Origin of the sequence: Altererythrobacter sp. H2 (assembly GCF_035319885.1) — a bacterium.
Classification (GTDB): Bacteria; Pseudomonadota; Alphaproteobacteria; order Sphingomonadales; family Sphingomonadaceae; genus 34-65-8.
In genome coordinates, this window is record NZ_CP141285.1 from 3084340 (window position 1) to 3140740 (window position 56401).

A 56401-nucleotide genomic window follows, 5' to 3' on the forward strand; every position below is an offset into this window, starting at 1 on the left:
TACGTGCGGGTGGACGCAGCGGCCTATTACCAGCTCAACGACCGGATCGGCTTTCAGGTCAACATCGAGAACCTGTTCGACGAGGGTTATTACCCGAGCGCCCATGGTGACAACAATATCCAACCGGCACGGCCGTTCGTGGCCCGTTTCGGGGTGAAAATCGACCTTTAGGCGCCTTACCTATTCCCCGGCGGGCGCAGCCATGGCGGGAACCTCCCGGGCGGCGTCCGCCGGATCGATGCCCGGCGCAGGTGCAGCGCTGATCGTCTCGCGGCGGGCCATCACCCTCCCGGCGCGCTGCACGGCGCGGACCAGCCGGGGATAGACCCCGCAGCGGCACAGGTTGGGGATCGCGGCGCGGACTTCGTCATCGGTCGGGGCAACCGTTTTGCGCAGCAGCGCTGCCGCAGCGATGGCGATACCCGGCGTGCAGAACCCGCACTGGATCGCACCTTCGGCAACAAGTGCCTGCTGGACCGGGTGCGAGCGATCGCGGCTGAGCCCCTCGATCGTGGTGATGTAGCGGCCCTCGGCCTCATCCAGTGTGATCAGGCAGCTGCGCAGTGCCTCGCCATCGACCAGCACCATGCAGGCGCCGCAATCACCGTTGCCACAGCCATACTTTGTGCCAGTGAGGTTGGCGGCGTCGCGCAGCGCCCAGAGCAGCGGCGTCGCTCCATCCATGTCGAATTCGAGCGGTCGCTCGTTCACGGTTATCCGCGGCATTGGGGCACCTTGTCCTGCTACGCCCAAGGCTATCGCACGCGGGGCAAGTCGCGCACAAGTGATGCGATAGCGCTTCCCACTACCGGCACGGCAAGCTAGGCCCGCAGCCAATGAGCGAGACCGCGAAACTGACCCGAGGCTCCATTCGCGGGCATCTCGTATCGCAGACCCTCCCCAATATCCTCGGCGTTGCGGCGCTGATGTCTGTCGCGCTGCTCAACGCCTACTACATCGGGCGGCTGGGTAGTGCACAGCTGGCGGCAGTCGCCTTCATCTTTCCGGTGGTGATTGCCGTGTCGAGCCTCGGCGTGGGCGTGATGGTCGGGATCAATTCGGTCATCGCCCGTTCGCTCGGCGCGGGCGATGTCGAGCAGGCGGCGCGGCGAGCCAATTTCGGCGCAGTCTTCGCGCTGGCGACCGGGGCAGTGCTGGGGCTGGCGCTCTACCTGCTGATCGACCCGCTGTTCCGCCTGATGCAGGCTGATAGCGCTCTGCGCCCTCTGATCCGCGAATTCATGGCACCTTATGCGCTGGGGCTGCCGCTGCTCCTGTTGCAGATGGCGCTGAACGGCGTGCTGCGCGGACAGGGCGAGGCGCGGATGAATTCGCTCATCTCGCTGGCCTACGCGGCGATCAACTGGGTGCTCAATCCGTTCCTGATTACCGGGGCGCTGGGCATCGGCGGTCTGGGCCTTGCAGGGGCAGCCTATGCCATGCTGGCCGGATACGGCTTTGCCTGCCTGCTGGCATTGTGGTTCATCGCGCGGACCCACCTCCCGATAAACCCCGCTCTGATTCGCCAGTGCCGGATGGGCGAATCCGCCCGCGCGATCATGCGGGTGGCGGGCCCCGCCGCGCTCTCAAACGCAATCAACCCGGTCGGCCTAGCCGTGCTCACTGGCCTGCTGGCCTCCGAGGGGCAGGCCGCCGTAGCCGGATTTGGCGCAGCGGGCCGGTTGCAGAGCTTTGCCGTGGTCCCCCTGCTCGCCCTGTCGGGTTCGATCGGGGCGATAGTCGGGCAGAACTGGGGCGCAGGCGAGCATGACCGCGCGCGGCTGGCCCTGTTCGAGGCAGGGCTGTTCTGCCTCGCCTATGGCCTTGGCACCGGCGCACTGCTCTGGCTGTTCGGCGACTGGTTCGGCGGCGTGTTCAGTTCCGATCCGGCTCTGATCGAGGCCTTTTCGACCTACCTGGCGATCTCGGTCTGGGGATATGCCGGCTTTGGCCTGCTGATCGTCGCCAACGGCGCGCTGAATGCGGTCGATCGCTCGGCCTATGCGCTGGCGCAAAGTTTCGCCCGGGTGTTCTTCCTGATGCTGCCGTTCGCCTGGCTGCTGCGCGGAACCTGGGGCGCGGACGCGATCTACGGCGCCGAGCTGGTCGCCAATCTCGGCGGCGGCATCGTGGCGGCCTTCGTCGCCTGGCGGGTGCTCGCCGCTCCGCCCCGGCCCGCTCTCTCGGGCGCCTCCGGCCGGTGACCGAACGTTAACCAAGCCCGTCCATAAACCGTTTCCGACCAACCGGGGGCGATAACATGGACGATCTGCTGGCGGAGTTCGTGGCCGAAACCCGCGAAATGCTGGCCGCAATAGAAGGCGAACTGGTCGCGTGGGAATCCGACCCGGGCGACCGGGCGCGGCTCGACGCCATTTTCCGCTTCGTCCATACCGTCAAAGGCAACTGCGGCTTCTTCGACTTTCCCCGGCTCGAACAACTCAGCCATGCGGCTGAAAGCGCCCTTTCCGAAGTGCGCGCCGGGCGGCGTCAACCGGGCACCCATCTCGTCAACGCGGTGCTCGCTGTGATTGACCGGATCGGCGAACTGGTCTCCGCCATTGAGGCTGGGGCAGATTTGCCCGCCACGAGCGATGAGCGCCTGATCGCAGCTCTCGAACCGGACACTGCGGCGGATCTGGTGGAACCGGACGGCAATGCCGGCGCGGATCAGGAACGGCGCGGCTCGGGCCCGGCCGCAGGCCGACGCTCGATCCGCCTGCCAGTCGACCTGCTCGACCGCCTGATGAGTGGCATTTCCGACATGGTCCTGGCCCGCAACGACCTCGCCCGCCGCCTGCGCGAGGCCGGCAACCAGCCGACAATCGACGGGCCGTTCGAGCGCCTGTCTGCCATCCTCGATGATGTCCGCGAAGGTGTGACGCGGATGCGGATGCAGCGGATCGAGCACCTCTACAATTCGCTGCCCCGCCTGGTGCGCGATCTGGGTGCCGAACTCGGCAAGCAAGTCATGCTCGACCTGCAGGGCGGCGATGTCGAACTCGACCGTGAAATGGTCGAGATGGTGCGCGATCCGCTGACCCATATCATCCGCAACGCCATCGACCACGGTATCGAGCGCCCGTCCGACCGGCTTGCCAGCGGCAAGCGCGAAATCGGGCTGCTGACCGTCTCGGCGCGCCAGGCGGGTAACCGCATCCTGCTGGCCGTGAGCGACGACGGGCGGGGCCTCGACCTCACCCGGATCACGGCCAAGGCCGCAGCCCAGGGGATGGGCACCCGGGACGAGATCGAGGCACTGTCCCACGAGCGCAAGCTGGCCCTGATCTTCGAACCGGGCCTGTCCACGGCGGAGACGGTCAGCGGCGTTTCGGGCCGGGGCGTGGGGATGGACGTGGTGCGCGCAAACCTGGAAAAGGTCGGCGGGGCCATCCGGGTGGAAAGCGAGCCGGGCGAAGGCACACTCTTCATCCTCGAACTGCCGCTGACCCTGAGCATCATCGCCGGACTGACCGTGGAGAGCGGGGGGCAGCGCTATGCCATCCCCCGCTCCTACATCGAGGAGATCGCCCGCGGGAACGCCGCGGGCATTGCGGTGGAAGAACTGGGCGACGCCCGCTTTGTGACTTTCCGGGATAAGAGTGTGCCCGCCATCGCGCTGGCGCACGTGCTGGGGCAGGTCGAGACTGTTCCGGTCCGGCAGGCGGTGTTCGTGTTCGTCCGCCTGGCCGCAGGCGATCTCTACGCGCTGATCGTTGACCGGGTGCTGGACAACGAAGACCTCGTGGTCAAGCCGCTCGCCCCGGCAGTGATGGCCGCAGGGGTCTATGCCGGCTCGACCCTGCTTGACGACGGTCACCCGATCCTGATGCTCGACATGCCGAACATCGCGGCCCGCCACCGCCTGACCAACCCCCTCCGTGCCCGGCGCGCGCAGGACACTGATCAGGGTATCGGCGCTGCGCAGATCGAAGCCGAACAGGTAATCCTGTTCACCGATTTCTCGGGCAGGCGGCGCGGTGTCCGGATGGCGACGGTGCGGCGCATTGTTACGCTTGAGCGGAATGCAGTCACCATCGAAGGGGCGCATTGCCGGGTCACCATTGATGGCAGAACGCTGCCGATGGCGGGGCTGGAAGGCCGCGAATTGCCGCTGGCTGGTTTCCCGGCCTTGTGGCTATCCGACGGGGCGACCGACCTTATCCTTGCCGCTGCGGCGATCGACAACACGGCCGACCTGACGGGTGACATCATTCCCCTGCCTGGCGACGACATTCTCGAAGGCACGGCCGTGATCGAGGGCGAGGCAACAGTGATCGTCGACAGCCATGCCCTGTTCGCCCGCCATGTCGGGCTGGTACCTGCGGCCCGGCCCCGGACCTGCCGTCTGCCACAGGACGATGGCTGGGCCGGGACTTTCCTGCGGCCACTGCTTGAAAGCGCCGGTTACGCGGTGATCGGCGCGGATGCACCCGATCCCTGCGACATCGTGATTGCGGCCGAGACCGAGGAGCCAGCACAGCCTACAGGCGTGCCCGTCATCCGGCTCCGCGCCACCCCGGAACCAGTGGCTCAGGACCCGGGCTCTATCTACCGCTACGACCGCGCGGCGCTCCTCGCCGCGCTGGGCAATGCCGCGAGGACAGCGTGATGGGCGATCTGCTTCTGCTTGTGACCATCGCAGGACGCTGCGCAGCCATCCCTGGCGCAGCGGTGCAGTCAGTGGTCGAACTCGACCAGGTGGCACCGGTGCCGCTGGCCCAACCCCATGTCGCTGGCCTCACCGCGCTGCGTAGCCGGGCGCTGACAGTCATCGATACGCGCGCCGCCATCGGTCTATGTCCGACGGACTGGCCCACCGAAGGGCGGGCTGCCGTGGTCGAGGTGGACGGTCATGCCTATGCCCTGCTGGTTGACCGGGTTGTGGATGTTGCCGAAGCCCTTTCGGCGCCCGCTCCGTCCGAGGCTTCGCTTGGCCGGAACTGGGACGATGTTGCCGAAGGACTGATTGAAACGGCGGCCGGCCCGGCCGTGCTGGTTTCCATTCCGTGCCTGGTTGCCGGACCAGACGGAGCGCAGGCCCGTGCTGCGTAAGGCCTACGTTAACCTAAAGGCCATAGCCTTCCGGCCTGACCACAAGGAACTGAACCAGTGAAAACCTGCCTGATCGTCGACGACTCGCGGGTAATCCGCAAGGTCTCACGGCATATTCTCGAATCGCTGGGGTTCTCGGTCGATGAGGCGGAAAACGGCCTTGTCGGGCTGGAACGCTGTGGCGAGGCCATGCCCGACCTGATCATGCTGGACTGGAACATGCCGGTCATGACCGGGATCGAATTCATCGTCCAGCTCCGCCAGCGGTCTGGCGGCGACCGGCCCAAAGTGGTGTTCTGTACGACCGAAAACGACGTGGCCCACATTCGAGAAGCGATCGAAGCGGGGGCCGACGAATACGTCATGAAGCCGTTCGATCACGAAACCTTGCAGATCAAACTCCAGCTGGTGGGCATGGGCTGAGGCCAGGATGATGGCCCCGACTGCCCTGAGCGAAACACCTGAAAGTGCGGCAAAACAGGCTGATGCGCGCCCGATCCGGGTGATGGTAGTGGACGATTCGCTGATTGTCCGCACCATCCTGTCCCGGGTAATCGACCCCGAGCCCGACATGGAAATCGTCGCCAAGGTCAGCAGCGGAGAGCTCGCTCTGAGCGAGCTGGCCCGCACGTCTGCAGACGTCGTGCTGCTCGATCTGGATATGCCGGGAATGGGCGGGCTGGAAACATTGCCGCGGCTGCTGGCGGCCCGGCCCCGCCTGCCGGTGCTGGTGGTATCTTCCCTGACTGAGGCCGGGGCCGAACATACGCTCGCCGCGCTGGCCATGGGCGCGGCCGACACCATGCTGAAGCCCCGTTCAGGCCAGTTCGATGAGGAATACCGCCGTGCCCTGGTGCAGCGCGTCCGCGCCCTGGCAAAGCTGGAGCCGATGCCGGCGTGCGAGAAAGTCACTCCGCCAGTACGCTCTGCGCCGGGCCGGCCCCATGCTCCCGCGCTTATACCATCCGTGATTGCGGTGGGCGCATCAACGGGCGGGATTCATGCGTTGGGGCAGCTCCTGCGGCATCTGCCCGGTGGGGTCAGCCAGCCACTGGTCGTGGTCCAGCACCTTCCGGCGTCGTTTGCCAAGGTGTTTGCCCGGCAATTGCAGCTGGCTTCGGACCGCGAAACGATTGTCGGTGAAGATGGCATGCAGCTAATGCCGGGTCGTATCTACGTTGCCAGCGGCGCCAGCCATCTGCTGGTACAGCAACATGGCGACGCGCTCGTGCTTGGCAGCTCAACCAAGCCGGCACCGAGCGGCTGCACCCCCTCGGTCGATCCCCTCTTCGAATCTCTCGCCCGCACCGCCGGTGCCAGAACCCTTGCCGTCGTTCTTTCCGGCATGGGCCGCGACGGCGCCCTTGGTGCGGTGGACCTGGTCAGGGCTGGAGGTCGCATTCTCGTGCAGGACCAGGCCAGCTCGGCTGTCTGGGGGATGCCCCGGGCGATCGTCGAAGCAGGTCTGGCCGAAGCTATCCTGCCGCCAGACCAGCTTGGCATCCGGATCGCCGCTTTTTGCGGGCTCGGGCGATGAGCGGGTTCAGCGCCTCTCACAGCGTTGTGGCGGATCTCCTGCGCGCCCGCACCGGGCAGCAGCTGACCGAAGGGCGGCGCTGGCGCATCGACACCGCACTTGCCGGGCTGTTCCGCGAACAGGGCATCAGCAATGTCGACCAGCTCGCCTGCCTGCTGGCCGAATCCGGTGCCGACATTCTCGCCCGTGACGTGGTCGAGGCTCTGCTCAACAACGAGACCTACTTCTTCCGCGACCGGCCGATGTTCGAAATGCTGGCGGGCAAGGTCCTGCCCGATCTTGCCGCCCGCCGTGCCGGCGCCCGCCGCCTGCGGATCTGGTCGGCCGGTTGTTCAACCGGACAAGAAGCCTACACCATGGCGATCCTGTTCGCCCAGGAACCGGAACGCTGGCGCGGCTGGAGCGTGGAGATTGTCGGTACTGACGTTTCCGGTCGGGCCGTCGCTGCGGCACACCATGCCTGTTACAGCCAGTTCGAGATCCAGCGCGGCCTTTCGGTCGGTCAGATGCTCGGCTGGTTCCACGAAACCCCGAATGGCTGGGCACCCAACGACGCCTTGCGCGCCATGGTCCGCTTCGAACGGCGCAACATCCTTGACCCGTTCGACCATGCGCGTCCGTTCGATCTGGTACTGTGCCGCAACGTCCTGCTCTATTTCGACGGCCCGACGCGCGAACGCGCCTTTGCCCGGCTTGATCAGGCGCTTGCGGAAGACGGCTGGCTGATGCTGGGCGCAGGCGAGACGGTCGTAGGGCGCACCGGCATTTTCGAGCCGGTCGAAGGCAACCAGGGCCTCTGCCGCCGGAAATCGGCAAGCAATGCGCCCGTCCGGCAAGCCCGGGCTAGCATCAGGTGACCGGATAACAAGGTAAAATCCGGCTTAACAGTTCCTTAGTCGCAGCAAGGTAGCACAGAGGCACGCCGCACCACGCGAGGGATGACAATTGGCCACCATTCAGGACGAAAACAGTCTGGGTACGCGCGCATGGGTTCATGCGCCGTTCCTGGTACTGACCGTGCTGTTCGCGACCGCGTGCGGCCTGGCCCTGCTGGGGGACCGGCTGGATCCCGCACTCGGTCAGTGGATCCTGTTCGTCACCATCCTGATCTATGTGCCAACCGCCATCATCCTCGGGCGCATCAATCTCGACTACATTGACCGTCTGGAAGGCTTCGGCCTGACAGACAGCCTGTGCGGCCTGCCGAATCGCCGTGCCCTGCACGCCCGAGTACGCCGGGAACGGGAGGATGGCGGTGAAGTCGCTGTGGCTCTGATCGACCTCGACGATTTCAAGATGCTCAACGATCTTTACGGCCACAGCGTCGGCGACACCATGATCAAGCTGCTCGCCGGGAAGCTGCGCGAGGTATGCGGAATTCATGCCACAGCTTTCCGCCTGGGCGGCGACGAGTTCGCGATCACCGTATGCGGCCCAGTGGCCGGCACGGTGCTGGAAGGCATCTGCCGGACATTCCTTGATCGCCTCGGTCACCCCCTGGCAGTGGACGACCGTCGCATTGCCATCGGTGCCAGCATCGGCCTGGCCCGCTCGGCAGGTGCAGAGAACCTCCCTTCATCCGAGCTGCTGCGCCGGGCCGATATCTCGATGTATGTCTCCAAGCGCAGCGGAAAGATGCGCTGCAGCTGGTACCAGCCCGATTTCGACCGCAGCCTCGAGGCGATGCGCGATCTGGACCACCAGTTGCGCACAGCCCTGCTGAATGACGAGTTCCAGGTGCATTATCAGCCGCTGGTCGATGCCTGCAGCGGCGAGGTAGTAGCGGTCGAATCGCTGATCCGCTGGGTCCGGCCAGACGGCACTGCAATCGGGCCCAACGTGTTCATTCCGGTGGCCGAGGAGTCCGGGCTGATCAACGCAATCGGGCTGTGGGTCCTGCGGCGGGCTTGCACCGATGCCCTTGGCTGGAACGGCATCAAGATGTCGGTCAATGTCTCGGCAGCGCAGCTGCGGAACTTCGAGTTCCCGGTCGAGCTTGGCAATATTCTTGAAGAAACGGGCTTCCCGGCCGAGCGGCTCGAACTGGAAATCACCGAGACTTCGCTGGTGCTCGACCCCGTCGTGGCAGAGCGCAGCCTGGCGCTCATCCGAAGTTTCGGCGTCAATGTGTCGCTTGACGATTTCGGCACCGGCTATGCCTCGATCGGCTTCCTGCGCCGGTTCCGGTTCGACAAGCTGAAGCTCGACCGGTCACTGGTGGTGGATTCGGCGGCCGACGAAAGCAGCCGGGCCATGATGCTGTCCAGCATCTCGATGGCGCGGGCGCTGCACATGAACGTGGCAGCCGAGGGCGTCGAGACTGAAGCCCAGGCCCAGATGGTCCGCAGCGCGGGATGCGACCAGATCCAGGGATGGCTCTACTTCAAGGCCATGCCAGCTGACCAGATTGCCCAGCATCTCGCACCGCCCCAGATGAAACGGAGTGAAGCATGAACGCGCATACCAACGTTCTGACCGATGCCATGGCGTCGGAAATCGCCGCCATCGAGACCGCTGCCGACGGCCTGGCAGAGGAACGCTCTGCAGTCGGGCGGGCAACGCGCTGGTTCAATGACCAGCCGTTTTCCGCCAAGTTCCGGCTTACCGTCGGCATCAGCGCGGGCACCACGTTTGCCCTGCTGCTGATCGGTGCAGCAGGCATGTGGCAAGCCAGCAATGCCGCCGACATCGACGAAGCGCGGGCCGTGTTGTGGAACACCAGCCTGTTCGCCCTTGGTCTGGTGGCGTTCGTCTCGCTGGCAGGGTTCGGCTGGTATGTGCGTTTGCGCGACCACACCTCAGGGGCGCTCGGCAAGCTGGCCAGCGACATGACCCGCCTTGCCAGTGGCGAGCGCGACATCGCTGTAACCGGGCTCGACCGGCAGGATGAAATCGGGGAGATGGCGCGGGCGCTCAATGTGTTCCACAAGTCGGGCTTCAAGCTGGACGAGTTGTTCGCGGAGCGCGAACGGGCGCGGGCGGAACGCAAGCGGATCCTGGCGCAACTGTCCGAACAGTTCAGCCACACGGTCGGCGAAGTGGTCGCCAGCGTTGCAGCCGCATCGAGCCAGCTCAAGACCACAGCCAAGTCGATGGCCGATGCCGCAGAGTCCGCTTCGCACCAGGCCGGGCGCGTAGCCGGTGCAATGCATGAAGCGTCTGGCGGCGCCACGGCAGCGGCTGCCGCAAGCGACGAGTTTGCCATGTCGATCGGGGAAATAAGCCGTCAGGCAGCGACCTCAGCCGAGCTTGCCCGCAGGGCATCGGATTCGGCCGACGAGGCAGATGCGACGATCTCGCGCCTGTCCTCGGCAGCGGTCGAAGTCAGCCAGGTGGTCGAACTGATTCAGACCATCGCCCGGCGCACCAACCTCCTCGCGCTCAACGCCTCGATCGAGGCCGCTCGCGGCGGCGAGGCCGGCCGGGGATTCGCAGTCGTAGCGTCGGAAGTGAAGGAACTGGCCGCGCAGACCAGCCGGGCGACGGAAGATGTCGCGGCCCAGATCCGCTCGATGCAGAACTCGACCGACGCCAGCGTTGCGGCGCTGCGCAATGTCAGCCAGCAGATCGAACAGCTCGAGGCCACCGCGATCTCGATTGCCTCTGCGGTGGACCAGCAATCCGTCGCCGGACAGGACCTGGCCCGGAGCATCGATCTGGCCGCGCGCAGCAGCGACCAAGTGCTTGGCGATGTCGAAGGCGTCCGCGAGACAGCCCTGGCGACCGGCGCAGCAGCTGCACAGGTTCTGTCATCCGCCAGCGACCTCGAACGCCAGTCGACCACCCTGCGCGACCACGTTGACCGGTTCCTGTCCAAGGTTCGAGAAGGCTAGCGCGCACCGGACCGCATCGCGGTGGCGCGTCAGGCCGGGACTGACAGGAAGTCGATTGCGATAAGGAAATCCTGATCCTTCGGTTCGAGGTGGTGGGGCACCAGAGGCGGGACGGTAATCGCCTGACCTCGCTCAAGGACGGACCCTGCGCCGTCGTTCCCGGCATCGTCCCACAGGAATGCGACCGCGCCCGAAAGGACCGTCACCTGTGCCCAGGTACCATCCTTGAGACTATGTTCGCGGAGCAGCCCCTTGGGCAGACTGCCCCGGTCAAACGGGCCAATGCGGCGGTAGACTTCCGCCTCAGGTGGCAGGCTGAACCGGGAATGCGAGCCTGCGTCATGCTGCACGCTCATCCCTGCACCGAGAGAATTATTGCGGACACGGCGAGCCCGAACAGGGCAACGGCCACGGGGACGACCAGGATCTGGCCATAGACAGCCTTGCGGTCCATCGGCCCGAAGTGGGTCATGAGAACGCCATTTCGATCCAGCGGAGACGGTGCGCTGGCCGGGTTTTGGGCCATCAGCACGCGGCTGGCCGCGAAGAACACGACGACGTAGACCAGCGATATCACGATGGCGAACAAGGCCCGGCCGTTCGAGCCAAGGGCAATGGTGAGGGCACCCAGAAACACGCCGTAGCATCCGATCATGATGCCCCATATGCGGGCCGGCAGCTCAAACCCACGCGCTTCAGGCTGGGCCGCCTCGGGCACCGGTGGAGCGACTGACACCTCCGGCAAAAGCTCGGCAAGCCTATCGGCAAGGTCAAATTCGCGGCTGTGGTTGGCATGATCAAACATGGGGCAGGCTCCTTTTCTCGAGGGCTCCGGTGACGCCGCCCCGGTGAACGGCGATCCCGGTCATCAGGCTGTCGGCGATCATGCGTGCGCGCTCCCCGACCAGAGGGGCAGCCCGGGGGTCTGCCTCCAGTGCGCGCAGGTTGCCGTAAAACAGCTCCAGCCAGCGGCTGAAGTGGATCTCGGCTAGCCCGGGAATGGCAATGTGCCGGGCCATCGGGCTGCCGGAAAATTCGCCGCTGTTGTGCAGGATCGAGCGCCAGAATTGCTTCATCCGGGCCAGGTGGTGGGGCCAGTCAGTAATCCGGGCCTCAAAGATCGGGCCAAGCAGGGCGTCGCCGCGGACCTCCGTGTAGAACCCTTCGACCATGGCATCGATAAATTGTTCGTTGATGCCGAGACGCAAAGCCTCGTCACGCTTTGCCTGCCTTGCGCGCGCTACGCCTAGGCTTGCAGGGCGGGGGCTTCGGGGAGCGGGGGCTTTGCGGAGCACGGGGGTCATCGGGACGACTCATATAGCGGTATCTGGAATACCTGTTTACCGCCCTTGCCGCGTAAATCAATATCTCATATACCTGTTTAATGCAGTTCAGCCTGAAAACCGATTACGCCTTGCGGATGCTGATGGCGCTGGCGGCCACCGACGCGATCCTGTCGGTCGACTGGATGGCGGAACATTACGGAATTTCGCGCAACCATCTCGCCAAGGTCGCCCAGCAACTGAACAGTGCGGGCTATGTGACCACTACCCGCGGGCGAAGCGGCGGGATGCGCCTTTCGCGCCCCGCGCCCGATATCAACGTGGGCAGGCTCGTTCGGGATTTTGAGCGCCTCGATGGTTTCGTGGGATGCATGGGGGCCGACGGCCGCTGCACAATCAACGGGGTCTGCGGCCTCAAGCCTGCACTTGCAGGCGCGCTGGAAGCCTTTCTGGCGCATCTGGATGGCTTCTCCCTGGCCGATATCGCCTCGCAACGATCATCCATCTGGCAGCGTCTGGAAGATTCAGCGGCCTGACACACCGGCCTGCCGCGACAAGGGGTCAAGCCGTCGCTCTGGCGGAACCATCACCTGCTTCATGCGTAAGTTCTGTACCTCCCCCAGAGGTAGAAAGAGAGGATGTCATGAACAATCAGAACAACCACAACAATCCGAGCAATCCCGGAAGCAACCAGCAGGGCGAGCGTAACCGCCAGCCCAACGAAGGTGGCCAGAATCCGGGCCAGCGCGAGCAGCAGCAGGATCGCAGCAAGCAGTCGAACGAAAGCGACGGCCGGCAGAGCGATGAGCAGCGCAACCGCTGATCGGATATGCAGAGAGAGGAGGCCGCCCTGGGCGGCCTCTTCCTTTTTCAACGCCAGTCGTCCTTAGCGAACGACCGACAAGTATGGGTGAGACTTTCGGCAAGGTCGAAGCAGTCCGACTGCCTCCCCACTGAGTGCGCCTGGCACAGGAGAGTTTCCCGTGACCAACCGGCAGAGACAGCCGCAGCCGCCCTTCCCGGACCAGCAGCAGGAGATGCCGGGCGAGACCAGCAAGATGGATCCGGCCCCGGACCATGGCGAACAAAGCTATCGGGGGCACGGGCGTTTAGAAGGCAAGACAGCCGTAATCACCGGCGGTGACAGCGGTATAGGCCGCGCAGTCGCCATCGCCTTTGCCCGTGAAGGCGCTGATCTGGTCATTTCCTATCTGTCCGAAGACAAGGACGCGCAGGAAACGGCCAGATGGGTGGAAAAGGCGGGGCAGAAATGCACGCTCGTACCGGGAGACATCGGCGATCCTGCCCACTGCCGGGCGATTATCGACCAGGCCGTTTCCACCACTGGGAAGATCGACGTGCTGGTCAACAATGCCGCCCACCAGATGACGTTTGAAAGCCTGCAGGATATCGACAATCAGGAGTGGGAAAAGACCTTCGCGGTCAACATCCACGCCATGTTCTACCTCGCCAAGGCTGCCCTGCCGCACATGAGCGCTGGCGGGTCGATCATCAACACGACCTCGATCAACGCCGACGATCCCAATCCGACCCTGCTGGCCTATGCCACCACCAAGGGCGCCATCCAGAACTTCACCGCCGGGTTGGCGCAACTGCTCGCCGAGAAGAAGATCCGCGTGAACTGCGTTGCGCCCGGACCGGTGTGGACCCCGCTGATTCCGGCCACGATGCCACCTGAGGAGGTTGCGGAGTTCGGCAAGGACTATCCGCTCGGACGGCCCGCCCAGCCGGCCGAACTGGCCCCCGCCTACGTGCTGCTCGCAAGCGATGAGGCCAGTTACATTTCCGGCGCGACAATCGCGGTGACAGGCGGGAAGCCACTCATTTGACCGGTCAACTAAGGAGGCAATGATGCCGCAAGGCGACAAGTCGAGCTATACCGACAAGCAGAAGCGCAAGGCGCAGCACATCGAGGAAGGGTACGAGGAGCGCGGCGTGAGCCACGACGAGGCCGAGCGCCGCGCGTGGGCAACGGTTAACAAGGACTCCGGCGGCGGCAACAAGTCCGGTTCCGGCCGGGGCAAACCCGATACCAATGCCAGCGCACGCAAGGGCGGCAAGAGCCACTGACAGGGCCGTAACGTGATCCTGAAGGAACCGTTGCCCCTGCGCGGCGGTTATCCTCCTGACAACGATACCTTACGGAGGCGGACAATGGCAGCGCGCGCTTACTGGCAGGGCCATATGAGGCTCGCCCTGGTGAGTTTCCCCGTTGAAATCTATTCTGCCATCCAGACCGGCGCAAAATTGCGATTCAACCAGATCCACGAACCCAGCGGCAAACGCATTGCCTACGAGAAGGTCGTGCCCGGCGTCGGCCCGGTCGACCGGGAGGAGATCATCCGCGGTTTCGAAGTTTCCAAGGGCAACTACGTCCTGCTGGAGGACGAGGAAATTGAAGGGGTCAAAGTTGAGAGCAAGCGGACGCTCGAACTGGTCCAGTTCGTTGATATCGGCGACATTGACCCGCTGTACTTCGACAAACCCTATTACGTTGTCCCGCAGGACGAACTGGCGGAAGAGGCGTTCATCGTCCTGCGCGAAGCACTCCGCAAAAGCCGCAAGGCGGCGCTCGGCCAGTTGTCGGTCAGGGGCGCCGAGAAACTCGTCGCCATCAAGCCCTGCGGCAAGGGCATGTTGCTCGAGACGCTCCGCTATGCCGACGAAGTGCGGCAGGGGCAGTCGTTCTTTGACGACATCGACGATGCCCGGCCCAAAAAAGACTTGCTGGAACTGGCCAGCACGCTGATCGAACAGCGCAGCGCGCCGTTCGATGCCAGCGAGTTCAAGGACCGGTACACTGACGCATTACGCCGGCTGATCGACAAGAAGAACAAGTCGAAGAGCAAGAAGGCCATCATCGAAGATGCGGGAGACGCAGGGACAGGCCGCTCCGGCAATGTCATAGACCTTATGGCAGCGCTCAAAAAATCCGTTTCGGAAGCGGATGCAAAGCCCGATGCCAAGCCAGCGGGCAGAAAGCGCAAGGCTTCCTGATGGAGCTCAATCCCCCCGTTCTTGCCCACTGGTTCGACCTCGACCTGCTCTCCCGGCTGGGCATCGCTGCGACGTTGGGCTTGCTGCTGGGGCTGGATCGCGAATTGCGCGGGCATGCCGCCGGAATGCGGACGCATGGCCTGATCTGCTTTTCCGCCGCAGCGATGACTGTCTCGATTCTGGGCCTGTGGCACACGCTCGACGCGGTCCGCGCCGATCCCCTTCGCATCTATGAAGCAACCGGTGCCTTCATCGGCATAATCGGTGCAGGCCTGATCGTGTTCAGCAAGGGGCAGGTGCACAACCTCACCACGGCTGCCCACCTCTGGCTCGCGGGGGTGGTCGGGATTGCCTGCGGCGCCGGGCAGTGGCCGCTGGTGGCAATTGCCGCATTGGTCGGGTTTCTGATGCTGACCGTGCTTCGCCTGGTCGAGGCCCGGTTCGTCCGTCGTTTCCGCACAGGATCGGACGATGCCGCAGAAGGCTGACCCCCTCTCCCTGTATAATGCCAAGCGCGATTTCGCGCGGACGGCCGAGCCGCCTGGAAAGGCCGCGCAAGGCAGCAGCGGCAACCTGTTCATCGTGCAGAAGCACGACGCCACCCGGCTGCACTGGGATCTCCGGCTGGAAGTGGACGGCGTCCTCAAGAGCTGGGCCGTGACCAAGGGACCCTCGCCCGACCCTTCGGTCAAGCGCCTCGCAGTGAGGACCGAGGACCATCCCATGAGCTATGCCGAGTTCGAAGGGGTCATCCCGGCCGGGGAATATGGCGGCGGCACGGTGATGCTGTGGGATCGGGGCACATGGAGCCCGGTCGAGGGAAAGAGCAGCAAGGACCTCGACAAGGGCCATCTCCACTTCTCCCTCGACGGGGAGCGGATGAAGGGTGACTGGTTGCTGATCCGGCTGAAGCAGAAGCCGGGTGAGAAGCGCGAAAACTGGCTCCTGCGCAAGCTAGAGGATGCACAGGCTGCCGAGGGCGACATTCTGGTCGAGCGCGAATTGACCAGCATCGCCACCGGGCGATCGATGGCCGAAATTGCGGCGGGGAAACCAGCTGCCACCACAAAGCCGCCCGTTCGCAGGGCAAAGGCTGGGAAAGCCGGCCAGCTGCCGGCTTTCCGCGGCCCGCAACTCGCCACGCTGGTGGACAGTGTTCCTGCCGGAAACGGCTGGATGCACGAGATCAAGTTCGACGGCTATCGGGCGCTCGTTGCCGTGAACGGTGCGCGGGTGAAAATCTTCACCCGATCAGGGCAGGACTGGACCGAGAAGTTCGCTCCCCTCGTCAAGCAGATCGCCACTCTCGACCTTCCCCCTGCATTGATCGACGGCGAGATTGTGGCGAGCGATGCCGCAGGAAATCCCGATTTCTCCACCCTGCAGAGCGTGCTCAAGCGCGGGCATGGGTCGCAATCGGAAGCCGACAAGCTCGGATTCCATGCGTTCGATGTGCTCGAGATCTCGGGCGAGGATCTGACCCGATTGCCCAATATCGAACGCAAGGAACGGCTCGAGGCGTTGCTTAGCGCTGCCGTGCCGCCGGTCGGCGTGGCTGACCATGTGATCGGCGCGGGCGAGGCATTGCTTCGCTCCATGTGCGATGCGGGCCAGGAGGGGATAATCTCCAAGCGGATTGACGGAACCTACCGTTCAAAAAGGTCGCGGGACTGGGTCAAGGTCAAGTGCACCCGCAGGCAGGAATTCATCATCGTCGGCTGGAAGCCGTCACGTGCCAAAGGTCGCCCGTTCGCTTCTCTTCTGCTCGCCCAGCATGAAAGGGGCGAACTGGTGTACAAGGGCAATGTCGGCACAGGTTTCGGCGCGGCCGATCTTGAAGAGCTTTCCGGCGCACTGAAGCGGCTGGAGCGCAAAACGCCGCCTGTTCCTGTCGACAAGGTGGCGGCACGCGGTGTCCACTGGGTTAGTCCGCAACTGGTGGCGGAAATCGCTTTTGCGGAGTTCACCGCTACAGGCAGCGTGCGCCACGGCAGTTATCTGGGTCTGCGCAGCGACAAGAAAGCAAAGGACGTGAAGCCCGAGAAACCGGTGTCCGTTTCCTCAGCCGAACCTGAACTTGTTGCGATCTCGAATCGCGAGCGGGTCATTTTCCCCGATAGCGGCCAGACCAAGGGCGATCTGGCGGACTACTATCTGGCAATTGCGCCGATCATGCTGCCTTTTGCCGCCAGCCGCCCGCTCAGTCTGGTGCGCTGTCCGCAGGGTCGGGCCTGGAAGTGCTTCTTCCAGAAACACGACAGCGGCGGGCTCGGCCCGTCCGTTCACAGTGTCCCCATTCTGGAGAAAGACGGAGAAACAGCTGACTACATCTGCATCAGCGATGCGGCAGGATTGCTGCAATGCGTGCAGATGGGCACGATCGAATTCCACGGATGGTGTGCCCGCAGCGATGCCGTCGAGCGGCCGGAGCGCCTGATCTTCGACCTCGACCCCGACACCGGTCTCGATTTCGCCGACGTGAAGCAGGCAGCGCGCGACATCCACGACCGGCTGGCGGATATCGGGTTGACCAGTTTTGCCATGCTCTCGGGCGGGAAAGGGGTGCATATCATCGCGCCGCTTTCGCCCGGTCATACATGGGACGCGCACAAGGATTTCGCCCGCAGGTTCGCTGAAGCGCTGAGCCTGGCCGAGCCTGACCAGTTCACCGCGACCATGAGCAAGGCCAAACGCAAAGGCCGCATTTTCATCGACTGGCTGCGCAACCAGCGCGGCAGCACCGCTGTGCTGCCATACTCGGCCCGCGCGCGGATCGGGGCGCCCGTCGCCGCCCCTGTCACCTGGAACGAACTGGCAGGCATTGAACGGGCGAACGCCTTTTCCATTGCAGACCGCGCCGCTCTGCTCGCCCGCGCGCAAGCCAAGTCTCTGGCCGGATGGGGATTCGCGGAGCAGGCCTTGCCTGATCTCTGATCCGCCCCCTCAGCGGGAATGAACGGCTGCCAGCAGCAGGTCCAGGCCTTCTTCGAGGGCCCGGGCGCGCACCCCGTCCCGCCCGATTGCGCCATAATGGGCCTCGTGGTGCCTGGTCGGCGCCCCATCAACGGCTACGGCAAAATGGACCAGCCCCTCTTCATCGCAATCGCCACCCGGACCGGCAAAACCTGTGACTGACAGAGCGATGGACGCCGCCGACCTCGCCACTGCGCTCTCCGCCATGGCGATGGCGACTGACCGGCTGACAGCGCCATCCCGGTCCAGCAGGCCGCGCGAAACACCCAGAAGCTGCACCTTGGCATCGTCCGAATAGACCACGAAGCCACATTCAAAGCGGTGGCTGAGTCCCTGAAGATCGGTAAGCAGGGTTGAGAGCAGCCCGCCCGTGCAGCTCTCCGCAGTGGCAATGCTGTGATCCCCGGCATCAGCGCATTCCAGCAGCTTGCGGGCCAGATCCCGCGCTTGCGGTGAAAGCAGGGTGTCGAAGCTCGTCGGCTGGTCCATTCTCAGTTCGCGGCTCCTTCCTGCTGCGGCCGCGGAATGACCGTTATGCCGCTGTCAGTTTCCAGCACGGCATGCTTGATCTGCTCGACAAACTCGATGCCGTGCTGGGCACGAGCCGCCACCATGATGTCGTCGAGGCTCATGCGGGTTTTCCGCAAGGCACGCTGGTCGATTGTGCAGTCGTGGATCAGAAAAGTCGGACGGCCTTGCAGCACCTTGCCGAACAGGGGGAACCAGCCGGTGAGGTAGGACAAGGCAATATCCATCAGGAACAAGGTCACGATCAGCACCACCGCGTTGGTGATCGAGAAGTCATCGCCGAGCAGGGCCTGCTGGGTCGTCTCTGCAACGATCAGCAACAGGACGAAGTCGAACGGTGTCGCCTCATCCATGGTCCTGCGGCCCGACACCCGGATGATGACAAGCAGGACCAGGTAAATCGCCATCCCGCGAACTACGCTCTCCATCACGGTTCCCCGTTCATGGCAGCACCGTCACGGAACTGGGTTTTGAACGCGCTCCGTCGATTGCAAACGCTCCCAGCGATTGCCGCCGCCATGGCTTCGATGCCCTCACCTGGAAATCAATCGATGTGCGTCGCGGCCGCCCCTCGCGGGCAAAGCTGAATACAACTCCGTCTGCGGTGGTCTTTACCTCGGTGGGTTGGGGATGCACCGATTCCACGGCGAAGATCTGCCCGAACTCACTTGGCACGGTGACTCTTATAGTTTCCGCAGGATCGTTGACTTGTACGCTCATGCTGTCTGCCGCCGCCCAGCGCGTCACCGCGGGCAGTTCGATCCTGCCCGTGTCCGTTCGGAGGACCTGCGAGGAAAAGGGTCCGCCGCTCCCTGAGAACCCCAAGAGCGCGGCGACGAACAATCCCAGCATGGCCACCCAGCCGACGCGGACCGCGACCCAGATTTTCTCCTGGAACGCACGGTCTGCGCCGGCATCAAGCCCGGTCGGGTTGCGGACCATGGCCGCAGATCACGAAGCCGTGCGCATTTCCGCAGGCGGCAAGCCCTGCTGTTCCGCCATGCGCATCAGTTCTTCCTTTCGGGCCAGCATCTGCTCGCCCAGAGCCTCCAGATCTATGTCGGCCGCGCGCGCCTGCTGGAACATGTTGTCGCGCTGCTTTTCCTCTTCCTTGACGTGATGCTCGATCTGCTCCTGCAGCACGGTCACCTTGGCGTCGTAGAACTCCTCGTCAGGGCTGCCTGCTGCGATCTCGTTGATCAGCAGTTTGGCGCCATCATGCTCAACGTAGGCTTCCTTGAGCAGGTCTTCGTCGATCTTACCGTCAAGCGCGGGGTAGAATATCTCTTCTTCGATGATCGAGTGGATCTTCAGCTCGTTGCAGATCTGGTTGGCGATCTCAGCCTTCTTGCGCTGTCCCGAAGCGCTTTCGAACTGTGAGAACAGCTCCTCCACCTTGCGATGGTCTTCGGTCAGAATATGCGTGGCGTCTTTGCTACCGTTGGGCTTCATTTCCGGTCTCCTCTGCCAGACAATCGTCTGGCAGGAGATAACCGTTCCGGCTGGCAACAGACGGCGGGCACGAAGCGTTTCAGGCTTGCGACCGACCGAAGGCGCCGTGTCAGATCATGCGGGAACGGTGATGCGGAAGATCGCGCCCGGGCCCGCACTGGCCACGGCCACTGTGCCATCCAGGCGCGCGGTCAGCCCGCGAATGATGCGGCTGCCGATCCCGGTCCGCTCCGTCTTGCCGAGTTCCCCCGGAAACCCGACCCCATCATCGGCAATTTCAAGCACGATGCTGTCGTTGCTTTTGCGGACGGCAATTCCGATCCGCCCGCCGTGCCGCCCCACAAACGCATATTTCATGGCGTTCACCAGGATTTCGCTGACTACAAGTGCCAGCGGAACTGCCCGGTCGAGGGTCAGATCGATGCCCGGCTCGACATCGGTCGACAGGGTGACGGTCCGTTCACCCTCGTGGCTCATGACGATGTCGTTGGCGAGGCCGGTCAGGTAGGCGGAAAAGTCGATCCGGTTATGCTGGCTGGTGGCGTAGAGGTTGTGATGGATCTTGGCGATGACTTCGACCCGGCTCTGCGCCTCACCCAGGTCCGCCGCCAGGCGCTCGTCGTCAGCCTGCCCGGCCTGCATCTGGAGGAGGGAGATGACCGTCTGCAGGCTGTTCTTCACCCGGTGGTTGACCTCGTGCAGCAGCATGTCCTTCACGCGGAGCGCATCTTCCAGCAGTTCCGCATTGCGCCGCAAGGCCTCGGCCATTTCGTGGCGCGCGGTTACATCACGGATCGCCGCGAAAAAGACTTTGCCAGAGCCATTCGTCACCAGTTGCAGGCGCACCTCCACCCTGTAGTCAGTGCCATCCTTGCGGCGGTGGATCGTCTCGAAATCGAGCACCTGCGCCGTTCCATCATGCAACGGACGGATCATGTCGCGAAACTGTGCTTCGGATACCTCCGGCTTGATATCCCAGGGCGTCATCGCCTCCAGTTCAACCATCGAATAGCCCAGGTTCTCCCGCGCTCCGCGATTGACCAGCAGGAAGCGGCAGTCTTCGGCCGAGAACAGATATATCTCTGACGCCGCATCCTCGACAATCAGCCCCAGCTCTGCGCTGTCGAACTGGCTGCCAAGCCCTACGCCGGCTACACCCGATTGCTTCATGATTATCCGATCGTAACGGGTGGGCGGGTGACGTTTATGCTATCATATCAATAGCATCGAAAGCAGCAGTGCAGAATATGTATATCTGCATAGCTTGCGCCGGCCGAGGGGCAACTTCCGATATTATCGGCCACCTTTCTATAGGCTGAATGCCAGCTCACAAGCCGGATAAGCGCGCCCGCCGACTGCAGGCCGATTGGAGGCGGTTCGCCCAGGCGGCATCGATTGCGGAAAACTACTAGACGGTGCGCAACGCAATCTTCCGGGCGTCAGGCCTAACGGGAAATTCAGCAAGGCCTCCATGACAGGGAACAAACACTCAATGTCGTTCATGCCAAATGCAGACACTTTCCGGATTGCCACACTGCACGCGTTGAAGCTGCTCGACTCGCCGCGCAGCGAAACATTCGACCGGATCACGACCCTCTGCTCCGAGATGTTCGAATGCCGTTTCGCCTTTCTCTCTCTCATCGATGAAAAGCGTCAGTGGTTCATGTCGGCGGTCGGCAGCGAACTGAAGGAAACGCCCCGCCAGGATGCGTTCTGCAATCTCACCATCAGGCAGAGTGCCTGCCTGATTATCGAGGACGCGCAGCAGGACGCCCGCTTCTCCTCCAACCCGTTGGTGACGGGGCCACCCTTCCTTCGTGCGTACATGGGCTTCCCCGTGTTCGGACCGGAAGGTACAGCACTGGGGGCGCTGTGCGTCGCGCATGATGCACCGAGGCAATTCAGCCTTGAAGATCAGCGTCAGCTCGAGCGTCTGGCTCACGTCATCGAAGACCTGATCGCAGCACATGTGCAGACCAGCACAGTTACCCAGCTCAACGACCAGATGCTGAGTGAAAGCCTGGCCCTGCGCAAGAGCAACCAGTTGCTTCAGCAGGCGGAGCGGGTTGGCAAGATCGGCTCATTCGAGATCGACCTTCAAAGCGGCGAGCTGGTATTTTCCGACCATCTCTATGACCTTTCCGGAATCTGCGCGGGCGATCCGCTGGATACGCGGCGGGCGCTGGCGCTCTACGACCAGTCGGACCACCCCCGCATCAAGACAGCGCTGCAGAACGCAGCTGCAACAGGGGAATCGTTCGATTACCAAAGCGACCTCATCGTGGCGGGAGGCGCGGTAAAGCGCGTCCGTTGCGTCGGCGAGAGACTGGCGTGCGAGCAAAACGGCAAGTCCCGCCTTGTCGGCGTGGTGCAGGACATAACCGAAGCGCATCATGCGCACCTCGCCATGAAGCGGGCCGCTGACTACGACAGCCTGACCTGCCTGTTCAACCGAAGCGCATTCGACCGGAATCTGCAGGACCGGATAAGGGCGCACAAGCAGTGCAACCAGGCACTCTGGCTGGTGCTGTTCGACCTCGACGGATTCAAGGACATCAACGATTACTGCGGTCACCTGATCGGAGATGTGGTGCTCGAAGAGATGAGCGCAAGGCTGCAGAAGAGTGTCCCGCCTGACGCAGTCCTCGCTCGCTGGGGAGGTGACGAATTCGCCCTGCTCCCGCCGCTTGGCTCAAGTCAGACAGATATCGAGCAGATCGTGGAGAGTGCTCTGGCGACGATCCAGACGATCGTCGCTGTGGCCGATCACAAGCTGCAACTGAGTGCCACCTGCGGCATCGCCCAGTTCGAGGACGGAATGGGCACGAAGGAACTGCTTCGGCGCGCCGACCTCGCCCTCTACGATGGCAAGAAGAGGGGCCGAAGCTCGTTCCACTTCTACCAGCGGTCGCTCGAGAAGGATAACGTCGCCCGGGTTTCCGCTCTGAGACAGGTCCGGTCGGCGATCGAGGAAGCCCGGCTGTTCGCCGCCTATCAGCCGATCATTGACCTGGATGATGAGTCGGTCGTGGGGATGGAGGCGCTGATGCGGATCGATACCCGCGCGGGCAACAAGCTGACCGCCACCCAGGTTCTGCCGGCCTTGCTGGACCCGGTCGTGGCCCGGGAAATCACTGAAAGGATGCTGCACTTCGTCTGCACCGATTTCACGCGTCTGCGCGAGGCATGCCCACAGCTTGGCACGATCAGCCTTAACGTTACCGAGAACGACCTTCTCAGCCGGAATTTCGCGCACAGGTTTCTCGATACGCTCAGAGGTGCCTGCATCGATCCGCGTGGAATCACGCTGGAAATTACCGAAACCATGCTGCTCGTGAACGATTCCGATACGGTCCGGCGGGTGCTCCAGACCGTGGCCAAGGAAGGGGTCAATATCGCGCTCGACGACTTCGGCACCGGATTCTCGTCGCTGTCACACCTGCGCGACTTTCCGATCAGCCAGGTGAAGATCGACAAGACCTTCATCCAGTCGATGAACCGGGATCGCCAGGCCCGGACGATCGTGGGGGCGCTGATCGCGATGGCCAACAAGATGGATATCGAGGTGGTGGCGGAGGGGATCGAAACACCCGAACAGCTGGACATGGTCTCGAGGATGGGTTGCAGGCTGGGCCAGGGGTATCTGTTCAGCCCCGCGCTGGATGCCAGCAACCTGTGCATGGCAGGGTTTCGCAACCAGAGAAAGCGTGCCTGACAAAGCCTGATCGCCCAGGCTGGCCAGATGATCCCTCGCCTTTTGTGCAGGTGCTGCGCCGAACCTTCCCGCCTATCGCACAGCTCCTATTGTCCCGCAGCACTTGCGTGCGGGATGGGCGCGGTTAGAGACAGCGCAAAGCTTAGAGGCAGGAGATTTCAATGCGCCAGGTCGATCATTTCATCGTCGGGGGAGCAGGCGGCACCGCCGCGCGCACGCACCAGATCTGGAACCCTTCGACGGGTGAAGTCCAGGCGCAGGTGGCGTTGGGCGATGCGGCGGTGCTGCAGCGCGCGGTGGATGCGGCGAAGCAGGTCCAGCCCGCATGGGCCGCGACCAACCCGCAGAAGCGCGCCCGGGTGATGTTCGAGTTCAAGCGACTGGTCGAGGCAAACAAGCAAGCCCTGGCCGAACTGCTGGCCAGCGAGCACGGCAAGGTGGTCGAGGACGCCCACGGCGATATCCAGCGCGGGCTTGAGGTGATCGAATATGCCTGCGGTATACCGGAAGCCCTGAAGGGCGAATATACCCCTGGAGCCGGGCCCGGCATCGACGTATATTCGCTGCGGGTGCCGCTCGGCATTGGCGCGGGCATTACCCCGTTCAACTTCCCGGCGATGATCCCGATGTGGATGTTCGGCATGGCCATCGCAGCGGGCAATGCCTTCATCCTCAAGCCAAGCGAGCGCGATCCGAGCGTGCCCGTGCGCCTTGCCGAACTGATGCTGGAAGCCGGCGCGCCCGAAGGCGTGCTGCAGGTGGTCCACGGCGACAAGGAAATGGTCGATGCTATCCTCGACCATCCCGACATTGCCGGGATCAGCTTCGTCGGCTCGAGCGATGTTGCACAGTATATCTATGGCCGCGGCACCGCGGGCGGCAAGCGGGTGCAGGCCTTCGGCGGGGCCAAGAACCACGGCATCGTGTTGCCGGATGCCGATCTCGATCAGGTGGTGAACGATCTCGCCGGTGCGGCCTTCGGCTCTGCGGGCGAACGCTGCATGGCGCTGCCGGTGGTGGTACCAGTGGGTGAGGACACGGCCGAACGCCTCAAGGAAAAGCTGATTCCGGCGATCCACGCGCTGCGGGTCGGCGTGTCGAACGATCCCGAAGCCCACTATGGCCCGGTCGTCACCCCAGAGCACAAGGCGCGGGTTGAGCAGTGGATTTCCACCGCCGAAGCCGAGGGCGGCGAGATCGTGATCGACGGGCGCGGCTTTACCCTGCAGGGTCACGAAAAGGGCTTCTTTATCGGCCCGACCCTGATCGACCATGTCACCCCGCAGATGACCAGCTATCAGGAAGAAATCTTCGGCCCGGTCCTGCAGATCGTCCGCGCCAGGGATTTCGAGGAGGCGCTGCGCCTGCCGAGCGAGCACCAGTATGGCAATGGTGTCGCCATCTTCACCCGCAACGGCCACGCTGCGCGCGAATTCGCAGCGCGGGTCAATGTCGGCATGGTCGGCATCAACGTGCCGATCCCGGTGCCAGTCGCCTATCACAGCTTCGGCGGGTGGAAGCGCTCCGGCTTTGGCGACACCGATCAGTACGGAATGGAAGGCCTGCGGTTCTGGACCCGGCTCAAGAAGGTCACCCAGCGCTGGCCCGATGGCGGCGGAGACGGTAGCAACGCCTTCATCATCCCGACGATGGGGTGAGCCCACTCCGCCGACGCCCCTTGCAGCGCCGCACACGGGTCAGCGCAAGTCGATAGCCACGTCGTCCTGCATCCACCGAAAACGCACGGCCAGATTCGCAGACGATTTCGGTCACGTTCGGGCGGAGTGCCCTCAGCTTCACCACCTCGTGGGCGGTGAAACTGACGCGGGTCCACGACCATGTCGTCCAGGCCGCCCCTCTGGGGTGACAGAGGCCTGAATTGAAAAGAAAGGGCGCAATCGCCACGACGGTCAGGGAAAGGTCTCGAAGACTGGTGGAGCGGGTGAAGGGAATCGAACCCTCGTCGTAAGCTTGGGAAGCTTCTGCTCTACCATTGAGCTACACCCGCGCGCCAGTCGGCTGCCGACGGAGCGTCGATTGCCGTATGCCATGGCAGCGGTCAAGCATCGATGCCGGGTTTTTGGCGTTTCCTGTGCCGGTGGCAAGATTTCAGCTGGACCATGCATCGAATGCGCCTCGCCGGGGGCAGCCCCCCCCCCCTAGCGCGGGAACGCTCGGTCGCGCCGCCGCTTTCACCTTTGTGGATCACCCGGTCAATGGCAACATGCCTGTTCGAACAACAGGTCGCGAAGTCGACGGAGGCGACGGAGAAATGACAAAACCCAATTGGAACCAGACGCGACCTGCCATTCTGGCAGTGCTCGTCATGAGTACTGTTGCCTGCGGCGGTGAGCCTGCGGAGGAAGACAAGTCGCTGCCGCCAGCTCCCCTCTCGCAAGCTTCACCCGCCACACCCCCAACCAACCCAGATGCCGGCTCACCAGCTGCACCCATTCCGGAGACACTGATCGGGGTGTGGGACTACGAACACGGCACGTGCGATCCGGCCTCCGACATGCGTCTGGCCATCAGCCAGGACCGGTTCGAGTTCTACGAATCGGTCGGCCAGGTTGAGTCAGTGCGCAAGGAGGGGGATGCCACTGTGGTCGATCTGGCAATGGAGGGCGAAGGCGAGACGTGGGAGCAGTCGGTTCGCCTTCTGCTCAGGGACGATGGCCAGCGCCTGCACATCACGGAAGCCGATGCTGCGGCCGACGTGGATGAATATCCCCGGAAACAGTGCGCCGGATGACCAGGCGATATGTCAGTTCGGGCTCACCGTATGAGGCGCAGTTTGGCTTCTCCCGGGCGGTCCGCGTCGGAAACCGGATTATCGTGGCGGGCACTGGCCCGATCGAGGATGACGGATCGACCACGCCCGGCTCTTCCAGCGCGCAGGCTGATCGGTGCTGCGCCCTGATCGTCCGCGCTATTGAACAACTGGGCGGAACCGCCGATGATGTGGTGCGCACCCGCATGTTCCTGACGCGGATCGAGGAGCAGGAGGCCGTGGGCGCAGTCCACGCACGCTGGTTCGGAAAGGCTCGCCCCGCCGCCACCATGGTCGGCGTGGCCAGTCTGTGCCGACCGGAATGGATAGTGGAAATCGAAGCTGAAGCCATTATTGGGGCCGCATGACCGGACAGTTTCAGCTTAACGACGACCAGCTCGCCATCCAGGAGGTGGCACAGCGGTTCACCGCCGACAATATCACGCCCTTCGCCGCCGAATGGGACGAGCAGCACCACTTTCCGCGCGACGTGATCAAGCGCAGCGCCGAGCTTGGCTTCGGCGCAATCTACGTCAGCGAGGAATCGGGCGGGATCGGCCTTGGCCGGCTGGAAGCGGCGCTGATCATGGAAGCGATGGCCTATGGCTGCCCGTCCACCAGCGCGTTCATCTCGATCCACAACATGGCAGCCTGGATGATCGACCAATTCGCCGGAGATGACGTCAAGGCGCGCTACCTGCCCGACCTCGTCAGCATGGACAAGATTGCCAGCTATGCCCTGACTGAACCAGGCAGCGGTTCTGATGCTGCCGCGCTCAGGACCAGCGCAAAGCTGGATGGGGACCATTACGTTCTCAACGGCACCAAACAGTTCATTTCAGGCGGCGGGGTCAACGATGTCTACGTGACCATGGTCCGCACCAGCGACGACAAGTCCAAAGGCATTACCTGCCTGGTGATCGACCGGGACACCCCGGGGCTGAGTTTCGGTACGCCAGAAAGAAAACTCGGCTGGAATGCCAACCCCACAGCACAAGTGATCTTCGAGGATGCCCGCGTGCCGGCTGCCAATCGGATCGGCGACGAGGGCGAGGGTTTCCGTTTTGCGATGATGGGGCTGGACGGCGGGCGGCTCAATATCGGTGCCTGCTCGCTTGGCGGCGCGCAACGCTGCCTCGATGAGGCAATCAGGTATACCAAGGAGCGCCAGCAGTTCGGCCAGCCCGTGGCCGACTTCCAGAACACGCAGTTCATGCTGGCCGACATGGCAACGGAACTGGAGGCGGCCCGCGCCCTGCTCTATCTCGCCGCCGCCAAGGTGACCGACAACGCGCCCGACAAAAGCCGCTTCTCCGCCATGGCCAAGCGGCTGGCGACCGACAGTGGCAGCAACGTGGTCAACAACGCGCTGCAGCTGTTCGGCGGCTACGGCTATTTGAAAGACTACCCGATCGAGCGCTTCTGGCGCGACCTGCGCGTGCATTCGATCCTGGAAGGGACCAACCAGGTGATGCGGATGATCGTCGGAAGGGACCTGCTGCGCCAATGATGCAGAGCGCCCGCAATCCGTCCGTGTCGAGCGAAATCGAGACACGATTTGCCCCGCTTCTCGACTTCGCCCGATGCGAACGGAGGTTTGCATGACTGACCAAATGATGATCCGCCGCGAAGGCTGTGTCGGCCTGCTCTCCCTCAACCGGCCCAAGGCAATCCATGCGCTGACGCTGGAGATGTGCCACGCGATGAGCGCCGCGCTGACCGAATGGACCGGTGACGATGCGGTGAAGGCCGTGATCCTCGACCATTCGGAAGGACGAGGCTTTTGCGCCGGGGGCGACATAGCCTTCCTGCGCAATTCCGCACTCAACGATGGCGGGGTGTCGGGCCGCAAGTTCTTCCACGACGAATACCAGCTCAACCACCAGATGTTCACCTATGCCAAGCCGATCGTGGCCTTCATGGACGGCATCACGATGGGCGGCGGTGTGGGGATCAGCCAGCCGGCCAAATACCGGGTGGCTACCGAGAACACCCGCTTCGCCATGCCCGAAACCGGCATCGGCCTGTTTCCCGATGTTGGCGGCGGCTGGCACCTCTCGCGCCTGCAGGGGCGGATGGGGCAATTTCTCGCGCTGACCGGCGCGCGGCTGGACGGCGCGGAATGCCTCTGGGCTGGCCTTGCCACGCATTATCTGCCGAGCGACGCGCTGGCGGAAGCGAAGGAACGGATCGCCCACGGTCATGAACCGGGCGGCGTGCTGTCCGCGCTGGCCGTTACTCCGCCCCCGGCCCGGATCGAAGGCAATGCGGCAGCGATTGCGAAGCACTTTGCCTCCGACCGCTACGAAGACATTCTCGCCAGCCTCGAGCTGGATGATACCGAGTGGGCGGCCAAGGAACTGGCCACCTTGCGCACCAAGAGCCCGCAGACTTGCAAGGTCGCGTTGCGCCAACTGGCCGAGAGTGCCGCCCTGACTGACTTTGCCGACAACATGCGGATGGAATACCGCATCGCTGCCCGCGTGCTGGTGCGCCCCGATTTTGCCGAAGGTGTGCGCGCGGTGATCGTCGACAAGGACAATGCGCCCAGGTGGAATCCTGCCACGCCCGAGGAAGTAAGCGAGGAATTGCTCGACGCGATTTTCGCTCCGCTGCCCGAAGGCGAGGAATGGATGCCGCTCGGCTGAGACTATTGCGGGTTGCCCCCTTCGTCATTGCGAGCGAAGCGAAGCAATCCAGAGCGGAGCGCGAAACGGCTCTGGATTGCCGCGTCGGTTTGCTCCTCGCAATGACGACAATGGAGTGTTGAATGACCTACGAAACCATCACCGCCGAAACCGATGCCCGGGGCACCAAAGGCGTGACCCTGCTGACCATCAACCGCCCGCAGGCCCTGAACGCGCTCAACAGCAAGGTCCTGGCCGAACTGATCGAAGCCTTTGCCGCCTATCAGGCTGACAACAGCCAGCTTTGCGCGATCCTGACTGGATCGGGCGACAAGGCCTTTGCCGCCGGGGCAGACATCAAGGAAATGAGCGAGAAACCAGCAGCCGATTTCTACCTCGACGATTTCTTCAGCCCCTGGACGTCCGAGATCGTCAAGAAGACCCGCAAGCCGTGGATCGCGGCGGTCAACGGCTTTGCGCTGGGCGGCGGGTGCGAACTGGCGATGATGGCCGATTTCATCATCGCATCGGACAAGGCGAAATTCGGCCAGCCGGAGATCAAGCTTGGCGTCGCCCCCGGCATGGGCGGCAGCCAGCGCCTGACCCGCGCCATCGGCAAGTCGAAGTCGATGGAAATGTGCCTGACCGGCCGGATGATGGGCGCGGAAGAAGCCGAACGCAGCAACCTCGTCGCCCGCGTGGTGCCGCACGAGGACCTGATCACCGAAACGCTCAAGACCGCAGCAACAATCGCCGGAATGCCGCCGATGGCGGCGATTGCCAACAAGGAGATGGTCAACAGCGCGTTCGAGATGACCCTCGATCAGGGCCTGATCGTCGAGCGCCGGATCTTCCAGATCCTCACCGCGAGCGAGGACAAGGCTGAGGGCATGGCGGCGTTCATCGAGAAACGTGAGGGGCAGTGGAAGGGTCGCTGATATGAAAAAGCTACGACATCATGAGGCTTTGAGAATCTACCATTCTGAGCTGGGCGACCAAGGTCATGAAGTTGCTTATGAGCCGAAGGTTCAGGACGAGACTAGAAGCGAGGCAGCAGCCTTGGACTGGTGGCTTGATAAGCTCGACGATGGGGTTGGCGAGACACCCCGCACAAAAGGCCTCCTTCGAACGTATCTGCGGATCGCAAATGGCGACAATGCCGTGGAGGCGGGTGATCGGCTACCGGCAATGGGATTGAGGCTCGAACCGCGCGGTCGCTGGCATATGGACAAGTATGTCATCGCGAAGCTGTATCAGAAAGGTTTGCTTGCGTTTGAGGCAAAGCCCCAAGGAATGTTCGAGCCCGCCTTTGTCCTAACTCCGGCTGGCAAAGAATGGATCGAAAAATGAAAATCGCCTTTATCGGACTCGGCAACATGGGCGGCGGGATGGCCGCGAACCTGGTCAAGGCCGGGCACGATGTGCGCGCGTTCGACCTTGCTGAAGCGGCGCTTGCCGCCGCACGGGAAAACGGCTGCGAGACCTTCACCGATCCCCAAGAAGCTGTGTCAGGCGTCGATGCGGTCGTCTCGATGTTGCCCAACGGGGCAATCGTGAAAGCGGTTTATACCAATGACGTGATCGGACACGCCCCCCAAGGCGCCCTGCTGCTCGATTGCTCGACCATCGACGTCGCCACTGCGCGCGAGGTGATCGCGGCGGCGGACAGCGTAGGCTATGCCATGGTCGATGCGCCGGTCAGCGGCGGGATTGCGGCGGCCAACGGCGGTACGCTCACCTTCATGGTCGGCGGCACGGCAGAGGCGTTCGCGCGGGCCCAACCGATCCTTGCAGCAATGGGCAAGGCGGTGATCCATGCCGGGGACGCGGGCACCGGGCAGGCGGCCAAGATCTGCAACAACATGCTGCTCGGCATCCACATGATCGGGACCTGCGAAGCCTTCGCGCTGGCGCAGAAGCTCGGGCTCGACCCGCAGACCTTCTATGACATTTCCTCGGTTTCCTCGGGCCAGAACTGGTCGATGACCAGCTATTGCCCGGTCCCCGGAGTCGGGCCGGTGACCCCGGCGGACAACGGTTACCAGGGCGGCTTCGCGACCGCGCTGATGCTGAAGGACCTCAAGCTGGCAATGGAAGCGGCGCAGACTTCGGGTGCCACCACTCCGCTCGGCGACCATGCGCGGGCAATCTACGAAGCCTTTGCCGCCGAAAACGGCGGGCTCGATTTCTCGGCGGTAATCACAACGCTCTGATTCTCCTGGACTCGTGTCCTTGGACCTGCCCTCATCTGGCGCACGTTCATGACAAATCCTGTTCGCGGGCTTTTCGCCGCGCCGATTTGCCGGTATTGCTGCGGGCATGAGAGTGACAGGCCTCGTGATGGCCGGAAGACGCTCCGGCACGCTCGATCCACTCGCCGCCCGCGCGGGGGTTAGCCAGAAATGCGTCGTGCCCGTCTGCGGCAAACCTATGATCGAACACGTCATTGCCGCTCTTGCCGCCTGCGTACGGATCGGCAAGATCCGGGTGGTCGCGCATGAACCGGCCGAGATCGCCGCCATTCCGCTGGTAACGCAGTTGCAGCAGGAAGGCCGGCTGTCCTTTCGCCCTGGAGCCTTCAATCTGGTGGACAGCGTCTATTCGGGCGCTGAGGGGGCGGAGTTCCCCCTGCTCATCACCACGGCCGACAACTGCCTCGTGACCCCGGAAGGCTATGCCGAATTTGTCGACAAGGCGCTGGCCGCCGAAGCCGGTGCCGCCGCCGCGCTTGCGCGCAAGGACGATGTGATTGCAGCCGATCCGGACGGACAGGCGCGGTTCTACCAATTCTCGGACGGCGGGTATTCCAACTGCAACACCTATTGGGTGGGCGACCGGGCCGCGCTCGTGGCGACCGAGGTGATGCGCGGCGGGGGCCAGTTCGTCAAATTCCCCAGCCGGATCGTCAAGGCGTTCGGCGTGCTGAACCTGTTCCGCTTCTATCTCGGCTCGGCGACCAAGGAGAAACTGTTTGCGCAGGTATCCCGGCGGTTCGGTTTCCCGATGGTGCCGATCGTGATGTCGAACGGAGAATTCGCCATCGACGTCGATAATCAGCGCACATTCGAGGTGACCGAACGGCTGCTCGCCAGGCGGACTGCGCTATCCGCCTGAACGGCGGGGCGGGGACACCATGGGGCGATTGTTCCGGAATATCGGCTGGCTGCTCGGCGGTCGGGCAGTCAACGCGGTGCTCAGCCTGGTCTATCTTGCCCTCGCCACCCGCACCCTTGGCCTGGAGGGTTTCGGAGCGTTCGCACTGATCATTGCGCTGGGGCAGACCGTGACCGGGCTTGCCAGTTTCCAGACATGGCAATTCGTGGTGCGCTGGGGGTCAGCCGCTGACGGCCCGGGCAAGGCGACCGGATTTGCCATGGCGCTCGATCTGCTCAGCGTGGCCATGGGCTCTGTACTGGCGGCGGCGCTGGTGTGGGCCGCGCAGATCTGGCTGCCCCTGCCCCGAGATCTGCTGTGGCTCGCCTTCGGTTTTTGCCTCGTTTCGCTGCTGGCCCTGCGCACAACACCCATCGGCGTGCTGCGCCTGCGCTTCCGCTTTGGCATGGCCACGGCGGCCGAGGCGGTCCAGCCGGTCGTCCGGGTAGTCGGCGCAGGCCTGGCCGCGATCTTCCTGCCCACCGTGACCGGCTTCATTCTCGCCTGGGCCGCAGCCGAAGTGGCCGTAGCTGCCGCGCTCTGGATCCTTGCTGCTCGCGAGGAGCGCATCGACCTTGCGCAAGTGAGCCTGCGGCGCATTCCCCGCCTTCATCCGGATGCATGGCGTTTCGTCTGGTCGACCAACATGACCGGCAGCCTCAACATTGCCGGCAAACAAGTGATGGTCCTGCTGGTCGGCGCGATCGGCGGCGCGGAGCTGGCGGGCGGCTTCCGCGTCGCATCCCAGCTCGGTCAGGCGCTGGTCCACCTGGCCCAGGCTGTTTCCAAAGCGATCTACCCCGAACTGGTCCATGCTCAGGAAGCCGCACACGGCATGGCCCGGCGGATGGCCAATATTTCGATGATCGGCGGGATTCTGGCCGTTTCCTTCGCGCTGGTGTTCGGGCGCTGGGGACTTCAAGCCATCGCTGGGGAAGCATTCGGCGTGGTCTACTGGGCCATGGTCATCCTGGCCGTCGCAGGGGCAATCGAGCTGATCGGCGCAAGCCTTGAGTCGCTGCTTGTCTCGACTGGCCGAGCCGGTACCGCATTCCTGATCCGCGCAGTGCCGACGGTGCTGGCGCTTGCCCTGCTGGGCATGGCAATGGACTGGAACGGACTGAATGGTGCGGCCCTGACCGTACTCGCCTCCAGCGCCCTGGCCGTGCTCGGCTTCCGAATGGCCATCAGTTCGCATCAGCAGGTCACGATGGCAGTGGAGCCGCCTTCAGCCAAGCCCGGCGATTAGCAGCGCGATCAGGATACCCCGAGCACCCGGGCTTCCTGGCGCAGGCGGTCAGCGGCTTGCGGGTTAGCCGCAATCGCATCCTTCAGCGCCTTGCTGGCGCGGTCTTGCTGGCCCAGCGTGACCCGGCTGCGCATCAGCATGACCCAGCCATCAACATTGGCCGGCTCGCTCTTCAAACGCTCCTCGAGCCGCGCGACCATGCCTTCCGCCATATCCTGCTGCTCACCCGGCGCCATGGCGCGGGCAGCATCGATCTGCTGGCGGGTAGGACCAGGAATAGCTTCGCCCGCCGTCAGTTGCGGAACATCGGGCCGGTTCTTAGTCGCAGCGGCAATACGGCTTTCGACCTCGATGTTGTTGATCTTGCCGATCTGGCGGATCGTACGCAGCAGATTTTCCTCGTACACCGCGCCGGGCGGCGCTTCAGCGAGGATCGCAACCCATTCGGCGATTGCTCCTTCGTGATCGCCCGACAGATCGCGCCTGGCGGCCAGGTAGTAACGCGCACGCTGCTGCTTGGGGTCCAGCTGCACAGCTTTTTTGAACGCGCTCACCGCGAGCGGCGGCATGGGATCGTCCTTGCTTGCGAGCACCCTTGCCTCCCCCAGCGCAGCCCATAGCTCAGCGGACTCGGGATCACCTTCCACTGCCTGGCGATACGCTCTCGCCGCCTGCTCGAACTGGCCGTCGGCATAGTAGGCAAAACCGAGCTCTTCCCAAGCAGCCGAGTCAAGCGGACTCGCCTTGGCCCGCGCTTCCAGTTCGGCGATCGTCAAGGGTTGGGACGAATCGACTGCTTCAGCTTGCGGTTCGCCAGCCCCCGTGTCCCATGCACGGTAGCCAACGGCGCCAATTGCCAGCACGGCAGCACTCAGCAGGATACCCAGTCCAAGCCGGGAAGCGGCCTGTCCGTTCGCGGGCTCGGGGGCAGATTCAGTCTTGTCCATGCGCACGGGCTAGCATCGGCGAGGGGGGCGGGCAATTGGCGCTGGCAATTCGGGGGCGAATGCCTAGGATGCGGGCGATAACAGAACAGACGGTGTCGCGGGATCGCTAGCGGGGGTAGCGGATGCCGGATCGCTTCAAAGTAGCAATTGTAGGCTCAGGCCCGGCGGGGCTCAGTGCAGCGGCGCGTGCAGCGCAGCTGGGGATGAGCCATGTCCTGCTGGAAAAGACTGACCACCTCTCCGACACGATCTACAAATACCAGAAGGGCAAGCACGTGATGGCGACGCCCAGCAACCTGGTCTTGCGCTCCGACCTCGATTTCGAGGCGGGCAAGCGCGAAAACATTCTCGGCATCTGGGACGAACAGATCGATGGCCACAAGGTCAACGTGATGCTGAACGCCGAGGTCAGCGCGATTACCGGCGAAAAGGGCAACTTCCGGATCGCCCTGAAGAATGGCCAGACAGTCGAGGCCGAAGCAATCGTGCTGGCCATCGGCACCCAGGGCAACCCGAACCTGGTGCGCTGCCCGGTCGGCGAAGGCGCAACCGTCCAGTACCAGCTCGACGACCCCGGCGAATATGTCGACGAACACATCGTGGTGATCGGTGCCGGCGATGCCGGGATCGAGAATGCGATCGGCCTCGCCACCGATCCGCAGCAGCGCAACACCGTAACCATCATCAACCGCTCGCCCGAATTCGCCACCGCCAAGGCCGCCAACGTGGCGGCCCTGCGGGCGATGGAGGCCGAAGGCCGCATGACGGTGCTGGTCGAAACCACCGCCCAGGCCATCAACAAGGGCGAAATCATCTTTGACACCCGCGATGGGGAAGTGCTTGCGCCGTGCGACCGGGTGATCGCGCGGATGGGCTCGGCCCCGCCGCGCGCCTTTGTCGAGGGCATCTGCGCCCGGTTCGAGGACAAGGACGGGCGCAAGTCGATCGCGCCCGGCACCGGGGTCCAGTTCACCAGCCCGGACCGGGTGGCCTATCCGGTCCTCTCGCCCACCTTTGAATCAACCGTACCCGGCGTGCACGTGATCGGCGCACTGGCCGGTTATCCGCTGATCAAGCATTGCATGAACCAGGGCTTCGACGTGATCGAGTTCCTGAACGGCAACCGCGACCTCAAGCCCGCCGACGAGCCGATCCTGGCCGACAAGTTCGCCCGCCTGCCCGGCAACCGCTCGGTAGATGAATGGCTCGAGACCTTCCGCCAGAACGTCGTGATCCTGCAGGAACTGTCACCCCTGCAGATGCGCGAGCTGATGCTCGACAGCACGGTCACCCACTTCGGGGCGGGCGAGGTGATCTTCGTCCGCAACGATCCGGGATCCTCGATGTTCGCGATTGCCGAGGGTTCGGTGGCAGTCGAGATCAACCCGGATGATCCCTCCGTCACTGTCCCGATCGGGCAGGGTTCGATCTTCGGCGAGGTCGGCCTGATTTCCGGTCGGCGGCGCGGGTCGACCATCCGGGCGGCCGAGCCGACCACGGTGATGGAACTGTCGCGCAACGCCGCGCTCAAGCTCATCTCCACCGTCCCGGCGGCGGGCCGCGCGGTCAACCGGATCACGACCGAGCGCCAGTTGCTGCAGATGTTCGGCTCAGGTCTGACACCCGCCGACCTGACCGAGCTGGTGGAAGCGGCGCAGACGGTCGACGTTCGCGCAGGTCAGAAGGTGATCGAGGAAGGAGCGGACGACACCGATTTCTACATCATCCAGCGCGGCTCGATGATCGTGGAAAAGGAGATCGGCGGAAATCCGGTGTTCCTGTCCTATCTGCCGGCCGGGTCCTATGTCGGCGAAATGGCAGTGATCGACCGGTCGAAACGCACCGCCACGGTCAAGGCCGCGATCAAGAGCCAGGTCATCCGCTTCCCGGGCGAAGCATTCGGCCGCCTGCTGGACGACAAGCCTGCCCTGCGCGAGCGCATCCTCAAGGACATGGCCGGGCGGCGCGAGATCAACCGGTTCATCGAAGCGCAGAAACAGGGCTTCTCCGGCGCGGTCGACATGTATTCGCAGACCGCGCAGTTCTTGGTCGACAACGGCCTGGGCGAGGCAACTGACGTGCTCCTGATCGACGAGAAGCTGTGCGTCGGTTGCGACAATTGCGAAAAGGCCTGTGCCGACAGCCACGAAGGACTGAGCCGGCTCGACCGGGAAGCCGGGCGCACTTATGCCCACCTCCACGTACCGACCAGCTGCCGCCACTGCGAGCACCCGCACTGCATGGCTGATTGCCCGCCCAACGCCATCAAGCGCGGCCCCGACGGCGAGGTCTTCATCGACGAGACCTGCATCGGCTGCGGCAACTGCCAGCGCAACTGTCCTTATGGCGTGATCCGGATGGACGCCAAGCCGCCGCCCAAGCCGTCGCTGCTGAGCTGGCTGCTGTTCGGTGCCGGCCCCGGCCCGGGCGAGGCGCCTTATGCATGGCGCAAGAAGAAGCTCGACAAGGATGCACCCAAGGTCGCGATCAAGTGCGACATGTGCTCCGGCATCGAGGGCGGGCCGGCCTGCGTCCGCGCCTGCCCGACCGGGGCGGCGATCCGCGTCGCGCCGGAGAAGTTCCTCACCTTCACCAAGCTGACCGAGGAGGCTGACTGATGGCCTCGGTGCAGGAACGGGACTTCGCCTTCCACGAAAAGCGGCGCGATACCGATCACGAAAGCTTCCTGTCACACAAACGCATGCGCTGGCTGAAGGTAGCCACCTTCCTGTGCGTAGCGGCCTTCGCCACCTATTTCCTGATCGATGTGGAGCCGCGCCACAATGGTGGCAGCTGGTATGGCTATACCCTGGGCACGATCGGCCTGCTGCTGATCGTCTGGCTGTCGCTGCTCGGCATCCGCAAGCGCAACATGACGCGCGGCCGCTGGAGCCTGAAGGCCTGGACCAGCGCGCATGTCTATCTTGGCCTTGCCCTGATCGTGATCGGCACTCTGCACACCGGTTTCCAGCTGGGATGGAACGTCCATACCCTCGCCTGGGGGCTGATGATGCTGGTGATCGGATCGGGCATCTACGGGGTTGTGGTCTATTCTGTCCTCCCGGCCGCGCTCAGCAACAATGCGCGGGAGATGACACGCGCGCAGATGGTCGAGGCGCTCGAGGCTATTGACCGCCAGCTCGACAGTGCTGCCCAGCCGCTCGAACGGGCCCGCGCCGACCTCGTGATTGCCGCGCTGGAAGAAGACGTGTTTGCGCCCGGCGTCGTCGCCCGCCTGACCGGCCGCTATCCCGGATGCCGCACCACCTGGGCTCTGCAGAACTTCGGCGTCGGCATGAACCCGAACGAGACGGAGGACCGGGTCCGTACCCTGCTCGGCCGGCGCAAGGCCCAGCTCGACCAGATCCGCCGCGCGATGAAGATACGCGCCCGGCTCGAGGTCTGGCTCTACATCCACATACCCGCAACGATCGCTCTGCTCGCCGCGCTGACCGCGCACGTGATCAGCGTGTTCTATTACTGGTGAGGGGCGCACCATGGCATTCCTGATCCGAACCATCGATTTCACCGCCGACGGGCGCGAGATCGTGCGCGACCGGCCCATCGAAGCGGCATCGGTCAGCATCGGGCGCGCGGCGGAAAACACGCTGCACCTGCCCGATCTGGCGGTGGAACAGGAACACGCGCAGATTGAGCCTGTGGCCGATGGCAGGCTGCGGATCACCGCAGTCGGCACGCTTGGCTTCACGATGGACGGGCGCAAGATCATGCAGGCCGAATTCGATCCCCATGCGGGGCACGAATTCGCTTTCGGCACCTACCGCCTGACAGTTTCGCAGGATGGCAGCGAACCGGTCACAATCACGGTTCGCCAGGTCATCGACAACGAAGGCGCGGGCGATGTCGTCCGCAGTTTTGCCCTGTCGAACGCCATGCCGGGCAAACGGGCGATGGCCTGGGTCGGTCTCGGCCTGATCCTCCTCGCCTTCCTCGCCGTGCCGATCTACTCGAATCTCAGCCGCGAGCCGGTGAAGCCCAATTACCGGATCCCGGGGGCGACCAAATGGGACGCCAGCTGGAGCACCGGCAAGCTGAGCCAGGCGCACCACGGGCTGGAGGACAATTGCGAAGCCTGCCACGCCAAGCCGTTCGAATCCGTGCGCGACGAGACCTGCCTGACCTGCCACGAGAAGATCGGCGACCATGCCGAGATCGACCGGCAGAACAAGGGCCTCGGACCGCTCGCCCCGTTCGACGCCATGCTGTGGAGTGTGGCAGAGACCTTCGGCAAGGAAGGCCAGAATTCCTGCACCACCTGCCACACCGAGCATGAAGGGGCGGGCAAGATGGCCGCAACGCCGCAGCAGTTCTGCGCCGATTGCCATGACGGGATGGACAGCCGCCTGACCGACACCAAGCTGGCCAATGCCGCCGACTTCGGCACTGCGCACCCGCAGCTCCAGGCCGTGTTCCACCCGCAACTGGGCAGCAAGACGACCCAGCGCCTGCCGCTGGACAAGAAGCCGGTGGAACAGCACGGCCTGCGCTTCCCGCATGAACTGCACCTCAATCCACGCGGCGGGGTCGCGCGGATGGCGGGTAATCTCGGGGCAGAAGAGGGTTATGGCGACAAGCTCGTCTGCGCCGATTGCCACACTCCCACGGCCGACAAGGCGGGCTTCCTGCCGGTCGACATGGAAGAGGACTGCGAGAGCTGCCACAGCCTGGTCTATGACAAGGTCGGCCCCACTTTCCGCACCTTGCGCCACGGTGATGTGGCCCAGCTGCGGGCAGATCTGGCGGCGATGGACCGGGCGCCGCGCCGCCCGATCGTCAGCAACCGCCGGCGTCCCGGCGAATTCGGCGTGGGCGGGGTTTATTTCCAGGAATTCGGCCGGCCGCAGCGCACCTTGGTGGGCATCAACCAGGCGCTGTCCCGCGATGGCGTGTGCGGCGAATGCCACTATCCGACCTCGACCAACGGGCGGCTGGACGTGATGCCGGTCCACCTGCGCAGCACCTACCTGCTCAACGGCTGGTTCGATCACAAGGAGCACGACAAGGAAAAATGTTCGACCTGCCACGAGGCTGATACCTCGAAGACGTCGAACGACCTGCTCCTGCCGGAAGTTGCAGTATGCCGCGAATGCCACCTTGGCGAAGATGCCCGCAAGGCCGAGGTTCCTTCCAGTTGCGCGATGTGCCATTCGTATCACCCGAAGAAGGGCAGCCTCCCTGACAATCACCCGACCCGCAAACGGGACACGGTGGCATTGCTCGGCCGGAAGCCGGGTTGAGGCATGGGGAAAGGGGCCGGCCGATGCTGATTGCACAGATGACCGATATCCATATCGGCTTCGATCCCGATGCGCGTCCGGAAGAGCTGAACCGGATCCGGTTCCGCCGGACGCTGGAACGGCTGCTGACCGCCCCCAACCGGATCGACCTGTTGCTGCTGACCGGCGATCTGACGGATCATGGCGATCGGGAAAGCTTCGAGAAGACGGCCGACCTGCTGAAGGATTGCCCATTCCCGATCCATGCCATTCCCGGCAACCATGACAGCCGCGAAGGGCTGCTCGCCGCTTTCCCTGCCACCCCGAATGAAGACGGTTTCATCCAGTACGCAATCGAACAGGAGGGGTTGCGCATCCTGATGCTTGACAGTTTCGAACCCGGGCGACACGGCGGGGCTTTCTGCACCCGGCGGCGTGACTGGCTGCGGGCGCAGCTCGATGCTCATCCCGGGACGCCGACCGTATTGTTCATGCACCACCCGCCAGTCGTTTCCGGCATCGACTGGATGGACCCGGCGCCCGGGGAAGACTGGATCGCCAACTTAGCGGCGGCGATTGCCGGGCATTCGCAGATCCTGGCGATCCACTGCGGGCACCTGCACCGTCCGATTTCAACGCGGTTCCATGGTGTGCCGGTCTGTGTCACGCCTTCGGTCGCGCCGCTGGTCTCGCTCGATTTGCGCGAGGTGGATGTGACGAAACCTGATAATCGCGCCCTGATCACCACTGAGCCTGCGGGCTATGCCCTGCACCGGTGGGACGGGCAAAGCCTGGTGACCCACTACGAACGCACCAATGACTGGGACGTGCTCGCCTATTACGGCGTCCACCTGCAACCGATGATGCGCGAGATGTTTGCCGAACGGGAGTAGCGCGCCCCTACCAATCCACCTTGCCGCGCCCGGCCTTGACCGCCCCGCGCACTTTCTTGGCTTTCAGGCGCTGGACCTTGCCGACCCGATTGAGGCGGCTCTTGGCCCGCTTCCTGGGCGGAGTCAGGGCATCCTCCAGCAGGGCTGTGAGACGCACTCGCGCCGCCTCCCGGTTCTGCTCCTGGGTGCGGTATTCGCGGGCGGTCAGCACGATCTCGCCATCCTTGGTCAGCTTGCTCCCGGCCAGTTCGACCAGCCGGTGGTAGGCCTCCGGCGACAGGCCGATTGCGAACACATTGACCCGCATTTGCACCGCCGTCGCTACCTTGTTGACGTTCTGTCCGCCCGGGCCGCCGGCCACGAAGAATTTCTCCTCCGCCGCAGCCAGCGCGCGGGCGATCACCTCATCCATCGCTGAACCCGAGCGCCGTGAAGTCCGCCGGCATCGGCGCAGTGGCGGCAATCGGCGTCTTGCCTGCGCGCGGCACCACGATCCCGGCGGCATGGAGCATGGTGCGCCGGGCGCCCTTGCCCACTCCGTGGACCGGGCCATAGACCGGATCGCCCAGCAGCGGCGCGCCCAGACCAGAGGCGGCATGGACGCGGATCTGGTGGGTGCGCCCCGTTTCAGGCCGGAATTCGACCAGCGTGAGCCCGCCCACGCTTGTCAGCCGACGCCAGTGGGTGACCGACGGCTTGCCCTTCTTCGCCGGGATCATGCGCCAGCCCTTTTCGGCGCTGCTGATCTTCGAGAGGGCCAGCTCGATCGTGCCCGCTTCCTCTGCCAGTTCGCCCGCCAGCACACCCAGATAGCGTTTCTCCACCTGCCGGTCTTCGAAGGCACGCGAAAACCGTGCCAGCGCCTTGGGGTTGCGCGCCAGCAGCAGGCAGCCGGAGGTGTCGGTGTCGAGCCGATGAACCGGCATCGGCGCGCGCTGGAAGCCCAGCCGCAGCGCATCGAGGTGGTCCTCCAGTGAAGGGCCGCCCTTGCGCGGCTGCTCCACGGGCAGGCCGCCCGGCTTGTCGATCACCAGCGCTTCGCCGTCTTCGTAGAGAATATCGATCATGTCAGAAGCCTTGCTGGGATCAGCCCGCGCAGCGCGTTGCCGATCAGAAACCCGTGTTCGAGGTCCGCCAGCGACAGCTCCTCCTCGCGTGCAGCACCGCTTTCAAGCAGGGAGCGCCGCAGCACGCCCGGCAGCAGGCCGAGCGCGGCAGGGGGGGTCAGCAGCGTGCCGTCCCGCTCGACGAACACACTGGTGAAGCTGCCTTCAGTCAGTTGTCCGCCGGGGTGGACCAGCAGCGCCTCGACCGCGCCCGCGCCGTGAGCCACGTCCAGCGCATCGGCATAGAACCCCCGGTCGCTGGTCTTGTGGCGCAGGCGCCAGTCGCCCGGATCGACTGGCAGCGGCAGGGCAATGCATGGCGCGGGATCGGGCAAGGGCGCAGGCAGGGCGCCGGCCTCCAGCGCAATCGCCCCGCTGCGGGCCGCCAGCAGCCGCACCCGAGCGGGCGCCTCCAGCTCGAAACAGAGCGCCTGGATCTGGTTGCGCACGGCATGGCGATCAAATGCTAAGCCGAGCATGGCCGCACTGGCCCTGATCCGCTCGAGGTGCAGCTCCAGCAGCGCGATGCCATGATCGGGATCGAACCGCATGGTCTCGATCAGATCGAATGCCGGAGCCCGCGTATCGGCCGCAGAGGCGCGGGCGAACCCGCCCTTGACCAGGCATTCGCGCCATTCCGCCTCGGCCTCGCTGTCGGCCACCACTGCCGAACCGACCCCCAGCACCGCGCGGCCGTGACCGTTCTCGACCGGCGAAAGGCGCAAGGTACGGATGGCGACATTGAACGCGGCATCCCCGCCCGCCCCGATCCGGCCGATCGCGCCGCAATAGGGCCCGCGCGCATCGCGCTCGACCTCGGCGATCAGTTCCATTGCCCGGATCTTGGGCGCGCCGGTGATCGAGCCGCACGGAAAGATCGCCCGCACCAGATCGAGCGTGCCGGTCCCTTCGGCCAGGTTGGCGCGCACGGTCGACACCATCTGGTGCACCGTGGGATAGCTTTCGACCGCGAACGGCGCGTCAACCTTGACGCTGCCCGGCTCAGCCACGCGGGAGAGATCGTTGCGCAGCAGGTCGACGATCATCAGGTTCTCGGCCCGGTCCTTGACCGATGCCCCCAGTTCGGCGGCCAGCGCCGCATCCTGAGCCGCGTCGGCGCTACGGGGCCGGGTGCCCTTCATCGGCTTGGCCTTCACGGCGCGGCCATGGCGGGCAACAAACAGCTCGGGCGAGAGGCTGAGCAGCCAGTCACTGCCGTCGAACACCACCCCGCCATAACCCGCCCCCGCTGCCGGGCGCAGCGCGCGGTACAGCGCCAGTTCGTCACCGCGATAGGATCCGGTGAGCGGGAAAGTGAGGTTGACCTGGTAAATGTCGCCCGCCCGGATCGCTTCCTGCATCTGCGCGAAAGCCTGGCAATAAGCGCCGAAAGAGAGCTGCGGCTCGAGCGGGCCGATCGATCCCTCACCGGGCGCGCGCGCCGCCAGCCAGTCGGCCACCTCGGCAGCCGGAATCACCTGCTCTTCGCCAAACAGGCCAAGCCAGACGAGCGGCCCGGCCCCGCCCGCGCGCGCATCGGCCAGCGGCGCGAGGCGGGGCTCCAGCGCCAGACCGGCCTCGTAGGCAATATAGCCCACCAGCGCGCCGCCCTGCGCCTGCTGCGCCGCATCCGCTGCTGCCAGCACGGCGGCCACCTCTCCCGGCAGCCGCGCGACGAACACTTCGCGCGGGTTTTCGTAGAAATGCGCGTCCGCCGCACCGGTGCTGCGGGCGTCGTCAAGCAGGACAAAGGGCGTGCGGCCAGCCATGGCGTTGCCTTAACCGCTTTGCGCCCCAAGTCGAGTGTTGACCGGCAGGCCGGTGCTGGCCATGTGCCCGGCAGGGGTTTGAAAAAAGGGACGCAGCCGCACGTGGGACAGATCTATCTCGGCCTCGCCGCCAATGGCGAAAAGCAATATCTCGACCTTCGCCGGGCCAATCGCCACGGGCTGGTGGCAGGCGCGACCGGCACCGGGAAGACCGTGACGTTGCAAGGGCTGGCCGAGTGCTTCTCGGCCGAAGGCGTGCCCGTTTTCGTGGCCGACGTGAAGGGCGATCTGTCTGGCGTGGCCATGCCCGGATCGCCCCAGTTCAAGCACGCCGCCAGCCTGGAGAAGCGGGCGCAGGACCTGGGGATCGAGGACTACGGCTATTCCGACAATCCGGTGATGTTCTGGGATCTCTATGGCGAGCAGGGCCATCCGATCCGCACCACGGTGTCCGAAATGGGCCCGCTGCTGCTGGCCCGCCTGCTCGATCTGAACGAGACTCAGGAAGGCGTGCTGCAGATCGTGTTCCGTCACGCCGACGAGAACGGCCTGCTGCTGCTCGACTTTGCCGATCTGCAGGCGGTCCTTGGCTGGGCACAGGAAAACGCCAGCGAACTTTCGGGCAAATACGGCAATGTCGCCAAGCCCACGGTCGGCGCGATCCAGCGCCAGCTGCTGAGTTTCGAGGCGCAGGGAGCGGACCGGTTCTTCGGCGAACCCGCGCTGGAAATCGACGATTTCCTGCAGGTGGACGACCAGGGGCGCGGCTATATCAACGTGCTCGCTGCAGATCAGCTGATGCGCAGCCCCAAGCTCTATGCCACGTTCCTGCTGTGGCTGCTGGCCGAGCTGTTCGAGAGCCTGCCCGAAGTGGGCGACCCGGAAAAGCCGAGGCTGGTGTTCTTCTTTGACGAGGCACACCTGTTGTTCGACGATGCTCCCAAGGCACTGCAGGACAAGATCGAACAGGTCGTGCGCCTGATCCGCTCCAAGGGCGTCGGCGTCTATTTCGTCACCCAGAACCCAATCGACATTCCGGAAGAGGTCGCCGGGCAGCTCGGCAACCGGGTCCAGCACGCCCTGCGCGCTTTCACCCCGCGTGACCAGCGGGCGATCAGGGCAGCGGCGGAGACCTTCCGCATCAACCCCGATCTCGACGTCGAGGCGGCAATCACCGAGCTGAAAACGGGCGAAGCGCTGGTCTCCACCCTTGATGGCGATGGCGCGCCTACGGTTGTCCAGCGCACCCTGATCCGTCCGCCGCGCAGCCGCCTCGGCCCGGTCACGCCGAAGGAACGGGCGATCGTCCAGTCGGTCAGCCCGCTTGACGGCAAATACGACACCGCGGTCAACCGCGAGAGCGCCGCCGAAGTGCTGATCGCCAAGGCCGCCGATGCCGCCGCCACAGCCGAGGAAGTGGCCGAACAGGGCGAAGAAGTGGTCCGCAGCCGTGCCCGCAAGACCACCAGCCTGTGGGAAAAAGCGGGCAAAGCCGCCGCCGGGGCTGCCGCCAGCAGCGCCGCCACCATCCTCGCCGCCAAGATCACCGGCAAGAAGAGCCGCTCCAGCGCCACCCGCAACGCGGCGACGGCAGCGGCCGGGACGATCGCGACCGAGTTCGGCGGCAGCATCGCAGGCCGGTTCGTGCGCAACCTGATCGGCGGGCTGATGCGCTGATCGGCGCAATTGTCAGCCGAGCGGCAACCTGATCTCTGCGCGCAGTCCCCCTTCGGGGCGGTTGGAAAGGGCCAGCTCACCGCCGTGTTGCTCGGCAATGGCCCGGGCGATGGCGAGCCCCAGGCCGGTGCCACCGGTCTGACGGTTGCGGCTGACCTCGCCTCGCGCGAAGGGTTCGAGCATGGCCGGGATCCGGTCCGCAGGGATGCCGGGGCCGTCATCGTCGACCCGCAGCACGGCGTGGCTGCCGTCCGAAACCACGCTGACGCGCGCCGCCCCGCCATAACGCACTGCGTTGGCAACCAGGTTGCGCAGTGCACGGCGGAGCCAGCTGTCCTGCGCCGGAGCCACCACCCGCGCGCCCTCGACCAGATTGACTGGCTCGCCCAGGTCCTCGAACTCGCTCACTACCATAGCGCTGAGCGCGACCAGGTCAGTCGGTTCCCGTTCACCTGCCGGACGCCCGACCCGGGCGAGCATCAGGATATCGTCGAGGGTCCGGGTAATGTCCTCGATCGTTCCGGCCATGCGGGCGCGCTGGGTGGAATCGTCGACGCTCTCGATCCGCACCCGGAGCGCAGCCAGGGGCGTCTTGAGATCGTGTCCGATCGCGCCAAGCATGACGTCCTTTTCGTCGAGCAGTGCGGCAAGGCGCGCCTCCATCGCATTGTGTGCGGCGATCAGGCGCCGCACGTCGTCCGGCCCGCGCTCGGCCAGCGGCTCGCCCGTCTGCCTCGTCCCGGCGAATGCTTCCGTACGTCTGGTAAGCTCTGCCAGCGGGCGGGTGATGCGGCGCAGCAACAACCAAAGAGCCAGCGCGAGGACCACGAACAGCACCATGGTCTGCACCACGATCGTGCTCGTAACAGCGCGGTCGCCAACGGGGCGCGGAATCCGGGCCACGCTCCACTGGCTTGCGCCTTCGCGCCGCAGAGCGGCAACCAGCATTGGCCGGCGTCCGGCGCTTTCCCGCTCCATCCGCTGAGCCATCCGGGGACGGGAAGCGACGAACGGGTCCGTCGCCACGGGCCTGGTGAGGACCAGCACTTCCGCCACCGGCACGCCCTGACTGGCGAGCAAGTCGGCGAGGTCAGCTTCTCGCGCAGCGTCGCGCTTTTCGCCGGGCAAAATCACCGGCCGTTCAGTCCACTCCAGACGAAGAGGGCGCGGCAGGCGCGGGGCGAGAGTGCGCATTCGCCGCTCCCGCCGGCGATCCATCGCTCGGTTCCGATCCGAGACCCGATCAAGGGTGCGTGGCGCGTCCTGCCGCACCAGTTGCAGCGCAGCGGCGTTCAGCATCGCGGCATCGCGCCGGTTCTCTGCCGCACGCAGCAGCAGCGCCGCCGAGACGCCTTGCGCCACCAGCAAGGCCAGCATGACCGCCAACAGCACTTGCCCGCGCAGGCTTCCGGGTATCAGGCGCATGGTGAGGCCATAGTCAGACGCTATCCGGCATGACACGGCGGACATCAGCGGCGAGGCAGTATCCGCCTGCACGCACGGTCTGGATCAGAACCGGGCTGCGGCTGTCCACCTCGACCTTGCGGCGCAGGCGGCTGACCTGGTTGTCGACCGCGCGGTCAAACAGATGCGCCTCGCGGCCCTGGACCATGTCGAGCAGCCGGTCCCGGTCCAGCACCTGGCGCGGATGGTCGAGCAAAGTCTGAAGCAGGCGGAACTCGGCAGTGGTGAGCGGCACCAGCGTGCCGGCCGGATCGGTCAGGCGGCGGCGCAGGGGATCGAGCCGCCAGCCTTCGAACAGGTAGTGCGCGTCGGTATCGGGCGAAGGTGCGGCGCGGCCCGCCCGGCGCAGGACCGAGCGGATCCGGGCAACCAGTTCGCGCGGCTCGAACGGCTTTGTGACATAGTCATCGGCCCCGATTTCCAGCCCGACGATCCGGTCGGTCGCCTCACCCCGGGCGGTAAGCAGGATCACCGGAATGTCGCGCATCTCAATGAGGTGGCGGCACAGCGACAGGCCGTCCTCGCCTGGCATCATCACGTCTAGCAGGACAAGGTCGGGCCGCAGGTCCAGCAGGCGGCTGCGCGCCATCGCGGCACTGTCTGCCTCGTGCACGATGAACCCCTGGCCGGAGAGATACTCCGCCAGGGGTTCGCGCAGGGTCGCTTCGTCATCAACCAGCAGCAAGGTGACAGGGGCAGGTTCAGTCATGGCTGGCTGAGACCCTAGCGACCTGACCCATACTGCGACAAGCGGGGCTTACTGTCCGCCGCCGCGCCGGGCAGCCTGCATGGCGGAGCGGGCCGCGCGATGCTCTTCCGCCGTTACTGTGCCGTTGGCGTCCGCATCCATCCGGGCAAAGCGGGCGGCGATGGCCGTATCAAATTCGGCGCGGGTGATCGCCTTGTCGCCATTGGCATCAGCCTGGCGGACCAGCCCGCGCATCATGTGCGCGCCGCCCTTGCCGCCCCGCTTGCCGCGCATGGCGCCGGTTTCGGCACGCTGGCCCTGGCGGGCTTCGCGGGCTTCACCGCCAGCCGCCTTTCGCTGGCCGCGCATTTCACCGCGCTTCTCGCGCGCTGCTGCCATTTCGGCCGGAGTGACGCCGCCCGAGCCATCGGCATCGAGCATGGCAAAGCGCCGATCGCTCATCTGGCCTGATCTGGCTTCCCGGGCAGCCCGCCGCTCCGCCATCTTCGCCTTGCGGGCCTGCTGGGCGGCCTGCATCTCGGCCTTGCTGACTTCGCCATTGCCATCGCTGTCGAGCTTGCCGAAGCGGGCTGCCTGCTGCGCTGCCCGGTCAGCCGCATTGATGACGCCATCGCTGTTTGCATCCATCCGGTCGAACATCTTGCCTGCCCGTTCGGTGAAGGCCGCAAGGGTCAGATCGCCGCCGCGCATGGGCTGGGCTGCGACACCGGTGGAGGCCACGATGGCAAGTGCGGCGGCGGTGAGGGTGAGAGTAAACTTACGCATGGGGTTTCTCCGTTGGAACCTGGGTGGCAGGTTGCAGCGGCGCCGTTCAAGGAAGGGGGGAGGACGATTGGCGCCGCCACAACCCTTGCCTGCTGCTCTAGGCCTGCCATGTCGCAGGAATATGCCGCGCCCCGGCCAATTTGTCGCCATTTGTAACGGCGCGCCTCACCCATTCACCCGGCCGCAAGCGATCCTGCCGGCGCCATGCAGAATGCGTTAAGCTTGTTGCCGTCCGGATCGCGGAAGTATCCCGCGTAGAACACATTGCCCTGGGCGTCTGCTTCGCCGCGCGGGCCGGGCGCGCCTTCGCAGGTGCCGCCGTGGGCCAGGGCGATATCGTAGAGCCGCTGCACCTGCGCCGGATCCCTCGCCTCGATTGCCACCATTACCCCGTTGCCGACCGTGGCGGGCTGCCCGTCGAACGGTTTGGTCAGCGCAATCCCGGCGCCGCCACCCCATTCGCCCCAGGCGATGAAGGTGTCGAAATCCATCATCCGACCCACACCCATCTCCTGTGCGATGGCGTCGTAGAACGGGGCACCCTTCTGCAGGTCGTTGGTTCCCAGCGTCACATATCCGAGCATGATATCCTCCTCTTGTCGCGACTCACGACAAGGCGGAACATTACGCGAACATAGAGGCGCTCACAAGATCGCCTTCAAGACTTGCTGTCACAGCGGCTGGCAGGCCTGCTCCAGCCATGCCAGCACCGCGCCCTCGACCTGCGGAGCCAGGATTTCGTAGGTGCGCGCATGGTAGGCGTTCCACCATTCGACCTCTTGCGGGGTCAGCAGCCCGGCATCGACCAGGGTGGCATCAATCGGTGCCCAGGTCAGGTTCTCGAACCCGAGATACTCGCCTTCAGCGCCCTCAATCGCGCGCGGCTCGACCAGCACCAGGTTCTCGATCCGGATGCCGAAGTGGCCCGCCTTGTAGTAACCAGGCTCGTTCGACAGGATCATCCCTGCATGCAGTTCCTGCGTGGTCCCGGCCTGCCCGCCGGTCGCCTTGGCGATCCGCTGGGGCCCTTCGTGGACCGAGAGGTAGCTGCCGACCCCGTGCCCGGTACCGTGGGCATAGTCGACCCCGGCCTGCCACAGGTACTGACGGGCAAAGGCATCGAGCTGGCTGCCGTTGGTCCCCTGCGGAAACACCGCGCGGGCAATGGCGATATGGCCCTTGAGCACGCGGGTGAAGCGGTCCTTGTGCTCGGGCGTGGGCTCACCGGGCCCGATCCACACTGTGCGGGTGATGTCGGTGGTGCCATCAAGATATTGCGCGCCCGAATCGCACAGGAACACGCTGCCGGGGTCAATCGGCAGGTTCGAGTCCTCGTCCACCCGGTAGTGCGGGATCGCGGCATGGGGCCCCGCGGCGGAAATGGTGTCGAAGCTCTGGTCCTTGAGCAGCCCGGTCTCCTCACGGAACCCTCGCAGCGCGGCGACGGCGGAAAGCTCGGTCTCGCCGCCCTTGGGCGCTTCAACCGACAGCCAGTGGAGGAACTTCGCAATCGCCGCCCCGTCACGCGCCTGGGCGCTGCGCTGCCCCGCCTGCTCGACCGGGTTCTTGATCGCGCGCGGCAGGATGGTGGGATCGCGGCTGGCGACGACCGTGGCCCCGGCTGCCTCCAGCGCTGACGAAATTGCTGCAACCCCGTAGTCCGGATCGACTGCAACGCTCTTGCCCGCCAATCCGACCAACGCCTGCTCAAACGCATCACGCGGACGCACGGTTACGGCGTTGCCGAGGTGCTGGACCAGGTCGGGCGTGACTTTCTCGGGCGCGATGAACAGCTCCGCCGTGCCATCGGCGTGGGCAAGGACATAGGACAGCGCGACCGGCGTACGCTCCACGTCGGCCCCGCGGATATTGAGCAGCCAGGCCACCGAGTCGAGCGCGCTGATCACCGCCGCGTCGAGCCCTTCGGCTTTGAGCCAGTCAGCCACTTCAGCCCGCTTGTCGGCGCTGGAACGGCCCGCGTGGCTCTCGTCATGGACCACGGCGGGCGCAGGCGATGGCGCAGGCCGGTCAGCCCATACCGCGTCGACCGGATTGCTGGAAACAGCGACCAGCTCGCCGCCCTTTTTGGCCAGTGCCTTGCCTACCATGTCGGCCCAGCCGCGCGAGTGGAGCCAGGCGTCATAGCCGATCTTGGCACCATCCGGCGCGTTGGCGGCAAGCCACTTGGCGTGAGAAGTGGCAGGTACGCTCTGGTATTCGAACAGGCGCTCGTCGACCTGCTCGCGCACCTGGATGGTGTAGCGCCCGTCGATGAAGATCGCCGCCCGGTCCTTCAGTACGATGGCGCTGCCGGCCGAGCCGCCGAACCCGGTCAGCCAGGCGAGCCGCTGGGCATAAGCCCCGATGTATTCGCTCATGTGCTCGTCGCTGATGGGCACAACGAACCCGTCCAGCCCCCGCCGCTTCAGCTCCTCGCGCAGGGCGGACAGGCGGCTTTCGTGGGTCTGCATCAGCATGGCAAAGTTCCTCGTTTATCCGGCAGGCGGGGCTTGCCGCGTAGAGCCAAGCAACATAGTCAATCGGGCCGAGCCTTTCCAGCCGTGACGCCGCCACAAAACCGGAGCCTGCCCTCATGAACCGCACGACCTTTTTCCGGTCACTGTCCGTCGCAGCACTGGCCGCAGGAATGGCCCTTGCCCCGCAAGCAGCCTCCGCAACGGCCCAGACCACCGCCACCCAGAACGAGGAACCCACCAGCGTGACCACACCGGCTCCTGCCGCCCCTCCCGTCGCCGAGCAGCGCGCACATTCCTATAGCCATCACGGGATCACCATCTCCGACCCGTACAACTGGCTGCACGACAAATCCTATCCGGTGGTCGATGACAAGGACGTGCTGGCCTATCTCGAGGCGGAGAACGCCTGGTTTGAAGCGCGGATGGCCCCGCACAAGGCCATGGTCGACTCCCTGTTCGAGGAGATGAAGGGGCGGATCAAGGAAGACGACAGCACCGTTCCCCAGAAGGATGGCGATTTCCTCTACTGGTCGAAGTTCGACGAGGGGCAGGAATACCGCAAATGGTATCGCAAGCCGGTGGCAGGCGGGCCGGACCAGCTGCTGCTCGACGAGAACCAGCTGGCCGAAGGACAGGAGTACTTCCGGCTGGGAGCCCTGTCGGTCAGCCAGAACGGGCGCTTCCTGGCCTATTCGACCGACACCAACGGTTCGGAACGCTATACCGCGCGGATCAAGGATCTCGAGACCGGCGATCTGCTGCCGGACGAGCTCGCCAACCTGCGCGGCGGCCTGACCTGGGTCGCGAATGACACTGCCCTGGTCTACGGCCCGTCGACCGAGGAGTGGCGCACACTGGAGGCGAAGCTGCATGTGATCGGGACGCCGATCGAGCAGGACGTGACGCTCTATAAGGAAGAAGACCAGAGCTTCGGGGTGGGCGTTGGCCTGACCGCGCAGGAAGACTGGCTGGTGATCGCCACCGGCGACAACGAAACCAGCGAAGTGCGGCTGGTGCGTGCCGACAATCCCACGGGCGAGCAGATCCTCGTCAGACCCCGCCAGAAAGGTGTCGAATACGATGTCGATGTGCGCACGGAGAACGGAAAAGCTACGCTGTTCGTCCACACCAACGACGCGCACGTCAATTTCCGCCTCGCCACCGCGTCGCTCGACAAGCCCGGTGAATGGACCACGCTGATCGAGGGGTCGGACGAATTCTACCTGACCGGCTTTGATCTCTACAAGGATTTCTACGTCACCGAGGGGCGTCTCAATGGCCTCGACCAGATCCAGCTGCGCGACTACCGCAAGGCCGCCGACGTGACACCGATCCCGTTCCCTGAAGCCAGCTACGACGCCGGCCTTGGCAACAACCCGGAATACGATGTCAGCAAGTTGCGGCTGGTCTACGAAAGCATGGTGACGCCGGATTCTGTCTATGATTACGACGTCAGAACCGGAAAGCTTGACCTGCTCAAGCAGCAGGAAATCCCCAGCGGTTACGACCCCTCGCTCTACAAGACCGAGCGCCTGATGGTTACCGCGCGTGACGGTACGCAGGTGCCGGTGAGTGTGCTGATGCGCAAAGACCGGCAGATGGGCGGCCCGCTGCATCTCTACGCCTACGGTGCCTACGGCTATGCCGTGCCACCGGGGTTCTCGACCGCGCGGCTCAGCCTGGTCGACCGCGGCGTGGCCTATGCCATCGCCCATATCCGCGGCGGGGACGATCTTGGCCGGCGCTGGTACCTGCAGGGCAAGCTCAACGAACGGACCAACACCTTCAACGACTTCGTCGATGCGGCCAAGGGGCTGATTGACCAGGGCTACACCGCCAGGGGCAAGGTCAGCGCCAGCGGCGGCTCCGCCGGCGGCGAGCTGATGGGCGTTGTGGTCAACACCGATCCCGACCTGTGGGGCGCGGTGGTGGCGCACGTGCCATTTGTCGATGTGCTGAACACCATGCTCGATGAAAGCCTGCCGCTGACCCCGGGCGAGTGGCCCGAATGGGGCAATCCGATTCTCAGCAAGCAGGCCTTTGCCTACATTCTCAGTTATTCGCCTTACGACCAGGTGATCGCGCAGAACTATCCGCCGCTACTGGTCACCGCCGGATTGAACGATCCGCGCGTGACCTACTGGGAACCGGCCAAGTGGGTGGCCAAACTGCGCGCAACCAAGACCGATTCCAATGAGCTTCTGCTCAAGACCAACATGGGCGCAGGCCACGGGGGCAAGTCGGGCCGGTTCGCTTCGCTCTATGAGACGGCGGAGGAGTTTGCCTTCATCCTGTGGCAGTTGGGCCTGACGAAATAAGCTACCCGTCAGGACCGTTCGCCTCGAGCCCGGTCGAGAGGCAATTCGCCGCAGGTGTCTCGACTACGCTCGACACCAACGGAGGCTGGACTTGAAATTCACCCGCACCTTCACCGCTGGCCCGGAACACATCGACGTGATGGGCCACGTCAACAACGCGGTGTGGGTGCAATGGGTGCAGGACATGGCGACTGCACACTGGGATGCGTTCGCCGCGCCCGATCATGCGCGCGATTTCGTCTGGCTCGTGGTGCGGCACGAGATCGATTATCGCGGCAATATCGGTCTCGGAGAAAGTGTGACCGGGGAAACCTGGATTCCAGGCGATCCGCGCGGGGCGACTTCGCTCCGCCGGGTCGATTTCCGCAATGCGACAGGGAAGGTAATCGTCTCGGCCGCGACGACCTGGGCCATGCTCGACCGTTCCACCGGCCGGCCGGCGCGCGTGACGGCGGCGGTGATCGCCCCCTTTCAGGCCGGCAGGAACGATCCGGCCGCTGGCCCATGACGCGCTGCACGCCTACCCTTCGAATGTCACCAGAATGTCATATAATCCTCATAGGGGCGTCGCACTCAGGTAGTATTTTAGTCTGGAAAGCGTAACCCAAATGAAACACGCAGTTTTCGCCTCCGCATTGGCGCTGGCTGTCGCAGGTGGCTGGGCCATGCCCGCTGCGGCCCAATCGGCGGAAAGCCTCAGCGTACAGCAGGAACTGGCCGCCATGCGGGCCGAGATGCAGCGGATGTCCGCGCGCATCGACCAGCTCGAGGGCGAACTGGCTGCAGCAGAGGCCAAGGCGGACGCTGCGACAGCGACGGCCACGAGCGCACAGGCTGCCGCCACGGCTGCTCAGGCCGCCAGCGCCAAGGCACCCGCTATCGCATTCAAGGGCGCGCCCGAAGTGAAGGGCGACAAGGGCTGGACCTTCAAGCCGCGCGGCCGGCTGCAGTTCGACGCGGGCACCGTTTCCTCGCCCGACGGGACAGGCCAGGGCGACGGTTTTACCAGCGAAGCGCGCCGCATCCGGATCGGTGCCTCGGGCGACATGCCGGGCGGGTTCGGCTACAAGTTCGAAGTCGATTTCGCGGGCAGCGACGTTGCCGTGACCGACGCCATCATTTCCTATGACGCGGGTGGCGGGCTGACCGTCTCGGCCGGACAGATGAACAACTTCCAGTCGCTGGAAGAGCTGAGCAGCAGCCTGCATACCAGCATGATCGAGCGCGCCGCCTTCACCGATGCCTTCGGTTTCCAGCGCCAGGTCGGCATCGCGGCGGAATGGTCCGGCGGGGACGTGCTGGTCCAGGCGGGGCTGTTCGGCGACAACATGGATAACCTGCCCAGCAAGCGGCGGGGGGTCGACGGGCGGCTGGTCTACATGCCGAAGATCGGGAAGGCCCAGCTGCACCTGGGCGCTTCGGCCCATTACAAGGATCTGCCCGCCGGCAGCACCGTGCGGTACCGCCAGCGCCCGCTGGTTCACTTCACCCCGGACCGGTTCGTCGATACCCGCGGCCTCGCCGCTTCGAGCGAGATCGGGCTGGGCCTCGAAGGCGCAATGATTTCCGGCCCGTTTCACGTGGCGGCCGAAGGGTTCTGGCAAAACGCGAACCGCCCGGCCGGGCTGACAGACCCCACCTTCTTTGGCGGCTATGCCGAAGTCGGCGTGTTCCTGACCAAGGGCGACACGCGCGGCTACAAGGACGGCAAGTTCGACCGGACCAAGCCGAGGAGTCCGGTTGGCTCCGGCGGCACGGGCTCGCTGCAGCTCAATGCACGCTACGATTACCTCGACCTCAGCGATGCCGGGATTCTCGGCGGGACGCAGAATGGCTACCTGCTCTCGCTCGTATGGAAGCCGACCGAATATACCATGCTGCTCGCGAACTACGGGCGGCTGGAATATGACAACGCCGCGCTCGCCATCCCGGTCGGGGACCGCTCCTACGGCGTCGACGCCTTCGGCGTGCGAGCGCAGATCGACTTCTGACGGCCAATTGTCATTTCCGTGTCATAATGGCCCCGTAACGGGCCGCCTAACCATCAAGCAGGGATTTCCGCCCATGAAACTGACCAAGACTTTCGCGTTCCTCGCCATCTCCTCCCTCGCACTCGCCGCGTGCGACAACACCGGCGGAAGCGGCGGTGCGCGCGATTCGGTGCGCGTGGTCGGCTCTTCGACCGTGTTCCCGTTCGCCAAGAAGGTGGGCGAACTGTTCGCCCAGGCGAACCCCGGCTTCAAGGCGCCACTGATCGAGTCGACTGGCACGGGCGGCGGCATCAACCTGTTCTGCTCGGGCGTCGGCCCCAGCACCCCCGATATTGCCAACGCCTCGCGCCGGATGAAGGCGAGCGAGTTCGAAGGCTGCAAGGCCAATGGCGTAACCGATATCATCGAACTCCAGGTCGGCCTCGACGGTCTGGTGTTCGCCTCGGCGCAAGGCGGCATCCAGCTCAACCTGACCCCGGAAATCGTCTACAAGGCGATTGCCGCGCGCCCCTTCGGCCAGGAACAGACTGCCCAGACCTGGGCCGATGTCGATCCCTCGCTCCCCGCTGAACCGATCCTGGTCTACGGCCCGCCGTCGACCTCGGGCACCCGCGACTCGCTCAAGGAACTGATCCTCGAGGTTGGCTGCAAGACCGATCCTGCCATGGCCGCGCTCAAGGAAAGCGACGAGGACGAATACGACAAGGTCTGCACCGAAGTCCGCTCCGACGGCAAGTATGTCGACCAGGGTGAACAGGACAATCTGATCGTGCAGAAGATCAGCGGCAACCCCAAGGCCGTCGGCATCTTCGGCTATTCCTTCCTCGAGGAAAACAGCAGCAAGGTGCAGGGTCTGCCGGTCAACGGTGCCGCCCCGACCATGGAAAACGTGACCAGCGGCAACTACCCGGCTGCCCGCGAGATGTTCATCTACGTCAAGCAGGCGCATCTTGAAGCAATCCCGGGTCTCAAGCAGTTCCTCGCCGAATGGGCCCGGAACTGGGGACCGGACGGCGCGCTGACCAGGATCGGCCTGATTGCCTCGCCGGAAGCCAAGCGCACCGCGATGGAAAAGGCCGCAACCGAATTCACGGTGATGGACGGCAGCGAACTCAAGTAAGCCGCCAGCCCCGCACTTCCAAAGCCATCGACGCCGCCCCGCCATCCGGCCGGGCGGCGTCTTTGTTTGCAATTCGCGTGCTGATGGGCTTGATGGCAGGCGGGTCGCCGGGAGACAGCACTTGGTCCGGCAAGCAGCGCGGATTGCGGGGATTGTCCTGCTCATTCTTGTTATCGGGGTCGCCCTTGCCTGGGCCACCTCGCCCGATCCGCGCGGCAATCGCGCCAGCTTCGAAGCCGAACCGCTAACACCGGTGATTGCTCCGCTGGACGAAGCATTTACGCTGGCGCAGCGCCAGCGTTCCGATGGCAGCATCGCGACCTATCTGGTTATCGGCCTGGAACGGGACGTAGTCCGCGGTATCGACCTGGCGGCTCTTGGTGCCGAACCGCTGGCCGATCCGTTTGCCGCGCTCGCTTCGCTCCCGGCCGAAGCGGCGCGTCCGGCCACGCTGGCGGAACAACCGATCCTGACCTTCTCGATCGCAGACCTGCTCCCCGCCGCTGGCCCCGGCACCCGGCATGTGGCCACCGGCACCAACATTGCCGCCCATGCCGAAGAAGCGGGCAGCGACACAGTGTTCCAGTTCCCCAAGTTCGGCGCGGCCAGCCCCGCCCTCACCACTGTCCGGGCAGGCGACGACGTGCTGCTCGATTACGAGGTGGAACTGTGCATGCGGTTCGACCGGCCGGTGGCCAGCGCCAGCGATTTCGACGCGGCGCAGAAAGGCCTGTT

At 64.6% G+C, this 56401-nt stretch carries 54 protein-coding genes, 1 tRNA gene and 1 pseudogene (2 of these 56 running past the window's edge); 37 read left to right on the plus strand and 19 right to left on the minus strand.

What is annotated here, in order from left to right:
* A protein-coding gene (locus U4960_RS15280; protein ID WP_324261463.1) for a TonB-dependent receptor crosses the window boundary here: on the plus strand, positions 1–171 show its final stretch. The gene continues 1941 nt to the left of window position 1, outside the view; 171 of the gene's 2112 nt are visible here — the last part of the coding sequence; its start codon lies off the left edge, out of view; the stop codon is at positions 169–171.
* A 9-nt stretch (positions 172–180) separates the two neighbouring features.
* Here U4960_RS15280 and U4960_RS15285 read toward each other — a convergent pair whose 3' ends face one another.
* Positions 181–726 carry a (2Fe-2S)-binding protein gene (locus tag U4960_RS15285; protein WP_324261464.1) on the minus strand — a complete coding sequence of 182 codons (546 nt, stop codon included), beginning with the start codon at positions 724–726 and terminating at the stop codon, positions 181–183.
* Positions 727–836: 110 nt separating this feature from the next.
* Between U4960_RS15285 and U4960_RS15290 the strand changes: the two genes are divergently transcribed.
* The 8 genes from U4960_RS15290 (at position 837) to U4960_RS15325 (ending at position 10425) form a co-directional block, all read left to right on the plus strand.
* Positions 837–2204 (plus strand): MATE family efflux transporter, encoded by a 1368-nt coding sequence (locus U4960_RS15290; RefSeq protein WP_324261465.1) that lies wholly within the window; start codon positions 837–839, stop codon positions 2202–2204.
* Positions 2205–2260: 56 nt separating this feature from the next.
* The gene (locus tag U4960_RS15295) at positions 2261–4612 is read left to right on the plus strand and encodes a chemotaxis protein CheA (protein WP_324261466.1); all 2352 of its coding nucleotides are present in this window, start codon (positions 2261–2263) and stop codon (positions 4610–4612) included.
* Positions 4612–5055 (plus strand): chemotaxis protein CheW, encoded by a 444-nt coding sequence (locus U4960_RS15300; protein WP_324261467.1) that lies wholly within the window; start codon positions 4612–4614, stop codon positions 5053–5055. The genes U4960_RS15295 and U4960_RS15300 overlap by 1 nt, the downstream gene beginning before the upstream one ends.
* A 57-nt stretch (positions 5056–5112) precedes the next feature.
* Positions 5113–5478, plus strand: coding sequence for a response regulator (locus U4960_RS15305; RefSeq protein ID WP_324261468.1), 366 nt, complete (start codon positions 5113–5115; stop codon positions 5476–5478).
* Positions 5479–5485: 7 nt separating this feature from the next.
* Positions 5486–6592 (plus strand): chemotaxis-specific protein-glutamate methyltransferase CheB, encoded by a 1107-nt coding sequence (gene cheB / locus U4960_RS15310; protein WP_324261469.1) that lies wholly within the window; start codon positions 5486–5488, stop codon positions 6590–6592.
* Positions 6589–7449: a CheR family methyltransferase gene (locus tag U4960_RS15315; protein ID WP_324261470.1), complete on the plus strand. Its 861-nt coding sequence runs from the start codon at positions 6589–6591 to the stop codon at positions 7447–7449. Before cheB ends, U4960_RS15315 begins: the two co-directional genes overlap by 4 nt.
* Before the next feature lie 88 nt (positions 7450–7537).
* Positions 7538–9046, plus strand: coding sequence for a putative bifunctional diguanylate cyclase/phosphodiesterase (locus U4960_RS15320; protein WP_324261471.1), 1509 nt, complete (start codon positions 7538–7540; stop codon positions 9044–9046).
* On the plus strand, positions 9043–10425 hold the full coding sequence (locus U4960_RS15325) for a methyl-accepting chemotaxis protein (RefSeq protein WP_324261472.1): 1383 nt from the start codon (positions 9043–9045) through the stop codon (positions 10423–10425). The genes U4960_RS15320 and U4960_RS15325 overlap by 4 nt, the downstream gene beginning before the upstream one ends.
* 29 nt (positions 10426–10454) lie before the next feature.
* On the opposite strand, the gene U4960_RS15330 is transcribed toward U4960_RS15325, so the two are convergent.
* From U4960_RS15330 to U4960_RS15340, 3 genes are read right to left on the minus strand one after another with little or no spacing between them, the layout of a single operon-like run.
* Positions 10455–10781, minus strand: coding sequence for a DUF1971 domain-containing protein (locus U4960_RS15330; protein WP_324261473.1), 327 nt, complete (start codon positions 10779–10781; stop codon positions 10455–10457).
* Positions 10778–11230: a hypothetical protein gene (locus U4960_RS15335; protein ID WP_324261474.1), complete on the minus strand. Its 453-nt coding sequence runs from the start codon at positions 11228–11230 to the stop codon at positions 10778–10780. Before U4960_RS15335 ends, U4960_RS15330 begins: the two co-directional genes overlap by 4 nt.
* Positions 11223–11633 carry a group III truncated hemoglobin gene (locus U4960_RS15340; RefSeq protein ID WP_324261475.1) on the minus strand — a complete coding sequence of 137 codons (411 nt, stop codon included), beginning with the start codon at positions 11631–11633 and terminating at the stop codon, positions 11223–11225. The genes U4960_RS15335 and U4960_RS15340 overlap by 8 nt, the downstream gene beginning before the upstream one ends.
* Before the next feature lie 176 nt (positions 11634–11809).
* Between U4960_RS15340 and U4960_RS15345 the strand changes: the two genes are divergently transcribed.
* From U4960_RS15345 to ligD, 7 genes and pseudogenes are all read left to right on the plus strand, one after another.
* Positions 11810–12244 carry an RrF2 family transcriptional regulator gene (locus U4960_RS15345; protein ID WP_324261476.1) on the plus strand — a complete coding sequence of 145 codons (435 nt, stop codon included), beginning with the start codon at positions 11810–11812 and terminating at the stop codon, positions 12242–12244.
* A gap of 107 nt (positions 12245–12351) precedes the next feature.
* Positions 12352–12531, plus strand: coding sequence for a hypothetical protein (locus U4960_RS15350; RefSeq protein WP_324261477.1), 180 nt, complete (start codon positions 12352–12354; stop codon positions 12529–12531).
* A gap of 214 nt (positions 12532–12745) precedes the next feature.
* Complete coding sequence (locus U4960_RS15355; RefSeq protein ID WP_416379125.1) at positions 12746–13558, plus strand: glucose 1-dehydrogenase; 813 nt, start codon at positions 12746–12748, stop codon at positions 13556–13558.
* 22 nt (positions 13559–13580) lie between these two features.
* Positions 13581–13790: pseudogene (locus U4960_RS15360) on the plus strand (plasmid stabilization protein); the annotation flags it as partial.
* A 93-nt stretch (positions 13791–13883) separates the two neighbouring features.
* On the plus strand, positions 13884–14726 hold the full coding sequence (locus U4960_RS15365) for a Ku protein (RefSeq protein ID WP_324261479.1): 843 nt from the start codon (positions 13884–13886) through the stop codon (positions 14724–14726).
* Positions 14726–15214: an MgtC/SapB family protein gene (locus U4960_RS15370; RefSeq protein WP_324261480.1), complete on the plus strand. Its 489-nt coding sequence runs from the start codon at positions 14726–14728 to the stop codon at positions 15212–15214. Before U4960_RS15365 ends, U4960_RS15370 begins: the two co-directional genes overlap by 1 nt.
* Positions 15198–17660: a DNA ligase D gene (gene ligD / locus U4960_RS15375; RefSeq protein WP_324261481.1), complete on the plus strand. Its 2463-nt coding sequence runs from the start codon at positions 15198–15200 to the stop codon at positions 17658–17660. Before U4960_RS15370 ends, ligD begins: the two co-directional genes overlap by 17 nt.
* A gap of 9 nt (positions 17661–17669) precedes the next feature.
* On the opposite strand, the gene U4960_RS15380 is transcribed toward ligD, so the two are convergent.
* From U4960_RS15380 to U4960_RS15400, 5 genes are all read right to left on the minus strand, one after another.
* Positions 17670–18188: a CinA family protein gene (locus U4960_RS15380; RefSeq protein WP_324261482.1), complete on the minus strand. Its 519-nt coding sequence runs from the start codon at positions 18186–18188 to the stop codon at positions 17670–17672.
* Between the two features lie 2 nt (positions 18189–18190).
* Entirely contained in the window at positions 18191–18655 is a 465-nt protein-coding gene (locus U4960_RS15385) for a DUF421 domain-containing protein (protein WP_324261483.1), read from the minus strand.
* 13 nt (positions 18656–18668) lie between these two features.
* Positions 18669–19169, minus strand: coding sequence for a hypothetical protein (locus tag U4960_RS15390; RefSeq protein WP_324261484.1), 501 nt, complete (start codon positions 19167–19169; stop codon positions 18669–18671).
* Between the two features lie 9 nt (positions 19170–19178).
* Entirely contained in the window at positions 19179–19679 is a 501-nt protein-coding gene (locus U4960_RS15395) for a hemerythrin domain-containing protein (protein ID WP_324261485.1), read from the minus strand.
* Between the two features lie 114 nt (positions 19680–19793).
* The gene (locus tag U4960_RS15400; RefSeq protein WP_324261486.1) at positions 19794–20849 is read right to left on the minus strand and encodes a sensor histidine kinase; all 1056 of its coding nucleotides are present in this window, start codon (positions 20847–20849) and stop codon (positions 19794–19796) included.
* Between the two features lie 196 nt (positions 20850–21045).
* On the opposite strand from U4960_RS15400, the gene U4960_RS15405 reads away from it, so the two are divergent.
* Both U4960_RS15405 and U4960_RS15410 read left to right on the plus strand, forming a co-directional pair.
* Complete coding sequence (locus U4960_RS15405) at positions 21046–23394, plus strand: putative bifunctional diguanylate cyclase/phosphodiesterase (protein ID WP_324261487.1); 2349 nt, start codon at positions 21046–21048, stop codon at positions 23392–23394.
* A gap of 161 nt (positions 23395–23555) precedes the next feature.
* Positions 23556–25052: a CoA-acylating methylmalonate-semialdehyde dehydrogenase gene (locus U4960_RS15410; RefSeq protein ID WP_324261488.1), complete on the plus strand. Its 1497-nt coding sequence runs from the start codon at positions 23556–23558 to the stop codon at positions 25050–25052.
* Between the two features lie 276 nt (positions 25053–25328).
* Here the strand turns inward: U4960_RS15410 and U4960_RS15415 are convergent.
* Positions 25329–25402 (minus strand) — tRNA-Gly (locus tag U4960_RS15415).
* Between the two features lie 264 nt (positions 25403–25666).
* On the opposite strand from U4960_RS15415, the gene U4960_RS15420 reads away from it, so the two are divergent.
* From U4960_RS15420 to U4960_RS15460, 9 genes are all read left to right on the plus strand, one after another.
* Positions 25667–26146, plus strand: coding sequence for a hypothetical protein (locus U4960_RS15420; RefSeq protein WP_324261489.1), 480 nt, complete (start codon positions 25667–25669; stop codon positions 26144–26146).
* Entirely contained in the window at positions 26143–26532 is a 390-nt protein-coding gene (locus U4960_RS15425; protein WP_324261490.1) for a RidA family protein, read from the plus strand. The genes U4960_RS15420 and U4960_RS15425 overlap by 4 nt, the downstream gene beginning before the upstream one ends.
* The gene (locus U4960_RS15430; protein ID WP_324261491.1) at positions 26529–27674 is read left to right on the plus strand and encodes an acyl-CoA dehydrogenase family protein; all 1146 of its coding nucleotides are present in this window, start codon (positions 26529–26531) and stop codon (positions 27672–27674) included. Before U4960_RS15425 ends, U4960_RS15430 begins: the two co-directional genes overlap by 4 nt.
* Positions 27675–27765: 91 nt before the next feature.
* Positions 27766–28812, plus strand: a complete 1047-nt coding sequence (locus U4960_RS15435; RefSeq protein ID WP_324261492.1) for an enoyl-CoA hydratase/isomerase family protein — start codon at positions 27766–27768, stop codon at positions 28810–28812.
* Positions 28813–28934: 122 nt separating this feature from the next.
* A complete protein-coding gene (locus U4960_RS15440; RefSeq protein ID WP_324261493.1) occupies positions 28935–29729 on the plus strand; it encodes an enoyl-CoA hydratase-related protein in 795 nt (264 codons plus the stop codon).
* Between the two features lies 1 nt (position 29730).
* Positions 29731–30141: a hypothetical protein gene (locus U4960_RS15445; protein WP_324261494.1), complete on the plus strand. Its 411-nt coding sequence runs from the start codon at positions 29731–29733 to the stop codon at positions 30139–30141.
* Positions 30138–31004: a 3-hydroxyisobutyrate dehydrogenase gene (mmsB, locus tag U4960_RS15450; protein ID WP_324261495.1), complete on the plus strand. Its 867-nt coding sequence runs from the start codon at positions 30138–30140 to the stop codon at positions 31002–31004. The genes U4960_RS15445 and mmsB overlap by 4 nt, the downstream gene beginning before the upstream one ends.
* A gap of 106 nt (positions 31005–31110) precedes the next feature.
* Positions 31111–31905 carry an NTP transferase domain-containing protein gene (locus U4960_RS15455; RefSeq protein WP_324261496.1) on the plus strand — a complete coding sequence of 265 codons (795 nt, stop codon included), beginning with the start codon at positions 31111–31113 and terminating at the stop codon, positions 31903–31905.
* A gap of 19 nt (positions 31906–31924) precedes the next feature.
* The gene (locus U4960_RS15460; protein ID WP_324261497.1) at positions 31925–33193 is read left to right on the plus strand and encodes a lipopolysaccharide biosynthesis protein; all 1269 of its coding nucleotides are present in this window, start codon (positions 31925–31927) and stop codon (positions 33191–33193) included.
* Positions 33194–33201: 8 nt separating this feature from the next.
* Here the strand turns inward: U4960_RS15460 and U4960_RS15465 are convergent, their stop codons facing one another.
* Entirely contained in the window at positions 33202–34140 is a 939-nt protein-coding gene (locus U4960_RS15465; protein ID WP_324261498.1) for a tetratricopeptide repeat protein, read from the minus strand.
* A gap of 122 nt (positions 34141–34262) precedes the next feature.
* On the opposite strand from U4960_RS15465, the gene U4960_RS15470 reads away from it, so the two are divergent.
* Genes U4960_RS15470 through U4960_RS15485 form a run of 4 tightly spaced genes read left to right on the plus strand, consistent with a single transcriptional unit; the run spans position 34263 to position 40270 of the window.
* Positions 34263–36758 carry a cyclic nucleotide-binding domain-containing protein gene (locus U4960_RS15470; RefSeq protein WP_324261499.1) on the plus strand — a complete coding sequence of 832 codons (2496 nt, stop codon included), beginning with the start codon at positions 34263–34265 and terminating at the stop codon, positions 36756–36758.
* Positions 36758–37627 (plus strand): hypothetical protein, encoded by an 870-nt coding sequence (locus U4960_RS15475; RefSeq protein WP_324261500.1) that lies wholly within the window; start codon positions 36758–36760, stop codon positions 37625–37627. Before U4960_RS15470 ends, U4960_RS15475 begins: the two co-directional genes overlap by 1 nt.
* A 10-nt stretch (positions 37628–37637) precedes the next feature.
* Positions 37638–39398 carry a cytochrome c3 family protein gene (locus U4960_RS15480; protein WP_324261501.1) on the plus strand — a complete coding sequence of 587 codons (1761 nt, stop codon included), beginning with the start codon at positions 37638–37640 and terminating at the stop codon, positions 39396–39398.
* Between the two features lie 23 nt (positions 39399–39421).
* On the plus strand, positions 39422–40270 hold the full coding sequence (locus tag U4960_RS15485) for a metallophosphoesterase (protein WP_324261502.1): 849 nt from the start codon (positions 39422–39424) through the stop codon (positions 40268–40270).
* 7 nt (positions 40271–40277) lie between these two features.
* Here U4960_RS15485 and arfB read toward each other — a convergent pair whose 3' ends face one another.
* From arfB to pabB, 3 genes are read right to left on the minus strand one after another with little or no spacing between them, the layout of a single operon-like run.
* Entirely contained in the window at positions 40278–40682 is a 405-nt protein-coding gene (arfB, locus tag U4960_RS15490; protein ID WP_324261503.1) for an alternative ribosome rescue aminoacyl-tRNA hydrolase ArfB, read from the minus strand.
* Entirely contained in the window at positions 40675–41337 is a 663-nt protein-coding gene (locus U4960_RS15495; RefSeq protein ID WP_324261504.1) for an RluA family pseudouridine synthase, read from the minus strand. Before U4960_RS15495 ends, arfB begins: the two co-directional genes overlap by 8 nt.
* Complete coding sequence (pabB, locus tag U4960_RS15500) at positions 41334–43145, minus strand: aminodeoxychorismate synthase component I (RefSeq protein ID WP_324261505.1); 1812 nt, start codon at positions 43143–43145, stop codon at positions 41334–41336. The genes U4960_RS15495 and pabB overlap by 4 nt, the downstream gene beginning before the upstream one ends.
* A 102-nt stretch (positions 43146–43247) precedes the next feature.
* Here pabB and U4960_RS15505 point away from each other — a divergent pair, with 102 nt between their 5' ends.
* A complete protein-coding gene (locus U4960_RS15505) occupies positions 43248–44822 on the plus strand; it encodes a helicase HerA-like domain-containing protein (RefSeq protein WP_324261506.1) in 1575 nt (524 codons plus the stop codon).
* A 12-nt stretch (positions 44823–44834) separates the two neighbouring features.
* Here the strand turns inward: U4960_RS15505 and U4960_RS15510 are convergent, their stop codons facing one another.
* The 5 genes from U4960_RS15510 to U4960_RS15530 form a co-directional block, all read right to left on the minus strand.
* The gene (locus tag U4960_RS15510; RefSeq protein ID WP_324261507.1) at positions 44835–46292 is read right to left on the minus strand and encodes a sensor histidine kinase; all 1458 of its coding nucleotides are present in this window, start codon (positions 46290–46292) and stop codon (positions 44835–44837) included.
* Complete coding sequence (locus U4960_RS15515; protein ID WP_324261508.1) at positions 46261–46995, minus strand: response regulator transcription factor; 735 nt, start codon at positions 46993–46995, stop codon at positions 46261–46263. The genes U4960_RS15510 and U4960_RS15515 overlap by 32 nt, the downstream gene beginning before the upstream one ends.
* A 48-nt stretch (positions 46996–47043) precedes the next feature.
* Positions 47044–47760, minus strand: a complete 717-nt coding sequence (locus U4960_RS15520) for a hypothetical protein (protein ID WP_324261509.1) — start codon at positions 47758–47760, stop codon at positions 47044–47046.
* Between the two features lie 173 nt (positions 47761–47933).
* A complete protein-coding gene (locus U4960_RS15525) occupies positions 47934–48344 on the minus strand; it encodes a VOC family protein (protein ID WP_324261510.1) in 411 nt (136 codons plus the stop codon).
* 87 nt (positions 48345–48431) lie between these two features.
* The gene (locus U4960_RS15530; RefSeq protein WP_324261511.1) at positions 48432–50237 is read right to left on the minus strand and encodes an aminopeptidase P family protein; all 1806 of its coding nucleotides are present in this window, start codon (positions 50235–50237) and stop codon (positions 48432–48434) included.
* 116 nt (positions 50238–50353) lie between these two features.
* On the opposite strand from U4960_RS15530, the gene U4960_RS15535 reads away from it, so the two are divergent.
* The 5 genes from U4960_RS15535 to U4960_RS15555 form a co-directional block, all read left to right on the plus strand.
* Positions 50354–52555 (plus strand): S9 family peptidase, encoded by a 2202-nt coding sequence (locus U4960_RS15535; protein WP_324261512.1) that lies wholly within the window; start codon positions 50354–50356, stop codon positions 52553–52555.
* Between the two features lie 85 nt (positions 52556–52640).
* On the plus strand, positions 52641–53063 hold the full coding sequence (locus tag U4960_RS15540) for an acyl-CoA thioesterase (RefSeq protein WP_324263132.1): 423 nt from the start codon (positions 52641–52643) through the stop codon (positions 53061–53063).
* A 100-nt stretch (positions 53064–53163) separates the two neighbouring features.
* Positions 53164–54546 (plus strand): OprO/OprP family phosphate-selective porin, encoded by a 1383-nt coding sequence (locus U4960_RS15545; protein ID WP_324261513.1) that lies wholly within the window; start codon positions 53164–53166, stop codon positions 54544–54546.
* A gap of 73 nt (positions 54547–54619) precedes the next feature.
* Positions 54620–55666 (plus strand): substrate-binding domain-containing protein, encoded by a 1047-nt coding sequence (locus tag U4960_RS15550; RefSeq protein WP_324261514.1) that lies wholly within the window; start codon positions 54620–54622, stop codon positions 55664–55666.
* 121 nt (positions 55667–55787) lie between these two features.
* Positions 55788–56401, plus strand: the 5' portion of a protein-coding gene (locus tag U4960_RS15555; protein WP_324261515.1) for a fumarylacetoacetate hydrolase family protein. 577 nt of this gene lie beyond the right edge of the window; the window shows 614 of its 1191 coding nt (coding positions 1–614); the start codon lies at positions 55788–55790; its stop codon lies off the right edge, out of view.

Excerpts from the sequence above, each read along its gene's own strand:
- U4960_RS15325 (WP_324261472.1), top strand. The coding sequence starts at position 9,043 with ATGAACGCGCATACCAACGTTCTGACCGATGCCATGGCGTCGGAAATC.
- U4960_RS15475 (WP_324261500.1), top strand. The coding sequence starts at position 36,758 with ATGGCCTCGGTGCAGGAACGGGACTTCGCCTTCCACGAAAAGCGGCGC.
- ligD (WP_324261481.1), top strand. The coding sequence starts at position 15,198 with ATGCCGCAGAAGGCTGACCCCCTCTCCCTGTATAATGCCAAGCGCGAT.
- U4960_RS15435 (WP_324261492.1), top strand. The coding sequence starts at position 27,766 with ATGACTGACCAAATGATGATCCGCCGCGAAGGCTGTGTCGGCCTGCTC.
- U4960_RS15400 (WP_324261486.1), bottom strand. The coding sequence starts at position 20,849 with ATGAAGCAATCGGGTGTAGCCGGCGTAGGGCTTGGCAGCCAGTTCGAC.
- U4960_RS15545 (WP_324261513.1), top strand. The coding sequence starts at position 53,164 with ATGAAACACGCAGTTTTCGCCTCCGCATTGGCGCTGGCTGTCGCAGGT.
- arfB (WP_324261503.1), bottom strand. The coding sequence starts at position 40,682 with ATGGATGAGGTGATCGCCCGCGCGCTGGCTGCGGCGGAGGAGAAATTC.
- U4960_RS15530 (WP_324261511.1), bottom strand. The coding sequence starts at position 50,237 with ATGCTGATGCAGACCCACGAAAGCCGCCTGTCCGCCCTGCGCGAGGAG.
- U4960_RS15355 (WP_416379125.1), top strand. The coding sequence starts at position 12,746 with ATGCCGGGCGAGACCAGCAAGATGGATCCGGCCCCGGACCATGGCGAA.
- U4960_RS15495 (WP_324261504.1), bottom strand. The coding sequence starts at position 41,337 with ATGATCGATATTCTCTACGAAGACGGCGAAGCGCTGGTGATCGACAAG.
- U4960_RS15520 (WP_324261509.1), bottom strand. The coding sequence starts at position 47,760 with ATGCGTAAGTTTACTCTCACCCTCACCGCCGCCGCACTTGCCATCGTG.
- U4960_RS15515 (WP_324261508.1), bottom strand. The coding sequence starts at position 46,995 with ATGACTGAACCTGCCCCTGTCACCTTGCTGCTGGTTGATGACGAAGCG.
- U4960_RS15410 (WP_324261488.1), top strand. The coding sequence starts at position 23,556 with ATGCGCCAGGTCGATCATTTCATCGTCGGGGGAGCAGGCGGCACCGCC.
- U4960_RS15330 (WP_324261473.1), bottom strand. The coding sequence starts at position 10,781 with ATGAGCGTGCAGCATGACGCAGGCTCGCATTCCCGGTTCAGCCTGCCA.
- U4960_RS15370 (WP_324261480.1), top strand. The coding sequence starts at position 14,726 with ATGGAGCTCAATCCCCCCGTTCTTGCCCACTGGTTCGACCTCGACCTG.
- U4960_RS15345 (WP_324261476.1), top strand. The coding sequence starts at position 11,810 with ATGCAGTTCAGCCTGAAAACCGATTACGCCTTGCGGATGCTGATGGCG.
- U4960_RS15385 (WP_324261483.1), bottom strand. The coding sequence starts at position 18,655 with ATGGAGAGCGTAGTTCGCGGGATGGCGATTTACCTGGTCCTGCTTGTC.
- U4960_RS15315 (WP_324261470.1), top strand. The coding sequence starts at position 6,589 with ATGAGCGGGTTCAGCGCCTCTCACAGCGTTGTGGCGGATCTCCTGCGC.
- U4960_RS15390 (WP_324261484.1), bottom strand. The coding sequence starts at position 19,169 with ATGGTCCGCAACCCGACCGGGCTTGATGCCGGCGCAGACCGTGCGTTC.
- U4960_RS15290 (WP_324261465.1), top strand. The coding sequence starts at position 837 with ATGAGCGAGACCGCGAAACTGACCCGAGGCTCCATTCGCGGGCATCTC.
- U4960_RS15470 (WP_324261499.1), top strand. The coding sequence starts at position 34,263 with ATGCCGGATCGCTTCAAAGTAGCAATTGTAGGCTCAGGCCCGGCGGGG.
- U4960_RS15430 (WP_324261491.1), top strand. The coding sequence starts at position 26,529 with ATGACCGGACAGTTTCAGCTTAACGACGACCAGCTCGCCATCCAGGAG.
- U4960_RS15455 (WP_324261496.1), top strand. The coding sequence starts at position 31,111 with ATGAGAGTGACAGGCCTCGTGATGGCCGGAAGACGCTCCGGCACGCTC.
- U4960_RS15440 (WP_324261493.1), top strand. The coding sequence starts at position 28,935 with ATGACCTACGAAACCATCACCGCCGAAACCGATGCCCGGGGCACCAAA.
- U4960_RS15335 (WP_324261474.1), bottom strand. The coding sequence starts at position 11,230 with ATGTTTGATCATGCCAACCACAGCCGCGAATTTGACCTTGCCGATAGG.
- pabB (WP_324261505.1), bottom strand. The coding sequence starts at position 43,145 with ATGGCTGGCCGCACGCCCTTTGTCCTGCTTGACGACGCCCGCAGCACC.
- U4960_RS15425 (WP_324261490.1), top strand. The coding sequence starts at position 26,143 with ATGACCAGGCGATATGTCAGTTCGGGCTCACCGTATGAGGCGCAGTTT.
- U4960_RS15300 (WP_324261467.1), top strand. The coding sequence starts at position 4,612 with ATGGGCGATCTGCTTCTGCTTGTGACCATCGCAGGACGCTGCGCAGCC.
- U4960_RS15460 (WP_324261497.1), top strand. The coding sequence starts at position 31,925 with ATGGGGCGATTGTTCCGGAATATCGGCTGGCTGCTCGGCGGTCGGGCA.
- U4960_RS15485 (WP_324261502.1), top strand. The coding sequence starts at position 39,422 with ATGCTGATTGCACAGATGACCGATATCCATATCGGCTTCGATCCCGAT.
- U4960_RS15285 (WP_324261464.1), bottom strand. The coding sequence starts at position 726 with ATGCCGCGGATAACCGTGAACGAGCGACCGCTCGAATTCGACATGGAT.
- U4960_RS15350 (WP_324261477.1), top strand. The coding sequence starts at position 12,352 with ATGAACAATCAGAACAACCACAACAATCCGAGCAATCCCGGAAGCAAC.
- U4960_RS15295 (WP_324261466.1), top strand. The coding sequence starts at position 2,261 with ATGGACGATCTGCTGGCGGAGTTCGTGGCCGAAACCCGCGAAATGCTG.
- U4960_RS15525 (WP_324261510.1), bottom strand. The coding sequence starts at position 48,344 with ATGCTCGGATATGTGACGCTGGGAACCAACGACCTGCAGAAGGGTGCC.
- U4960_RS15365 (WP_324261479.1), top strand. The coding sequence starts at position 13,884 with ATGGCAGCGCGCGCTTACTGGCAGGGCCATATGAGGCTCGCCCTGGTG.
- U4960_RS15445 (WP_324261494.1), top strand. The coding sequence starts at position 29,731 with ATGAAAAAGCTACGACATCATGAGGCTTTGAGAATCTACCATTCTGAG.
- U4960_RS15480 (WP_324261501.1), top strand. The coding sequence starts at position 37,638 with ATGGCATTCCTGATCCGAACCATCGATTTCACCGCCGACGGGCGCGAG.
- U4960_RS15465 (WP_324261498.1), bottom strand. The coding sequence starts at position 34,140 with ATGGACAAGACTGAATCTGCCCCCGAGCCCGCGAACGGACAGGCCGCT.
- U4960_RS15550 (WP_324261514.1), top strand. The coding sequence starts at position 54,620 with ATGAAACTGACCAAGACTTTCGCGTTCCTCGCCATCTCCTCCCTCGCA.
- cheB (WP_324261469.1), top strand. The coding sequence starts at position 5,486 with ATGATGGCCCCGACTGCCCTGAGCGAAACACCTGAAAGTGCGGCAAAA.
- U4960_RS15420 (WP_324261489.1), top strand. The coding sequence starts at position 25,667 with ATGACAAAACCCAATTGGAACCAGACGCGACCTGCCATTCTGGCAGTG.
- mmsB (WP_324261495.1), top strand. The coding sequence starts at position 30,138 with ATGAAAATCGCCTTTATCGGACTCGGCAACATGGGCGGCGGGATGGCC.
- U4960_RS15380 (WP_324261482.1), bottom strand. The coding sequence starts at position 18,188 with ATGGACCAGCCGACGAGCTTCGACACCCTGCTTTCACCGCAAGCGCGG.
- U4960_RS15510 (WP_324261507.1), bottom strand. The coding sequence starts at position 46,292 with ATGTCCGCCGTGTCATGCCGGATAGCGTCTGACTATGGCCTCACCATG.
- U4960_RS15535 (WP_324261512.1), top strand. The coding sequence starts at position 50,354 with ATGAACCGCACGACCTTTTTCCGGTCACTGTCCGTCGCAGCACTGGCC.
- U4960_RS15395 (WP_324261485.1), bottom strand. The coding sequence starts at position 19,679 with ATGAAGCCCAACGGTAGCAAAGACGCCACGCATATTCTGACCGAAGAC.